We start from the raw sequence: 57,300 nt of genomic DNA on the forward strand, positions 1-57,300 counted from the left end.
ACCGGCATGCGCCGCGAAAACGAATGGTCCGTTCGCCTGGAGCACCTGTCCAATGCGTCGATCAAGCGCCCCAACCCGGGCGAGAACTTTGTGCAGCTGCGCTACGCACGGCACTTCTGACGGCTTAATACTCCCGCCCCTCTTCCCCTTCATACCGCCTTCTGGCGGTATTTTTTTGCCTGTTTGATGGTTGGGTATAGAACGAGGTACTGAACAGCACGCTGGCGAGCTGTAGAGGCTGCTTAGAGAGAGGCCGCATGCGGTAGCTGCCAAGTAGATGCAGGTGCTGGAGCAAGCCTCCACCTCTGGAACTGTATAAATATACAGTTTTGACGAAATCCCCCATTTTGCTGCGCCCCATGGAAGCATTCGACTGCCCATAGAGCCCCACACCCCAGCGCTTCTTCACGGGGCCGCTCAAGGCCTCCAGGAGACCTTCTGCACGCGTTTCCGACCCCATACCCTACCCTGCTGCATCCAAAGCGCCAGCAGGCTCTATTGGCGAGGTGGACAGCGTTCAGCAAGCTGCGCTTGGCTACCCATCGAGATCTGCGCCATTCAGACCAGCGAATGCTTGCTACCCGCAGCACCATTCGATGCGTCATACAGAGACCCAGTGACCTTTCTCAATCCCCTGCAAAGCAGCGTCACTGCTGGCGATACGCATCCAAAAGTATAGCTAACACCTATGTTGGCCTGTGCATTTGCGCACAGCGGATTTCTTAGACAAGGACTCTCAGAGGGAGTGACCTGATCGCGCCAACCAAGCAACAAACCTGTGCTGCCCTCTCCTATTGGCGTCTTGGATGGGGAGTGCGGCATGGCGCATTTCTGAAAGCGCTCAGCGTGATTCCTCATCTCGATACAGCATCTGAATTTTCACAGTCTGAAAAATTTCAAAATATGAAACTTTGTCGAGCTTGCCTTTGGTTTTTCTTTTATTTTCTTTAAAAGAATAGTAGATAGTAGTAGAAGGGCCTCGCCTTCTGTGGATAAGTCCGATAAACCAAAAATTTTCAAAAGCTTAAAATTTCTCCAACCATGTTGATGGTACCCGTCCATGCTTGTCACTGCAAAGTGGATAAGTCGAGGGTGTGGGTTATTCCTGTGGATAAGTTGGTTTGGGCAGTTTCGTTATCCACAGCTATTCTCCGTCGCCAAAAATTCAACAAGTTATTGATAAATAATAACTTATCCACATGCTGTATGTTAACGTCACTGATAACAGGCTCACTGCCACCTGCTGTGCGTATGAAAGCAGGTGTTGCAAAAATTACCCACAAGGCCTAGGCCAAAACTGAGCCACTTTGGCGCTCGATGATTTGGCCAAGAAATCTGTGGATAAGTTTTTTATGTTTATAAATCAATGGCCTGCCACGTTATCCATCTGTGTGCACTGGGCCCTATTGCCGGTGCATGAGAGTGGAGCAAGTTCTTGGATGAATGCCTACCTGTGGATAACAATGGGGTTGTTGTTATCTTATCCTGAAAGTTATCCACAGCCCTTTTGAAACCCTCGACATACCGTTCGGACGGAGTTGCTTGTGGGTAATGCGGCGCATCTGGAAAATATTTAATAAAAACAATGGTCTGGTACCCGACCACTAAAACAGCAGCTGAGCGGAGCTAGGCGGTAGGCACTGCTTATTGGGCTGAAATCCGCCTTTTCGGGGCAAAAAATCCACATGTGAAGAACTGGAGTGCCTGCGCCAATCGGCCTGGGCCGAGGGCGAGCAGATACCACCGACGCCGGCCACTGCCGGCGACAGGGTGCAGCCTGTGGACATCTCGCCTCGACGGATCTGCGACAAGGCTTCGAACCCGCGATCCGAGGTCATGGACTTTTGTGTTTCACCGCAAGGAGGGCGCAATGGAGGCAGAGCCTTAGCGCTGTTGGTGTTTTTCTTCCTTCCAACCGTTCCAGGCCATCCAAGCGAGCCGTTCGCGTTGCGGGCCTGGCTGAAACGCTCGAAATACCCGCCGAGCACTCATCGCAATGGGGCGAGGCTGGCCGATTCCGTGGCTTCAAACCCATCCTTGGATCACCGCCAGCTGTTTAGAACGCTTTCCGCATTTCGGATGTGGGTGTCGAACGAGCCCGTACAGCATCAGCACGGATCAGCAGATGGAGCCGGGATGCCATTTGCCCAATGGCCAGCCCCCGGCGTACGGCGTAGAGAACGCGATCCGGGGCCTATTCAAACGAGATGGCGCATGCCCCCTGAGGGCCACTGCCGAACGCCAAATTTCAATTTGAATAATTCAAATAAACTGAAATAAAAGGCGGTTTTCTTCAGATCAGCTACCACCTTGTTTTTAACAGCAGTGCCGCTGAATGCTACTTTTTTATGCAAAATGGGCGGTGAGGTCCCATAGTTTGTCAACAAGTTATCCTAGACCAGCCTGTGAATAAATTTCCACATCGTGATAAATCCCGCAATATGAGAGTGAACCAGGAATGAGTTATGCACATTTCTCTGTCAATGATCTTGCTCTACGATGACCTACATTTGTGGATAAGTAAAGCACTTATGCATGAAAACTACAACCCATCTTCGATAGGCAACTTATCCACAAATTGACCTGTTGAAGTGAGTAAGGCACAGATTGTGGATAAATTAGTCGATGTGGTGATAAGTTATACACAGAAGTTCGTCGATTTCTCGTTTAAGACAAGCAGCTTGCGTTTTTATACACAGCTATGATGGGATAAATGCTGCTTGGAAATATGCACAAAAAATAGGCTAATCAAGCTATAAACTGTGGAAAAGCTTGTGTACAGATTGCACTTGCCGTTACCGCAGAATGAACGGCAATTTGCCCGCTTAAATAGAGAGAAGTGATGATTTGCAGGACATTATGGGTAAAACACTAATGTTTACCCGATGAAAATACCAAGGGAGTTCCATCAGGAAGACAGCTGAGTCTGTGGATATCTTTTGCAGTGGCAATGACGAGCACGGATCTTTGTCACATGTGCACAACTTGTGCATCAATCCATTGACTGACCACATAAAGATATCCACCGGTTTTTCAGCGTCTCAACGCGCCTTCGGATCGGTGCACTCAAGGTGCATTCAGCCAATTTGAATGAGCGCTATCCAGCGTTGATGGCTTGGTGACCAAGGCTGTTGGGCGCGGCGGATGTGATTGCGCAACTGAGAGAGGGCTTGGAAGAGGGCGTGCAGTCGGAACTGGGGCGCGCAGGCACGGTTCCTTATCTGCCTTGTGCACGGCTATGGTCTCGGGAAAGCGGCAGACATGCGCGCTGCAAAGCGATGAACTTCACAGCCAAGGGGAGTCTGGGTCTGGATGGCGCGATAGCTGCTGGTGCACGCCCAGGTGCAGCCGGCCATCACCTGAATAAAGACACAGCAGCCTTCCGGTGTGCAGGAGCCCGGCAAGCGGGCGCACTTTAGAGAGCCGCAGCACATCCTCTAGCCTGCAAACCCTCAGCTAGATGCGCATATCCAGCACAAACACCCCAGCCCAGACGCAAAAAAGCACCGCCAGGCGGTGCTTTGTTCAGGAGGAGGGCCTGTATCGGCCCGTTTCAGCCCTTAGGCTTCGACATCCTCATCGGTGCCGGTGCGAATGGTTTCGCGGTTGCTCTTGTCACGCATCTTGGCGATGTCGGTGTCCAGCGCACGGTGCAGCTTTTCCAGCGCAGCGTTGAAGGCTTCAGCGACCTTTTCGGCCTCGGCATTCACTGCCAAGGGTTGCCGGCCGGTGGCTCGTGTTTCCATCACGCAGCGCTTGCCTTTGCCGCCATTCTTCAGTGCGTCCACATCGGTGAGGTAAACCTCCACCCGGGTCACATATTCGCGAAAGCGCGAAAGCTTGTTTTGTACCTCGGTTTGTGCCCATTGGGAGAGGGAATCTCCACCTTGGACATTGTCGCCAGCGTGCACTTGAACTTGCATGGATGTGCTCCTTTCTCGAACGTGCTGGGCGGGCGGCCCAGCGTTGACAACTGGGTGCCGCGAAGGCCTTCGCCTTGCGGCATTAAGTTAGACACATCCTAACGCGCAAAACTGCAGCAGAGACCGCGACATGGTCAATATGCGTAAAAGCCCTGAGAAAGATCAAGCGTCCTACAGCCTCGTGGGTAGGCGTTCGGACGGCCGGGTGGGGCAGCGGTTGGCTTGAAACGCGGCAGGCCGCCCCCAGCAGACGGCCATGGCGGCAGGTCGCTGCGTGGTTTAGCCAGCTGCAAACTTTGCAGCTGGCAGGCGATACAGAACATGAGGACGCAAAGGGTGGCCTTCCGGCAGGTTAGGGTGCTCAAAGTCCCCCGCCTGGTCGCGCTCCATGCCCAGGCGCTGCATCAGCGCTTGCGAAGGCAGGTTGCTGGTGGTGGTAAAGGCGACGATTTCAGCCAGCTGCAACTGGCCAAAACCCACGGCCAGCGCTGCTTGCGCGGCCTCGGTGGCCAGGCCCTGGTGCCAGGCATGGCGTGCCAGGCGCCACATGATTTCGACGCAGGGAGAAAAAGGCAGATGGGCCTGCGGCACATGCAGGCCGACGATGCCAATAAATTGCTGGTCTTCCAACCGCTCCACCGCCCACACACCCCAACCACGCTCTGCCATCAGCGCCTCGCAGCGGTCCGCCATCGCATCGCTTTGTTCGCGGGTCAGCGGTGCAGGAAAGTAGCGCATCACCTCGGGGTCGGCCGTCATCGCGGCAAAGGCCTCCCGGTCTTGCGGCTGCCATTGGCGCAGCTGCAAGCGGGCGGTGCGGGGCTCGATCAGGGTGGCGGTCATGGGGGGCTTTCATGAAAAAAAGCGGCTGGCACGCCAGGTATCTGCGTGAGCCGCTGGGGGATCAACAACGCCAAGCGCAGCAGGTATTAAAGCGCCCTGCTGCGCCGGGTATCAATGGTGGTGGCCGTGCGCGCCATGCACATGGCGGTGGGCAATTTCTTCTTCGCTGGCAGCACGCACATCGACCACCTTGCCGCTAAAGCGCAGCGCCAGGCCGGCCAGCGGGTGGTTGCCATCCAGGTGCACTTCCGGGCCCTTGATCTTCTTGACATAGAAGGCCTGGGGCTCGCCACGGTCATTGGCGCCGCGCAGCTGGCCGCCCACCTTCACCCCGGGTGGGAACTCGCTCTTGGGGATGACGCGCACCAGGCTCTCGTCACGCACGCCAAAGGCGTCTTCCACCGCCAGATCCACGCTGGTGCTGAAGCCCACGGCCTGGCCTTCAAAAGCGGCTTCCACCTTGGGGAAGATGTTGTCATAGCCGCCATGCAGGTAGGCGAGGTTGCCGCTGTCCAGGGGCTTGCCTTGCGCATCGGTCACCTTGTATTGGATGGTGACGGCGCAGTCTTTGGTGATGTTCATGGTCTTGTTCGAAGAGTCTGGCAAAACCGCAAGTGTAGAGCTTGCTGGCGCTCATCCCTATCGCGGGGCCGGATGGCAGGGGCCGCGCCAAGGGTTTGGCGCTTGTCATGCAAACGGCTTGCTCTCCTACGGATGCATGCTGCAGTGCAGCGCGAGACTTGGGATTTGTGACCGCTTTTCCGGTCGAAAGGAAGAAGAAATGGTTCAGCAACTCGCAGGCAAGGTGGCCTATGTGACGGGCGCCGCCAGTGGCATTGGCAAGGCCATCGCCGATCTGTATGCGCAGCAGGGCGCCAAGGTGGTGATCGCCGATCTGAAGCAGGAAGCCGCCGAGGCGGCGGCCAAGGATATTGCAGGCAAGGGCGGTACCGCCCTGGGGCTGGCGGTCGATGTGACGCAGGAAGACCAGGTGGACGCCTCGGTCGAAGCCGCGGTGAAGGCCTATGGCGGCATCGATATCCTGGTGAGCAATGCTGGCATCCAGATTGTCAAGCCGGTGCAGGAATTCAGCCTGCAGGAGTGGCAAAAAATGCTGGCCATCCAGCTCGATGGCGCCTTCCTCACCACCCGCGCCTGCATCAAGCACATGTATGCGCAGGGCCGTGGCGGCAGCATCATCTACACCGGCTCGGTGCACTCCAAAGAGGCCTCCAAGCTCAAGGCCCCTTATGTGACGGCCAAGCATGGGCTCGAAGGCCTTGCCAAAGTGGTCGCCAAGGAAGGGGGGCCACAAGGGGTGCGCGCCAATGTGATCTGCCCGGGCTATGTGCGCACGCCCCTGGTGGACAAGCAGATCCCCGAGCAGGCCAAGGAGCTGGGCATCAGCGAAGCCGAGGTGATCAAGAACGTGATGCTCAAGGACACCGTCGATGGCGAGTTCACCACCGTGGACGATGTGGCGCGTGTCGCGCTGTTCTTTGCGGCCTTTCCCACCAATGCGCTGACAGGGCAGTCCCTGATCGTCAGCCACGGCTGGTTCATGGAGTGATACCGGTCTGCGGCAACACGCCAGGCACAAAGCATCGGGGGGCGCGGGCTGCCAGGCATTATCCGTCGTTAATCTGATGATTAAATCAGCTAAAGCCGCTGAAAGTCCGCTGTAGGCGCCGCGTCTGACGTTGGCAGCAGCCCACATTTGTTACATGGTTTGCAGTCTGCTTTGCACAGCCGGCAGGCGGGGAAACCCCGCCTGCCCGACAATGGCGGATTGGCCCCAGCAGCCCTGCGCGCAGCGCGATGCCGGCCCAGGCTTTGCAGACTCCTTCCATGGCGATCCCTTTTATTTCCGCTTTGACAACCACCTTGCGCCGCGCAGCGGGCGCCTTGCCCGTGCAGGCGCGGCGCCTGCGCCAGTGGCTGGCCGCGCGCAGCAAAAAGCAATGGCTGCTGGCGGTAGCGGCCTTGCCGGTGCTGCTGCTGCTCTATGTGCTGCTGCTGATTCCGCTGACGCCATCGATCGGCGATATCCAGAAAAACAAGGTCGAGGCACCGACCCAGCTGCTGTCGGCCGATGGCAAGGTGCTGGCGCAGTACAAGCGTTCCAACCGCGAATGGGTGGCCCTCAAGGACATATCTCCCAACGTCATCAACGCGCTGATCGCCACCGAAGACCACCGCTTTTATGAGCATGGCGCGCTCGATTGGCGCCGCACCTTTGGCTCGGTGTTGCACACGGCCATGGGCCGGCCCCAGGGTGGCTCCACCATCACCCAGCAGTTGGCGCGCAATATGTTCCCTGAGGAAATCGGCCGCGCCCGCTCGCTCAACCGCAAGCTCAAGGAGGCCGTGACGGCCTACAAGATCGAATCGGCCTACACCAAGGACGAGATCCTGGAGACCTACCTCAACACCGTGCCCTTTCTCTACAACGCGTTTGGCATCGAGATGGCCGCACGCACCTACTTTGACAAGCCCGCCCAGAAGCTGAGCGTGCTCGAAGCCGCCACCCTGGTTGGCATGCTCAAGGGCACCAGCTACTACAACCCCGTGCAAAACCCCGAGCGGGCCCAGCAGCGCCGCAACACCGTGCTGGCGCAGATGAACAAGCACGGCAAGCTCAGCGACCAGGATTTCGAGACCCTCAAAAAACGCGGCATCAAGCTGGATTTTGAGCGCCAGGACGAGGCCGTGGGCATGGCGCCGCATTTTGCGCAGGCGCTGCGCAAGTGGCTGATCGAATGGGCCGATGCCAACGACTACAACATCTACGCCGATGGCCTGGTGGTGCAGACCACCATCGACTCGCGCGTGCAGCAATGGGCCAACCAGGCCGTGGTGCGCCAGGGCCGCCAGCTGCAGGTGACGGCCAATGGCCTGTGGAGCAACCGCAACCAATGGACGGCCAAGAACCCGCTGGTGCAAAGCTTTGTGCGCGAAAGCGCCGTCTACCGCCAGGCGGTGGCCGATGGCCAGGACAAGGACGAAGCGCTGCAGCGCCTGCTGGCCGATGCCGACTTCATGGCCAACCTGCGCCAGGACAAGGTGCGCGTGCAAGTGGGCTTTATGGCCATGGACCCGCGCAACGCCCATGTGCTGGCCTGGGTGGGCAGCCGCGACTTTGCCATCGACCCGTTTGACCATGTCTCGCAAGCGCGCCGCCAGCCTGGCTCTACCTTCAAGCCCTTTGTCTATGGCGCCGCGCTGCAGGATGGCGCCTTGCCCAGCGACCAGCTGATGGACGAGGCCGTGCGGATTCCGCTGGGCGGCGGTCAGTTCTGGCGACCCACCGATGGCGGCCCGCCCTCCGACCAGCCGATGACCCTGGCCGATGGCCTGGCCTACTCCAAGAACACCATCACCGCGCAGGTGATGGCCAAGGTCGGCCCCGCCAAGGTGGCCAAGTTGGCGCGGGCGCTGGGCGTGCGCGACAGCAAGCTCGAAGATGTGATGTCGCTGGCGCTGGGCACCAGCCCGGTCACCTTGCAAGAGATGGTGACCGCCTATTCCACCTTGGCCAATGGCGGCGGCTACCGCGCGCCTGTCATGGTCACCCGCATTACGGACCGCGAAGGCAAGGTGCTGGCCGAGTTTGAGCCACCCGCCCCCGAGCTGGCGCTGGACAGCGGCGTCACCTATGGCTTGATCGACATGATGCGCGGCGTCATCACCAAGGGCACGGGTCGGGGTGTGGCGCGCTATGGCGTCAGCGGCGACTGGATCGGCAAGACCGGCACCACGCAAGACAATGCCGACGGCTGGTTCATGCTGGCGCACCCGGACTGGGTGGGCGGTGCCTGGGTCGGCTTCAACGACAGCCGCGTGCAGCTGAACGACTACTGGGGCCAGGGCGCCCACAGTGCGCTGCCTGTCGTCGCCGAAGTGGCGGCCGCATCGCAGCGCGCCAAGCTGGTGCAGGCACAGGCCCGCTTTGAGATGCCCGCCGAGAACAACACCTTTGTGCAGCGCCTGCGCAGCTGGATGCTGGGCTTTGGCGACAACAAGCAACCGGTCGATCCGTTTGAGCAACCGCCTGCAATGCAGCAGCTGCCCGATCGCGGCAATCCTGGTGATGCGCCTGTGATCGACGATCCCGAGGCCCACCCAATCGGCCAGAGCGGCGCGGGCCCGCGCGGCCCAAGTGGCGAGGGCGACTACCCCGTCTTCCAGAACAACCCACCGCCAGCGCAGCAGCCGCAAATGCCTGCGCAACGCCCGGCCGATGCGGGCCAGCCGCAACCCGGTGTCGTGGTGCCTGGTCCATCGCCCAACCCGGTGCCATCCAACCCGGCAACGGCGGCACCCGCCTTACCCGGTAGCGCCAGCGCGCCGCAGGGCCAGCCCTCGGGCAACCCGCCGCCGATCGAGCGCGGTGTGGTCGTCTCACCGGTGTCATCCGGCAGTGTGGGCCAACCTGCGCCCACGGCCGATGGCGGTATGGTCTGGCGCCGCGCCACACCGTCCGGCGCGGCAGCCCCACAATCCGGCAATGCAGGGATTGCGGCCAGCGAGATCAACTGATCCTATTGCTCGGTTTTTAAGCAGTTTTAAGGAGTAAACCATGGTCTTCAACAACAGCCGCCAGACCCGCTGGCCATCGATGCGTGCCACTTTCTTGGGCGCTGCCATATTGGTATCGACAGCCGCGATGGCCGTGGACAACCCCGATGCCCCCGACCGAATGGCTGCCTTTGAGCAGCGCATACAGCCGCTGGAGGCCGCCGTCGCCAACCAGAACACGACGGCCGACATGCTGCGCGCGAGCAGCGCCTATGCCAAGCAGCTTGATGTGGAACTGAACCAGATCTACCGCGAGCTGATGACCAAGGTAGGCCCTACTGGCGCACAAAAGCTGCGCGCCTCACAGCGCAACTGGTTGAGCTTTATAACCACCGAGGCCGCCTTTATCGATGGCACCTGGAACGCCAAGGACTTCGGCAGCACCTCCGCGCTGTCACGCAGCGAGTACCGCAACCGCGTCACCAAGGCACGCATCGTCCAGCTGCTGGACTATCTGCGCTCCTATCCTTGATGATGGATGTGTGCGGTCACTCTTCAATGACTTCATGCACACCGGAGCTGCCGCGCTTCCAGTAGGCCGCTGCCTTGGTCCATTTGGGGTGGGCGCCATGCTCGGCAATCAGCGCCGCACGCAGCGCCTTGGCGGCCGCCGATTCCAGCGCCACCCAGTTGTAGTAATCGCCGGCTGGCGCATCAATCTGGCGCAAAGCCGCTAGCAGCCGCTGCGCATCGCCGGCCGGCTGGCCCTGGCGGTGCACCCAGTGCACCTGCAGGTCGGCAGCGCTGTCCAGCGCTTGCTCGTCGGCCGCGTCATTCACCTCCACGACCACCACCGCCTGAGTGCCGGCAGGCAGCTCGCGCAGGCGGCGCGTGATCGCTGGCAGCGCCGCATCATCACCAATCAGCAGATGCCCATCAAACGCCGTGGGCACGATGAAGGAGCCACGCGGCCCCGCAATACCCAGTGCATGCCCAGCGGCCGCCTGCAGCGCCCAGGCCGTGGCAGGGCCGGCCTCATGCACCGCAAAGTCAATCGCCAAGGTCTGCGCCTGCGCATCGTAAGAGTGGGGCGTGTAGTCCCGCATCGCCTCGCGCATCGCGGGCGGCAGGCCTTCGCTGCCGGGTGGCGGCAACTGCAGCTCGCCATTGGCATCCGGAAACAGCAGCTTCACATGGTCATCAAAGCCCAGGCTGGTAAATCCCGCCAGGTCGGCACCCTGCAAACGGATGCGCAGCATATGCGGCGTCAGCTGCTCCACCGATTCAACGGTGGTACGGCGCAGCTTGATCTCATGGCGCGCCCGCTCAGGCGCACGCGCAGCCAACAGCTCGGGGGAAGGGGAAGTGGGAAGGCTCAGTTGCAAGGGCATGGTGTGTTCAATCCGTGTCTAAGATATATCTTTTATCTTAAATGAGAACCATTCCTGCGGCTAGGGCGGGGTGGCAATCCCTGGTTGGGGTGTGGCTATGGCGGGGGTGGGGTTGCGAAAGGGTGGGGGGTGTGCGCAAGACAGGCTCTCTTTCAGCTGCCCCATGAGGATGACCACCTAACGGGCTGCTGCATAGAGAAGCAGCGGACTCGATGCGAGATCTTCCCTTTTTTCAATTTGTTCTGTGTTGCATTTCCACTGACTTGTCAGTTGTGCGTAAGCATTGCTGCATCAAATGTAAAAACTATCAAATTTCATTAATTGATATTTTTTAAGGCGCGAGCGATTCCGGCGATGGCGCCTCGTGAATGCAAAAACCAAAAAACAGAGTTGGGAGGGATCTACACATGCCTAGCGTTATGCACTGCGGCCGAGGAACAGAGCCACCGGCCAAGCCGCCCATCACCTCGGCGTGGATACGAGGAAGTCTGTTTGCCTACCTACTCTCCAGCGCATTTTGGGCCTCGGCCCAAGGCATCTCAGGCATTGGCGCCTTCGTCCCCAACACCGAGCTGGGCTTCACCCCAGTCGCCAAAGCCGGCGAGCCACGCATCAACTGGATCAATGGCGAGTACCAAGAGAGCAACACCGACCTGAGCGTCAAAGTGCTGGGCGGCAGCTTGGACATTGCCCGCTCCTGGAGCCAGGGGCGCTGGTGGCTCAACCCCGCCTGGGCACCGCTCAGCTTTGAGCTCGATCCGCTGGGCAGCGACGCCAAAGTGATCGAACGGGTGGGAGTGCTCTACGAGCGCAGCGGCCAAAGCGATCTGTACATGGCCAAGAGCAAAGGCAATGCGCCCGTTTACATCAAACGACTCAAAGATGCCGCAGGCCAGCACACCGGCTGGCAGTGGTACGACCGCTTTGGCAACACCATCAACTACAACCAAGATGGCGTCATCCAAAGCTATGCCAACGCCAGCGGCGTCAAAGTCAGCTTCGCCTATGACAGCGCCACCAGCGCCCGTATCCTGGACCACTTTGACAAGACCATCTACACCGTCACCATGGCGGGGGGCCTGATCACCAAGATAGAAGACCTGGCCGGGCGCAGCGTCAGCTACCAATGGGCGGGCCAGCGCCTGGCTCAGGTCACTGACGTCATGGGCCACACCTGGAAGTACGAGTACGACGCCAACGGCCAGATCACCAGCCGCACCGACCCGCTGGGCCTCAAGATCAGCGCCCAGTACATCCAAAGCATTCCCGCGCCCGAGCCCATGCTGAGCCTGGGCAAGAAGGGCGTCACCATCGACCCCACCGGCACCAGCGGCACTACGCAAAAACTGGCCAATCTGTGGGGCGGCGGGCGCGTGGGGCAGTTTGATGGGCAAAGCGGCTGCGCATCCACGGGCGCCAACAACTACCTGCGCGAGCGCCGGGTGTTTGAAGTCACCTACACCGACTGCCGGGGCAACGCCACCGTCACCCAGTACGACCTGCAAGGCAACGAACTCAGTCGTACCTTCAACGGTAAAAAGACCGCCTCCAACCAATGGGATGGCGCTTACCAACAGAAGTACACCAATGCCCGGGGCTACAGCACCACCACGACCTACGACAGCAACTACCAACCGCTGCAAATCACCCACCCCGATGGCAGCGTGGAGAAGTACACGTACGAGCCCGTGTTTGGACGGCAGAGCAGCTACACCAACCAGCTGGGGGTTGTGAGTACCTGGCGGTATGACAGCAAGGGGAATGTGACCGAATGGGTGGAGGCCAAAGGCCTGCCCGAAGAGCGCACAACCCTCTACACCTACGACCAACACAGCCAACTCACCAGCACCACCAAGGGCGCGGGGGATGCGACCAAGGCGGATGCCATTACCCAAAGCTGGCAGTACGACAGCGCGGGCAACGTCACAACTCAAACCGATGGTGAGGGGCATGCCAGAAAGATGGCGTATGACTTGCGGGGGGCACCCACCAGCAGGACTGATGCATTGAACCGCACAACCAGCCTGGAGGTGGATGCCGCTGGCAATGTGACCAAGGCCACCAACCCGCTAGGCCACGCCACCCAAATCCGCTATGACGCCAGAGGCAGGCGAACGCATGTCATCAGCCCGATGGGCAACACCCAGATCACCCGCTATGACCAAAGAGGCCGGGTGATTGAGATCCTGGCGCCTGGTGAGAACGAAGGTGCCGGTCGCAGGACCGTGTATGACAGCAACGGCTGGCCGATTCAGTCCATCAGCCAAAGCGGCTTGGTCACGGAAACCACCTATGACGAGAGAGGCCGCATCCAAGCCACCAAGGACCCTGCACGCAACACCACCCGCTACGAATACGGGGCAGATGATACTGAGCAGGCAGGGCTGCTGATTGCAACCCAGTACCCCACTTACAAAGAGACCTACCGGTATGACCAGCAAGGGCGGCAGATCGTCACTATGCAGCACCTTGGGGGAAACGAAACTCGCACACAAAGCCAAACCTACGATGTGCTGGGTCAGCGTGTGGCGAGCACCGATCCAGGAGGCAAGACAACGTTGGTTGAGTACGACGCGCTGGGCAGAAAGAGCCAGAGCACCGATCCCGCAGGGCAGACCACAAGTCAAAGCTGGAACGCCTTTGACCAGTTGACCAGCCTCAGGGATGCCAACGGCAACACCCACCGTTTTGAATACGACAAGGTGGGCAGGCAAATCAAAGAAGTCCGTCCCATGGGCGGAGCCATTGCTTACCGCTACGACGCTGCCCACCAACTGATCTTGCGGACCGATGCGGGAGGCAACACAAAGGCCTATGTCTACGATAGTGCGGGACAGATGGTGGCGGAAGAACACAAGATCGGAGGCAGCACGCCTGACCAGCGGATCGCCTACCAATACCACAAGGATGGGCAGCTCACCGCTTACGAACAAAAAGATGGTGCAGCAAACCTCATCAGCAGCGTCATATACACACAAGACCCTCAAGGGCGCACAGTACAAAGCCAGACGACGTATGGCAAGGTGGATGACTCAGGGAGCTTCAACTTCACCACCGGCCAAAGCTTCAACAGCGACGGCCAGCTGGCAAGCCAGACCTACCCCGACGGCAGCACGCAAACCTATAGTTATAACAATGGGCAGCTTGCCCAGATCACCCTGCCGAACGGCAGTGAAATCCGCTACCAAAACTACCAGTGGAACGTTCCCACCAGCATCCAAACCCCAGGCGCTGCCAAATCCTTGGCGCTGGATGCCCTGCAACGCCCCACCCGCATCCAGGTCAAAAACAGCAGCGACCAGGTTCTGGCCAGCAAAGCCTACCAATACGACAAGGCCGGCAATATCACCCAGATCGACAGCGACCTGGGCACCACCCAATACGGCTATGACAGCTTAGACCGCCTCACCCAGGCGACGCCAGACCAAAGCCTGCAGGGCCTGGGCCTGCCCAGCGAACAATATGGCTATGACGCCGTAGGCAACCGCACCAGCAGCGCGCACCAGCCGGGCACCTGGAGCTATAACGCCGACAACCAAATGGTCCGCTACCCCAGCAAAACGCCGTTTAGCCCAAGCCCTGCGGTAGACACCCAGGTGAGCTACACCCCGCAGGGCCATACCCAGCAGGAAACGAGTGGGCAGGACAGCAAGACCTACCGCTACAACGCCGCCGAGCGGCTGATCACCTACGAGAGCAGTGATGGCACGCAAGCCCATTACCGCTATGACCCGTTCGGCCGCAGAATCAGCAAGAGCGTGACCAAAGACGCGGCCATGCAAGTGACCTACCTTATCTACAGCGAGCAGGCGCTGATGGGGGAGTTGGATAAGGATGGCACGTTGCAGCTGGCTTATGGGTTCAATCCCGTTTCCGGGCAGCAAGGGTCATGGAGTACTGACCCCATCTGGCAAGCCGAAGCTGTTAATGGCAGCTTGAGCAAGCCTGACACGGCTTACCACTACCTGTATACGGATCACCTGGGGACACCTCATATCGCGACAGATAAGACGGGGGCGATCACGTGGAAAACTATTGCGGAATCGTTTGGTGCGATGGAGGAAGTCGAAAACTCAGTGCGGGTGAATTTGAGATTTCCGGGGCAGTATTGGGATGAAGAATCCGGAAAGCATTATAACTTCTACAGATACTATCGATCTGAAACTGGTAGATATATGAAGTCAGACCCTGTTGGTCTTAGCGCTGGAGTTAATTTCTATGGTTACGGATTTGCAAATCCTCTATATTTCATTGATTCTGTTGGCCTAAAAGCACAAGTTTGCTGCATACAGATCGTCTCGGTGATAGGGGTAAAAGCCTATCATTGTTTTATAAACGAAGTTGAAGACGAAGCAAAACAACCTTGTGAAAATTGCCACTCCCAGACTCGAACACTAGGGCTTCAGGGGCCACCTCCTTTGGGAACCTCTACAAATGGTAATGGCGAGAAGATGATAAACGATCCATTTAATAATGCTGCAAATTCTATATGCGGTCCATGGGTGGAAAATTGTGAATTAAATAAATGTCTATCAAAGGAATATGAAGCTTATAGCAATCCTTCCAACTACAGACTGCTCGGCCCTAATAGCAATACTTTCGCATATACGCTCGCATCGAGATGTGGAGTCCCTGAACCCGCTAACCGTCCTTGGTCCCCAGGCTGGGGGCATAGACCAGCAGGCCCTCCTGAAGAGACAAACTCCAACTCTAATTATGGCTCCGCATGATAAAAATAGTTTTTCTATCTTTCTTTGTCACTGGTTGTACTTTATTTGTGAATTATGACTATTTCTCACAGCGAATAGCGCGTATCGACACAAGTAAGAGTGGTGCTATTTCAGTAGAAACTATATTGCATAAAGGTAGAAATGAATTGCATTTCTATGCGAGAGGCTATGATTGTAATTCCCCATTAATTGGTAATATTGTCGTTTCAATAAATGTAGGCGGTGATGAAAAAATCACAGATTTAAAATTGAGTGAATTAACGTGGCCTAGGCGAGGAAGTGATTATGAGTGTGTGCCATTGGGATTCTATAACACGAAAAATGGACGGCCTTTCAGTATAGTGCTGGAAAATAAAGAGAAGGTGATATTTCATTTTAAAAACGATATCGCGACGTCCGGAAGTATTGTTGAGGTATGGGTTGCGTATGATTCAAGGCTTAGTTTAGGATATGTTGAAAAGCACCGAGCACGTATAAAGGGCGGTGGTCATTAGCAAAGAGTGATAATGAAAGTGGGCAAAATTAGGATGATATATTGCTAAGAAAAGACAAGGGGGTCATGACTAATGATCCTTTGCAGTCTGCATTCCAGATGCTTGCGGACTTTAAGAACGGCAGTATCACATATCGTATTAAGATGAACAGCGAACAGATATTCTTATTGAGAATATTGTGCGAAGATCTATTGCCAGGTCAGGATTTTGAGTGGAAAAATTTAGAGTGCATAATCATTAAAATTATGCGTGCAGATAGTTTATGGAATAAAAGATGCCAATTGGCAATCAGCGACTTTTATTCGATGCGCCAATCCGGCCGAAAAAATGAGGCGCGCGAGATTCAAGAGAATTTTATTGAGGCATGCCCCTCTTCATGGTATCGGAAATTTATTATTGACCTATAGATGCTGGGCATTGCCTTAAATTTGCAAGCAAGACTAATCAGGAAAAATGGGGTTTATGCATATAGGGAGGAAGTTATTTGTAATTACTACAGCATGCAATTTTGTTGTGCTGTATGTGTACACTTTTGGAATCTATCTCCTGCTGACTCCGGTGTACCTTGTTATATCTATTCTGCTGTTCCATATTGATTTCTCTCAAAAGATAATCAATCTTCAAACAGCCGCTGCACTATCTTTAATAATTTCGATTGCAGAATCATTTTTGGTGGCTAAAATAAATATTTTGGCTATTTTGTTTAAGAAAGACTTTGAGTTCTTTCGTATGAACGATTCAGAATTTAATTTGTTTATCTTTCAAATCATTCTTTTTTCGATTTGCAATTTTTTATTGATATTCTTAAGCGCTAAAAGATAAATGGGTGAAAAAGATAGTTATCACATTTGATAACTATTGGCTAGGTGAGAGAATGCTTATAAGGATAAATGATGGTTTTGAATAATGTGCGAAAAATTTTGTTTCTTGCAATAATTTTGTTTTCTAGATCATCTTTATCTGATAGTAGCTGTCCAGTAGATTTCATCTTGATAGAAAAAGGCAGCGGAAGTCTTGAATTAGGTCTCAAGAATAATATGAGTAAACCTCATGAAATTCAATACGACCGACTACCGTGGGTGCTTTCGTCTGGTGGTGTGGAATTTCATGTGTTTGTTGACCGCAAAAGAATCCAACAGGTGCATGGGGTCGGACGAAATACATTGATTTTAAAATTGGGTCCTAAATCTTCAATCTCTAGTGAGGTTAATATTGGTTATTTATCCTCGCTTTACTCTGGAATTTCTAGTGATAGAGTTTCAATTGCATGGGAATACAATATTCCAAATAGTGAGATTTTTGAAGAGCATTGCCGTCGTTTCGAGGGTGTGCTCAAGTCTCCTCCGACATAAAACTATCAAATCATAAATTGGATTTTTAATGCTGCAAATGTGAGAGCTAATGATAAAGGTGATTGATATTAGATTTTTATGGGCGCTGGTTGGCTTAAGCGCATCGGTTCAGGCGTGCCCTGTGCATGTTAGCGTTGAGCCAAAAAATAACGATGTGTTAGTCGTTTCGATCGATAACATCTCGTCCCAAGACTTGGGCATTCTCTACGATTTTTTTCCTTGGTCCATATTCGGTTTTGGAATAAACTACTCTGCGAAATACAGAGACGCAAAAACAGAAATTAGACCTATATATGCGTTTGGGCATCGTTCGGAGATTGTTGTGCTAAAGGCAAATTCCTCTTTGAAGCAAGAAGTATCTTTATACAAACGTTTTCAGAATTTAAGATCAGACGCTGGAATGGCTGACGTAGCATGGAGCTACAGATTTGCGGCGCCGGGGATAGGCACCGATGTCTGTGCGATATTCAAAGGCCAGTTTTCTATTTTTGAAACACCCACCAAACGGACTTCAGAATGAAGTCGTTCGACCAATAGCATTTGGCGGTGGTGGGTTCACTGCTTACTGGGATGCGGCGAGAGGAATGTACAGATGGAATGCCAGCAGTCGTTTTGCTGCTTCTCTCAGCGCCTGCGCCAACCCGAACCCGATCTTGGCGCAGATTCCAAAGCACCCATCACCCCACCCCCACCCCCGCATACAACCCCCGCGTAAACGCCTCCTCAAACACCGAATACCCTGACCAATCACTGTGCGCAAAATGCAGGCGCCCGGTGCTGGGGGTCGGCAGGGCTTGGATGCGCTCGCCGTTGATCAGCGCTGGGCGCTTGGCGCTGCTGGCAGGTTGGCCGATGCGGCTCAGCACGGTCTGGGTGCCGGGGCGGGGGATGGCCATCGCGTGGCCGTAGCGCATGACCTCGACATGGGTGGTTTTTTCGTAGATGTCGGCGTGCGCGCGGGCCAGGGTGGCCAGGGTTTGGTCGCGGGCGGCCTCCCAGCTTTGGGCCAGCAGTTGCTGGCGGGCGCTGCGGGCGCTGGCGCCGGGCTGGTTGCCGCCCAAGGCGCGGTAGCAGGTCAGCACGGTGGGCAGTTGCTGCATTGCATTGAGGCGCTGGTGGCCGGCGTTGACGTAGCCCAGGCCGCCGTGGGCCACATCGTCGTACAGCACATTGTCCCAGGCCAGTTCGGCGCCGGGGCGGTCGCGCAGCGGCGCGCGGATATGCACATTGGTCACCTGCCAGGGTGCCCAGTCCAGCGCCTGCACGGCGGCGCGCAGAAAGTCGGGTGGGTCTTGCACCACATGGGCCGCGATGAAGGTCGGCAGCGCCACGATGCAGTGCGCGGCCTGCCAGCGCTCCATGCTTTGGTTGGCGTGGTTGAAGCTGTCGATCTCCACGCCTTGGCGCGTCTCGGCAATCCGCATCACCGTGTGGCCGCTGTGCAGCCAGCCGGCGGCCTGCACCGGGGCCGCGAGCTGCTCGCTGAGCCAGCCATTGCCTTGCGGCCAGGTCAGCACGCTGTCATGCGCATCGTCCGGCATGCCTGGCGCCTGAAAGCCGTGGCGGCTGGCAAAGTAGTGCAGGCCGGCCCAGGCTGATACCTGGGCGCAGCCTGCGCCAAAGTCGTCCTGGCAGGCATAGTCCAGGTACCAGCGCAGGTGCGGGTCGTCCAGCTGCTGCTGGGCCAGCCAGGTGTCAAAACGGATCGCATCCAGTGCCTGGTGGGCGGGGGCCAGGCCGCCTTGGGCCTGCCAGCTGCGCATCGCTGGCATGCTGAAGGGCTGGGCGCGCATGGCGCTGTCCACCAGCTGGGCAAAGCGCTGGTACTGGGCGATGGTGCTGGCGGCCACATCCTGCGTGGGCAGCAGGCCTTCCTGCCATTCGCCGTGGATAAAAAGGCGCTCCTGCGGGCTGAAGCACAGGTACTCGTCTTTGTACTGCCAGCGGCCGGCCACGCGCTGGCGCACGCCCAGCTCTTCGAGCAGGTCCTGCACCTCGGGGGCCTGGTCGCCAGGCACCGGCAGGTAATGGGCGCCTAAGGGGCAGCGCAGGCCTTGCACGGTGCCGCCACGGCTGTTGCCGCCGGCCTGGTCTTCCAGCTCCAGCAGGGCCACATCGCTGGCGCCTGCCAGGCGCAAGGCGCGAGCGGCTGATAGCGCGGCAATGCCGCCACCGGCAATCAGCACCTGCACGCGGTGGGTTCGGCTGGGTGCGGGCAGCGGCAGGCCTTGCGCCAGGCGGTCGCGCATCGCATGGCCGCGCTCCCAGGCCTGGCCCACAAAGCCGCCTTGGATATGGGCGGCGCTGGTGCTGGGTGGCGCGGGCTTGCAGCCGGCCAGCGCGCTGCTGCCAGCCAGCGCGGCGGCGCCTTTCAGGACGGAGCGGCGCTGCATCACTGGGCGGTCCGCAGTGGGCAAGGGTGGCAGGCCGTCATGTCAGTGCGCCACCTTGCCCCATTCGCGCTCATAGGTGTGCACCAGCACCTGGTTGGACAGGCGGTTCACCTCGGTCGGCACCCGCGCCATGTCGGGCGGGAAATCAAACAACAGCGGCAGGCTGGGCAGGCTCAAAAAGCGCATGCCTTCGGGCAAGCTGCTCGGCAGGCTCCAGGGGCGGCGGCTGGCAATCACAAAGCCCCATTCGCCAAAGCTGGGCACATGGGCGTGGTATGGCGTGGCCTGCATGCCCACCGATTCGACGGTGGTCACCACGGTCCAGAAACTCTCGCGCGCGATCAGCGGTGACGTGGTCTGGATCACCGCAAAACCGCTGGCGGCCAAATGCTGGCTCAGCATTGCGTAAAAGCTGTTGGTGAACAGCTTGCCCACCGCAAAATTGGTCGGGTCGGGGAAGTCCACGATGATCACATCGAACACCTCGTCGGCCTTCTGCAGCCACTGGAAGGCGTCGGCATTGATGATGCGCACCTTGGGGTCGTTCAAGGCATTGCTGTTGAGCGCCTGCATGCTCGGCACGTTCTGGAACAGATCGGTCATCTGCGGGTCCAGCTCGACCAGGGTCACCGATTCGACCGAGGGGTACTTGAGCACCTCGCGCACGGCCATGCCGTCGCCACCGCCAAACACCGCCACCTTGCGCGGCGCGCCAAAGCGGCTCATCACCGGGTGCACCAGGGCCTCGTGGTAGCGGTATTCATCGCTTTGGGCAAACTGCAGGTTGCCGTTCAGGTACAGGCGCGCGCCGCGCTTGCCCTGGGTCACCACAATGCGCTGGTAGGGCGTGGTGCGCGCCAGCACAATGGGCTCCTGGTAGAAGTGGTCCTCGGTCAGCGAAGTCAGGCGCTCGGCGCCCACCAAGCCGCCCAGCAGGGCGGCAATCACCAGGCCGCAGGCCAGCACATGGCTGCCAAAGCGGCGCAGCTCTTCCTTGAAGAGAAACAGCGCCCATACTGCCACCAGCGCATTGAGCAGGCCAAACACCAGCCCGGTGCGGATCAGTCCCAGGTGCGGCACCAGCAGCAGCGGAAAGGCCAGCGACACCGCCAGCGCGCCCAGGTAGTCAAAGGTCAGCACCTTGGAGACCAGATCGCGCAGCACCACATTGCGCTTGAGGATGCGCATCACCAGCGGTATCTCCAGCCCCACCAGGGTGCCCACCACCAGCACCGTGCCGTACAGCATCCAGTGGAAGGCGCTGGGCACATAGGCGTTGATGATGGACAGCACAGCAGGCAAGGCCCCGCCCACCAGCGCCACCATCAGCTCGATGCGCAGAAAATGCGCTGGCAGCTCACGCACCAGGTAGCGCGACAGCCAGGAGCCGATGCCCATCGCAAACAGATAGGTGCCGATGATGGTGGAGAACTGCAGCACCGAATCGCCCAGCAGGTAGGACGCGAGCGCTGCTGCGGCCAGCTCATACAGCAGGCCGCAGGCCGCCACCACAAAGACGCTGAACAGCATCGCCACTTCCAGCGGGCTGGCGCGCCGCACGCCGCCTTCCGGCAGGGCGGCATGGCCAAACTCCAGCGCGTCGCCCGCGCCCAGGGGGCTATTCGGACTGGGGCTGGGGGATGCGTTGGCAGAAGGGGTGGCGGGGGTGGAGGTCGACACGGGCGAGAGCTGCAGAAGCCTTGCAAGGCGCGCAGGCGCCCGCAGTGTTGGCTGAAAAAGAGAAAAAAGACAGGGCGCCTGCGTACAAAACAGGCGCCACTAGCGTGGCAAAAGGCGCCTGACAGCGTTGGCTATCAGCGCCCGCGCAGGATCAGTGCTAGCCGATCGCCGCTGCCACGATGATGCTGATGCCCAGGCTCATCGCGGCCACCACCACGCCCAGCGCAAGGTTCTGCTTTTCCACAATCTCGGCCCACATGTCTACGGGGGTGATCTTGTCGATGATCAGAAAGCACAGCCAGAAGACCACCACGCCCACCATGGCGAACAGGATGGAGCCAAAAAACGCCGCAGGGCGGAACCATTCCAAATCCATCACAACTCTCTCCTTCGTCAAAAGCGCGCCCGGCTTGGGCTGTGCGCCGTGCTGTTGCCAGCGATTGTTTATTTGTGGCTGCCGCCGGAGCTGTAGCCACCCCATGAACCGCTGGACGACCGGCCGCTGCCCGTGCTGCTGCTGCACTTGCTCACATAGGTCGGGTCGGCGGCCAGTTTGCGCCGCTCCAGCGCAGTATCGCAGCCCTTGGGCCACAACCAGATGAGCAAAAAGAACAGCAGGAACAGGCCGATGATGACCGGCATGCAGCCGAGCTTGGGCACCGTGAAACTGCTGGTCTCGGGTTTGAACAGCGCCACCTGGTCGCTCATGCCAAAGGCCGAGGCCACCGACTCGGGCGTCATCTTGCGGCCCAGCGACCAGCTCAGCTCATGCGGGCCCTGTTCCAGGTTCAGCAGCTGCGCCCCATCCTTGCCCCGGGCAAAGTCCACATTGTCGGTCTTGTCGCCCCGGGCCACCGGCCAGTAGAACTCGCCCAGCACATAGGTGGTCTCGGCGCGGTAGCGCGATTGCAGCTGGTAGGTCTGCTGCTTCCAGGTCGCCGTGCTGCGGCCTGCGCGGTAGTCGGGCGCGCCGGTCAGGGTCTTGACCAGGCTCCAGCCTTCGCTGCTGTTGACCAGGAACTGGAAGCCCTGCTGGCTGTGGTAGAGCAGGTACTCGTCCCAGCCAAAGTATTCGTCGTCATCGGGCTCGATGCCGATGCGGTGCTGAAAGCCCACCAGCTGCCATTTGCTGCCGCCCAGGGTCGCTATCTTGCCCAGCGGCACCAGGGGCTTGACCGGGTCCTTCTGCATCGCCGCGCGCAGCTCGCCGCCAATGCCTTGCGATACATCGATGAGCGAGCCGCAGCTCGGGCAGGTCAGGCTCTGGGTGGTGTCCAGCTTGATATCGACCCGCGCCGCGCAGCGCGGGCAGTTGAAGTGCCGGCCCTGGTCCTTCTTGTTGGACGTGGTCTTCAGCCCTGCAATCTTGAGCGAGCCCAGCAGCACCGGCGCGCCCAGGTAGACCGCAGGTGGGTTGTCGCTGTAGTCGATGGACAGCACCTTGTCGTCTTCGGTGCGCAGCTCCACCACGGTAAAGGGCTTGCCCAGCTCGGGCTGGTGCGGCATCTCGCCCTCGGCCGCTATCAGCTGGGCCAGCACCACGCTGGTTACGCTGTACTGCACGCCGCTGATCGCAATGCTCTGGCCCGGTTGCCAGCGGTCGGCCGGCGGCAGGTTCTTGGTGGCGGCCTGGCTGGCGCGGCTCAGCACAAACTGGCCGTTGTCCTCGCTGATGACGGCGGTCTCGCCGCTGTCGCCCAGCGCCAGCCACTCGTTCCAGCTGCCGGTCTCGCCCTTGTACTGCAGCCGGCCTACCAGCCGAAAGCCTTCGCTGCCCTTGGCGAACTGGCCGGTCTGGTTCAGCTTGAGCGGGCTGTAGTCGTTGAAGACCTCGGCCATCTTGCCGATGCGCTTCAAGACATCGCCATTGCGCACGATGGAGCTTTGGCAATACGGGCAGACCGCAAACACCGACTGGGCACTGGCAAATTCCACAGGTGCACCGCAACCCGGGCAGGGTGCCGTATAGCTGCGTTGCTGGTCCGTCGTCATAGGTCGTCTGGCTTGTTATGAAGGTGTTATTACGTCGCCCGGTTGGCAACCGCACCGCATCATAGCGCAGGCCTTGGCGGGTGGGACGCCTGCCTGCGACTGGCGGTATTAGCCAAGCCTATGGTTTTTTTAGCGAGGATTCATTGGCCTTTGCCATTGCTAATACATATCATTTACAGAACCGCCATTGATGAATTGAAAGAAAGAGCCCGCCATGTCCTCCCTCCGCCGCAGCCTGCAGAACAACCGCCAAACGCTGAAGAAGACCGCCAGCTACTACCTGATCCACATCACGGTGGCCGCGATGGTGGCCTATGCCGTTACCGGCAACCTGATCGCCTCGCTCACGCTGAGCCTGTTGGAGCCCACGGTGCAGGCCTTTGCCTTCTTCTTCCATGAAAAGGCCTGGCAGCGCTGGAATGCGCGCTCGGCTGCTGCGGTGGCAAGCGCGCCCGTGGCCGTGCAAGTCAGCTGACAGGCCCCCTGACAGCAGCGGCCGGATGTGCGACAGTAGCGCATTGCCGCTACCCACAGGATGCACCGATGACCCCCTCCATTTCGCGCAAGCGCTTTTCCTTCGCTGCCTGGCCCGCCCTCTGCGCCGCCGTGCTGGCGTTGCAGGGCTGCGATGTGGTGGCGCCCATTGGCAGCAATGCCGTGCTGTCGGACCAGGCCATTGCCGAGAAGACCGCCAACTACTTCAGCAGCACGGAGGCCCATGTGCAGGTCTTCGGCTTTGACCGGCAGCGTGAATCGACGCGCTACCAAGCAAGCTTTCAAGGCAACAAGTACAACTGCTCGATCTACATGAACCAAGTGCGCTGCGACCCGGCTGGCCAATAAGCGAGGCCCTCAGCCGCGCAGCGCCTCATCATCGGCGCGCAGCAGCGGCGCCGGGTTGGGGAAGATGTCCTGCCAGACCGGCGCAAAGGCCTGTTCGCCGACACCAGGCGCATCGCTGAAGTCGGGCAGGCGCAGCAGGCACAGCTGCAGGTGCAGATGGGGCAGCCACCAGCCGTTCTCTGCAAAGTCGCCCAGTTGGGCAAACTCGCTGCCTGCGGCAATCTGCTCGCCCGGCTGCCAGCGCTGGGCCGATGCATGGCTCAGATGCCCCCAGATGCTGAAAAACTCTGGGTGCGCAGGGCCCTGGTGGCGCAGCACCAGCATGCCGCCATAGTCCAGGCGGATATCACGCACTTCAGCCACCACCACCTCTGCGGCCAGCGGCAGCCGCAGCGCGGTGCCCGCTGGCGCAAACAGGTCCAGGCCCAGGTGGCAGTCGCGCATCGCGCCTGCCAGCCGGGTGGATGCGTAGTTACTGCTTTGGTAAACGCAGCGCTGCTCCATCCAATGGCCTACACCCATCTCAAACCCTTGGCGCTGCTGCAGGGCCTCGTAGGCGCGGATGGCGCCCTCGCGGTCCATGCTGGCGCTGGCGGCGGCCACGGCAGAGTCAGCGCTGCGGAAATCGACGTGGCCCATGCGCGCCTGTGCCAGGCCGGGCATCAGCCCACTCCAGCTGCCGCGCTGCTGCGCCACCCAGGCATGGAAGGCGGCAGCCTCCGGCACGGCGCTGAGGCCGCTTTGGTGGCGCGCAATGGCCTGGGCGATGGGGTCGGTCTGTGTGTCGGCGGTGGTCATGGTTGTTGGAGTTGGCAGTGTTGCTCTATGGTATCGGCCAGCGCATGCTGGTTCTGCTCGCGCAGGCGCGGCACGGCGCCGCGCATGTCAGCCGGGCGCTCGTCCTGGCCGAGCTTGAACTTGGCTTCACAGCGCGCCACCGGCATCTCATAGCCCACAATGCCGGGCAGGCGCCGCTCCAGGCCGCCGGGGCCCAGCTCGCTGCTGTCCCAGGGGCAGCGGCGGCCACGCTCCATATGGCCCACCAGGTCCTGCAGGTGGGCGACCAGTTCATCTTCTTCCAGTATGCGCGGGGTGCCATGCAGGTGCACCACCTGGAATCCCCAGGTCGGCGCGCTGTCGCGATGCGGGTAGTTGGGGTACCAGGACGGCGAGATATAGCTGCCCGGGTCCATCAGGATGGCGATGCTCGGCAGGCCCTGGCGCAGAAAGCGCACATGGTCGCTGGCCGATGCCACATGCGACACCAGGGTGCCCAGCGCGCCGCGCGTGGTGTCGAGCCGGAACACCGGGTGGGACAGCGCCACGCCTTCGCTGTGCGGCGTAATCAAGGTGCCCAGCACCACGCGGTCGACCAGCTCCTTGATCTGCGCGGGCTGCTGGGGTTGGTAATAGGGTTTGGTGTAGAGCATGAGAGGGGCGGGTCAGAGAGAGATCAGGCGTGGACGGGGGGCAGGCGCTGGTCCCAGGGCAGGGCCTGCTCCAGCTGCGCGGCCAGCTGCAGCAGCCGGCTTTCTGCGCCATAGGGGGCGATGAACTGCATGCCCAGGGGCAGGCCGCTGGCGCTTTGCCACAGCGGCACGCTCATCGCGGGCACGCCGGCGGCATTGGCCGGGCGGGTGAACACGGTCGCATCCATGAACTCCCGCATGAAGTGCTGCGCATCGGGCTGGCGCACATCCAGCGCCTGCAAGTCCTGGGGCAGGGTCGGCATCACCGGGCAGAGCAGCAGGTCATAGCGGCCAAACATCTCGCCCAGGCGCCGGGCGATGCTGTTGCAGGTATTGCGCGCGGCCAATAGCTCGACAGCGCCCAGGCGCCGCCCCTGCTCGGCCAGGCCCAGGTTCACCGGTTCAAAGAACTCCGCCGTCGCTGGCCTGCCGGTGCTGCGCACCAGGCCATCCACCTCCAGCGCGGTATAGGCGGCAATGATGCGGCTGAAGGCGGCGGCCAGGTCGGCGTGCGAGAAGTTCCATTGCGCCTCTTCGGTCACATGGCCCAGTTCCTGCAGCAGGCGACTGGTGTCCTGCAGGCCTTGCAGGATGCTGCTGTCCAGCGCCTGGCCCGGGCCCGCATCCTGCAGCACGCCAATGCGCAGCTGCCCGGGCGGGCGCCGCAGCGCCTGGCTGAAGTCTTCCGCCTTGGCCGGCGCGGCATAGAGCGAGCCGGGCTCCAGCGCATCGCTCAGGTCCAGCATCAGGGCCGAATCGCGCACGCTGCGCGTCAGCACATGGTGGCTCACGAGCCCGCCCCAGTTCTCGCTGGAGACAGGGCCGCAGGCCACGCGGCCGCGCGAGGGGCGCAGGCCAAACAGCCCCGTGCAGGCCGCTGGTATGCGGATCGATCCCGCGCCGTCATTGCCATAGGCCAGCGGCACCATGCGGGCGGCCACGGCGGCGGCCGAGCCCCCCGAGGAGCCGCCGACATTGTGTGCCGCGCTCCAGGGGTTCAGGGTGCGGCCATGCAGGCTGGGCGCGGTTGCCACATTGGCCGAGAACTCGGGCAGATTCGTCTTGCCGACGATGACCATGCCCGCCTGCTGGTAGTGGCGTACCAAGGTGTGGTCAGTGGCCGAGACGTTGCCCCGTGCCGCGCGCGAGCCATAGGACATCGCCGCGCCGGCATAGCTGGGGCAGTCGTCCTTGAGCAGCACCGGCACGCCGCGCAGCGGCGCATCGGCCGGCAGCTGGCGCAGCTGCTCCTGGGCCTGCTCGCGCATGGTCAGGATCACGGCATTGAGCTGGGGGTTGCAGCGCTCGATGGCGTCAAAGGCATGGTCCACCGCCGCCTGGGGGGTGAGCGCACCAGCGCGGATGGCCTGGGCCAGTGCCGTGGCATCGGCCAGGCGGTAGTCGGTTGCAGAGAAAGACATACAGGGTGTGAAACGCAGAGATCGGAATGCAGGGAAAGCGGCATGCGCGTGGCCGAACCAGAGCGTTCTGGCCACGCGCGCAGAGGCTGACTTAGGGCGCGGCGCGGGTCACGCCCCAGAAGCGGTGCGTGCCAGCGGGCCAGCCCTTGTAGCCCTTGATGCTGGGCGCCATCGCGGTGACAACCGGCAGGTTGTACAGGCCGATGATCGGCACCTCCTTGGCCATCAGCGCATGGAGCTGGTTGAACAGGTCCTTGCGGCGGGCCGGGTCGCGCTCCATCGCCACCTGCTTGAGCAAGGCCGAGGCCTGTGCATCGTCCCACTGGCGGGTGGGCTCGGCCTTTTTGTCGCCGATCAGCGACTCATACATCAGCAAGGGGTCGAGCCGCGCCGAGTAGGCAAAGATGGCCAGCTCGTACTGGCCCTTGCCATACAGATCCAGCTGCGAGGCCCAGTCGCGCACCTTGATGTCGATATTGATGCCGGCCGAGCCCAGCAGCGCCTGCAGGATGGTGGCCAGCTGCACGCGCTCCTGGCGGTTGGCTACCAGCAGGCTGATGGGCTGGCCCTTGTAGCCCGCCTGCTTGGCCAGCGCGCTGGCGCCCACCGGGTCATAGCCGGGCCAGGCCTTGCTGCGCTGGTCGTAGTAGGGGCTCAAGGGCGATATCACCGAAGGGTTGGCAGTAAACAGGCCCTTGCCGGCGGCCTCGGCCACATCGGGCAGGCTCAGCGCCTTGGCAATCGCCTGGCGCATGCGCACATCCTTGAGCGCGGGCGCCTCGGTCTGCACCTGCAGCACCACCCAGCTTGGGGTGGGCTGCACTTCCACCTGCACGCCCTTGTCCTTGAGCACCTTGATGGTGTCGGGATCCACATCGTCGATGACATCGAGATCGCGCGAGAGCACGCCGTTGGAGCGGGTGCTGGCATCGGGCACGGTGACAAAGCGCAGGGTGGCAATGCTGGCCTGCTTGTTGCCGGCATAGCCATCGCGCGTGCCGGGCAGCGCGCTGTAGTCGGCAAAGCGCTTGAGCTCGGTGTAGCGGCCGGTCTGCTTCTCTGCAAAGCTATAGGGGCCGGTGCCGATCACCTGGCTGACGCTGCCGTTGGCGGCCACGGAGTCGGGGTGGATGATCCAGGGCGTGCACTGGATGGTGGCCAGGGTCATCAGGAAGTTGGGCGCGGGCGCCGAGAAGCTGAAGCGCACGGTCTGCGCATCGACCGCCTTCACCTCCTGCAGCGCCGGGCCGATCTTGCCGTTGTAGCGGTTGATGCACTGGAAGTTGGTCTTGGGATCGAGGTAGCGCTTGAAGTTCCACACCACATCGGCGGCCGACAAGGTCTTGCCATTGTGAAAACGCACATTCGGGCGCAGCTTGAAGTCGTAGCTGGTGCTGTCGTCATTCGCCTTCCAGCTGCTGGCCAGCATGGGCTTGATGGTCAGGTCCTCGCCATAGGCCACCAGGCCCTCGACCACATGGGCCATCACCATGTCGGAGTTGGCGTCGCGGTTGACACCGGGGTTGACGCTGGCGATATCGGCATGCAGCGCCACGCGCAGCATATCGGGGGCGCCGGCGGCCTGGCTGTGGGCACTGAGCGCGCAGGCTGCAGCGAGCAGCGCGGGCGACCAAAGAGAGCGGCTGGTGGGCATGGTCTTCCTTGTAGTGGTGGGGACGTTGGCGTGGAGGCTTGGGACAGGGTCTTACACCGGAGCGGCTTGTGGCGCGCGCAGGCACTGCTGCAAGAAGGCCTCGACCGGCTCGATGACCTTGAAGGGCTCGTGCGCAATGCCGGGCACGGTGTCGCGCTGCACGCGGATGCCATGCGCGGCAAAGCTGTCGGCCAGTGCGGTGATGCGCTCGATGCGGTTGTCGCCCTGCAGCTGGGCGCCATCCATCCACAGCGCGCTGTCGCGCGGAATGGTGATTTCCCAGGTGGCGGTGTCGGCCGTTCCGATGATGGTCTGCACGGTCACCGCGCGCATCGCCGCCAGGTTGAGGCTGCGGCCAAAGCGCTGCTCAATGTCGCGCACACCCACCCACCAGTCGTAGTCGGTGTTGAGCAGGGTGACCACGCCCGGCGCGCCGATCGACACGGCATGGAGGCGCTCGGGGTGCAGCAGAAAAAAGCGCTGGCTGAACTGCCCGCCGCCCGAGAAGCCGTAGAGCATGAAGCGTTCGCTGCGCAGGCGGTACTTGGCCGCCACCTCGTCGACCATGGACAGCAGCACCTGGTCATAGCGGATGCCATGGAAAAGAATGCGCTTGTAGTTGGCCAGGTCACCGGCCACGCCAATGCCGGCGGGGAAGAGCGGCGCCAGCACGATGCAGTCATTGCGGTCGGCAAAGTCGGCAAAGCGGTCGCGGTACTGGCTGGCGGTGCGGCCTGTGCCGTGCACGATCACGGCTAGGTCATAGACCTTGTCCTCGCTCTCGCTGTAGTTCTTGGGCACGTAGAGGCAGTAGCTGAAGCGCTGGTCGTACTGGCTGGCAAAAAAGGTGGTGGCGCCAAAGTCGTAATAGCTCAGCTTGATGCCGTGGCCCTGGCGGGCGGGAGGGGATGACATAAGAGGACTCCTGAAAGGTTGCTGAATTTTTAGGCAGGGCAGGCAGCGCCGTTTGCAGAGGCGGAGGCCTTGTCTTCGGCATGGCGCCAGCGCAGATGCACCCCGCCATCGGGCGTGGCCTGCAGCATCGGGATCGCATCCAGCAGCTGGCGCGTATAGGGGTTCTGCGGCTGGTCAAACACGGCATCGCGCGTGCCCTGCTCGGCAATCACGCCGCCCTGCACGACGATGACCCGGTCGGCAATCTGCTCCACCACGCCCAGGTCATGGCTGATGAAAAGGCAAGAGAAGCCATAGCGCTGCTGCAGCTCGGCCAGCAGGTCCAGCACCTGGGCGCGCACCGTCACATCGAGCGCGGAGACCGCCTCGTCGGCAATCATCAGCGCCGGGCGCCGCACCAGCACGCGGGCAATGGCCACGCGCTGGCGCTGGCCGCCCGAGAGCTCATGCGGGTAGCGCGTCGCAAAATCACCGCCCAACCCCACATCGGCCAGCGCCTGCTGCACGCGCTCGCGCTTGTCGCTGGCGCTCAGGCCATCGGCCATGCGCAGCGCCTCGGCCACCAGGGCCTGCACCGTCATGCGCGGGTCCAGCGAGGAGTACGGGTCCTGGAAGACCATCTGGCAGTTGTAGCGGTAGTCCTTGAAACCCGGGCTGCCCGGCCGCAAGGGCTGGCCCTTGTAGCGCAGGCTGCCGCTGGTGGGCTGCAGCAGGCCCGACAGGATCATGCCCAGGGTGGTTTTGCCCGAGCCCGATTCGCCGACCACGGCCACCACCTCGCCGGGGAAGATATCCAGGCTGATGCCCTTGAGCACGCGCGCCGGCGCCCCCTTGCGGAACCAGCGCTGGCGGCCGCCAAACTCCAGCACCAGGTCGCGGGCCGACATCAGCGGGGCCGTGCGGTCGATCTGGCGCGGTGCGCGGCGCTGGGGCAGGGTGCGCAGCAGCTGGCGCGTGTAGTCATGCGCGGGGGCGGCCAGCACCTGGGCGGTAGGGCCGGTTTCCACAATGTCGCCCTGCTTCATCACCACCATGCGGTCGGCGTAGCGGGCCACCATCGGCAGGTCATGGCTGATCAGCAGCACGGCGGTGCCGTTCTCGCGCGTCAGCTCCAGCATCATCTCCATCACCTCGCGCTGCACCACCGCATCCAGCGCCGTGGTGGGCTCGTCGGCAATCAGCAGCGCCGGGCGCAGCAGCATGGCCGAGGCAATCATGATGCGCTGGCGCATGCCGCCCGAGAACTCATGCGGGAAGGCGCTCAGGATGCGCTGGGTCTCACGCAGGCCGACACGCTCCAGCATTGCATGGATGCGCGGCATGTGCTCATCGCGTGCCTGGGGCAGGTGCATGCGCAGGCCTTCGAGCAGCTGCTCGCCAATGCTCAGGGTGGGCGTGAGCGAGGTCATCGGCTCCTGGAACACCATGGCCACGCGCGGGCCACGCACAGCGCGCAGCTGGCGCTCGTTCATCGCATAGAGCGACTGGCCGTCGAGCAGGATGTCGCCGCCACTGCGGCTGATGGCATGGGGCGTGAGCCGCATCACGGCGCGGCTGAGCATGGTCTTGCCCGAGCCCGATTCGCCGACGATGCCAACAATCTCGCCAGCGGCCAGTTGCAAGGATGCATCGCGCACCACCAGCTTGTCGGGGCCGGCCGAGAGGCTCAGGTTCTGGATCTGCAGCAAGGCAGGGGATGTGGTCATACGCGCCTCCGCATGCGTGGGTCGAGCCGGTCGCGCAGGGCGTCGCCGAGCAGATTGATGCCCAGCAGTGCCAGCGAGATCGCCAGCCCCGGGAAAATCGCCAGCCAGGCCGCCTGGCTGACATAGGAGCGGCTGCCCGCCAGCATGTTGCCCCAGGTGGGTGCCGGTGGCGCCACGCCCAGGCCCAGAAAGCTCAGCGAGCTCTCGGCCAGAATGATCCAGCCGCACATCGAGGTGGCCATGACGATCACCGGTGCGATGCAGTTGGGCAGCACATGGCGCAGCAGGGTGTAGGTCTCGGAGTTGCCCATGACGCGCGAGGCGCGCACAAAATCACGCTCGCGCAGGCCCAGCACGGTGCCGCGCACCACCCGCACCACCGACGACGCATAGGCCAGTGCCAGCGCGATGATGATGCCGCTGGCGCTGGCGCCAAACACCGCCAGCAGGCCCAGGGCCATCAACAGGCCCGGGAAGGCCAGCAGCGCATCGTTGATGGCCATCAGGATGCGGTCGGGCCAGCCGCGCAGGTAACCGCTGAGCGCGCCAATCAGCACACCAAAGAAGGTGGCCAGAAACACCGTGCTGAGGCTGATGCGGATGCTGGTGGCAGTGCCACGCATCAGGCGGCTGAGCACATCGCGGCCCAGCTCGTCGGTGCCCATCCAGTGCTGCCAGCCGGGCGCTGCCAGGCGGGTCTTGAAGTCGAGCTTGAGCGGGTCGTACGGCGTCCAGAACGTGGCCAGCAAGGCCACGGCGACCACCACGGAGACCAGGCCAGCGCCCAGCCAGAAGGAGAGGGAGCGGCGGTTCATGATGCGGCCACCCTCGGGTCGAAGATGGGATAGAGCAGGTCCACAAAGAGGTTCACCAGGACATAGATGCTGGCGATGAAGAGCAGGCAGCCCTGGATCAGCGGGTAGTCGCGGGCAAAGATCGCATCGACCAGCAGCCGGCCCAGGCCCGGAATGGTGAACACGGTCTCGATCACCGCCACCCCGGCGAGCAGGTTGCCCAGAATCAGGCCCAGCAGGGTCCAGGTCGGGCCAAACGAGCTTTTGAAGGCATGGCGCAGCATCACCGTCATCTCGCTCAAGCCCTTGGCGCGGGCATGGGTGATGTAGTCCAGGTGCAGCACTTCCAAGGTGGAGGCGCGGGTCATGCGCAGGATCACGCCGATCTCGTGCAGCAGCAAGGTGGTGATGGGCAGCACCAGGTAGAGCAGCGCCTGCTGCGGGTTCTCGCCAAAGGCGACAAAGCCGACCACCGGAAACCAGCCCAGCTTGAGCGCAAAGAACATCAGCAGCAGCAGCCCCATCCAGAACGCCGGCAGCGACAGCAGCAAGGTGGCGGTGGCGACCAGGGCCAGGTCGGTGAGGCGGCCTTGGCGCCAGGCCGCCAGCATGCCCAGCGGCACGGCGACCAGGGTGGCCAGCAGCACGGCAGGCAGCACGATCTGGGCGCTGACGGCAAAGCGCTGCCAGATCAGCGCGGCAACCGGTTGGCGGTTGGAGATGGACTGGCCCAGGTCGCCCTGCAGCACATGGCCGGACCAGACCAGGAACTGCGTGGGCAGGCTGGCGTTGAGGCCCAGCTGCTCGCGCAGGGCCGCCAGCGATGCGGCATCGGCCGAGTCACCCAGCATCAGCGCTGCCGGGTCACCGGGGATCAGGCGCACCAGAATGAAGACGGCCAGTGCCACGATCACCAAGGTCGGAATCGCCATGCCGATTCGGGTGGCAGCGAATTTCCACATGGCGGTCAGTGCTCCAGCGCCGCAGCGGCCGCTGCCGAGGGTTCAGCCGCGCCATCGCCATGCAGGCGGTAGGTGGTGAACTGGCGGTTGATGGCGGGCAGCGGTGCAATCTCCATGATGCCCAGCGCCGGCTCCATCACGATCATCGCGACGGTGGCGGTCAGGTTGCCGCCATCGGCCGGGCGGGGCGGGCGGCAGACCGCATAGGGCGAGAGGAAGTCGTCAAACAGCGCCTTCTTCAGCGATTCGCGCGTCAGCAGGCGGCCCTGCTCCTGCAGGATCTTGCGCACCCGCCAGTCGCGGTAAAAGCTCTCGGGCACATGGGGGATGCCGGTGTCGCGCAGCTTGGCCAGCGCCACCGGGCTGACCCAGTGGTTGGCGTGCACGATCATGCCGTCCTCGGGGTAGAGCGGGAAGGCCTCGTCGGGCGCGCACTCAAAGTCAATGCCAAAGCCTGCGGCCGACGCCACCATGATGTTGTTGGAGCAGGACTTGGGCGTGGTGGCCACGGCCTTGGCGGCCAGTGCAAAGTGCTGCTGCTCCAGCACCTTGCGGCGGATCAGGCCCAGCGGAATGCCCAGCTTGGTGTAGTCGCGCTCGCACTCCAGGTAGTTCGCGGTGATGGAGATGCCTGCGGCATTGAGGCCGCTGCGGGCCAAACCACCAGCTTCGACAAAGGTCAGGTAGTCGGGGCCATGGTCCTGGCGCACGCGCAGCACCACACCGGTCTCGGCACACTCGGCGCGCCAGTCCCAGTTCTGGCCATGGATCAGGTTGCCCGAGGCGCTGCGCTCGGGCAGCAGCATGGCGCCGGTGCAGCCGTCGTCGAGCTCGTCATCGACCGGCTTGCTGGACTGGGCGCGCGCCAGGGCCACCACCTCGGTGCGGGCATTGATCATCACGATGTCGTCCAGCGCGACGCCCGAGCCTTCGGCGATGCCGCGCATTTCTTCGAGGTAGTTCTCGTCAAAATCGGCGATCTTCCGGGCGTACTCGGCGATCAGCGCGGCCTTGTGTGCGGCACTGATGCCGTACTTCTCCAGCGCGCCGCCATAGAGGGCTGCGCTGCGGGCAATGCGGTCTTTGAGCGCCGCGCCATACTGGCGCCCACGGGCTTGGGGGGCGCCAGACAGCGTGACGAGTGGAAACGGCGACATCTTTTTTCTTTTGTGTTTTGTGAACTTTTAATACATTAATTTCGTGGTCATTGACTGTCAATTTGTTTTTTATAGAATCAAACAAAACTTAGGGAAACTACGATGAAGGATGCTGCCAACACGCCAGGCCTGGCGCGTATGCTCGGGGCTGGCCGGCAAAAACAAGAGGCTGCGCGCCGCCGCCACTGCCACCGCATTGCGCACGCGCGGGCCGCAGCAGCACAACCCAGGGGAGAATCGGTTTGAAGCAATCGCTGAGTTCTTTGCAGATCGACGTCGCGCGCAAACTGACGGCGCTGATGCATGCTGGCCGCTGGAGCGTGGGCGACCGCATCTCCGACCTGCACCTGGCCGATGAGCTCAAGGTCTCGCGCACGCCAGTGCGCCAGGCGCTGATGCTGCTGACCGCCCAGGGCCTGGTGGCCTACCACCCGGGCCGGGGTTTTCGGGTCGAGCGCGTGCCCGATGGCGACGATGCGCTGGAGCAGCTGGTGCCCCCCTCCGACGCCGAGGCGCTGTACAGCCAGATCATGAACCACCGCGCCAGCGGCCAGCTGGCTGGCGAAGTCTCCGAAGCGCAGCTGGTGGAGCTGTTTGGCGTGACCCGGGGCGCCGTGCGCCGCGTGCTGATGCGCTTTGCCGCCGAGGGCCTGACCGAGCGCCTGCCCGGCCACGGCTGGCGCTTTACCGAGAGCCTGGACAACCCCCAGGCCGTGCACGAGAGCTATGACTTTCGCTTGATCGTCGAGTGCGGCGCGCTGAAGATGGCCGGCTTTGCGCCCGATCCTGAACAGCTGCAGCAGCTGTTCCGCGAGCAGTCAGACATCTTGCAGATGCCGGTCGAGCAGCTGCGCCAGGATGTGTGGTTCAAGGCCAATGCGAATTTTCATGAAACCCTGGTGTCCTGGTCGCGCAACCGCTTTCTGATTGAGTCGGTGCGCCGGCAGAACTCGCTGCGCAAGATCTCGGAGTTTGCGCACTTCAGCCACCTGAGCGAGCAGCACATCCGCCAGGCCTGCACCGACCACCTGGGCATTCTCAAGGCGTTGAAAGAAGGCGATGCCGACTATGCCGCCGCGCTGCTGCGCCGGCATATTTCGCGCTCGGCGGAAATCTAAAAACAGGACCTAGGTTTTTTCCAGGTCCGCCTTGGGCGCGCGCAGCTCGTTCTCGCTCATGCCCCGGCGCCAGTAGGCCACGATCAGCTGCTCCTGCTTGCCCAGGCCCAGGCTGTCCACCGCCCATGCGCGCAGCGCCTGCGCGGTCGCAAATTCGGCACCTACCCATAAAAAGCGGCTTGCGCCTGCGGTGGTGTGTGCGGCGCTCCAATCCAGTGCTTGCACGGCCTGCTGCAGCTGCTCGCCGGTACCTGCGGGTGTGCCCGCGCGGTAAAGCCAATGCCACTGCATGCCCGGAGGCAGGGGGATGTCGATCGCGTCTCGCGGGTCGGCTATCTCGCAGACCACATGGCCGCGTGTGCTGGCGGGCAGCTGTTCTGCGATGCGGGCCAGCGCGGGCAGCGCGCTGTCGTCACCGGCCAGCACCATCCAGTCGGCGATGCGGGCCGTGCGGCCACCGGGTTTGAGGATCTCGACCCGGTCGCCGACCTGCGCCTGCTGGGCCCAGCAGGCGCCGGGGCCGGCATCGGCATGCAGCAAGAAATCGATCTCCAGCCATTGCGCCTCGGCATCGAAGGCGCGCACGGTGTAGACGCGCGTGCTGCTGGCGTTGTTGCCTTGCGCATCCAGCGCCGACGGAAACACCAGGCGGCAATGGATGTTGTCGTGCTGGCAAAAGGGCGCCAGCTGCACGCCAGCAAAGCGGATGCGGCGGTAGCCGGCAGAGGGGGAGGCGAGGGAGAGAACCTGGAGCGTGGAGGGCATGCCGCAGTCTAGAGACGGTACGAGAGGGGAGGCCGCTGGACCCAAGCGGGTGGCCAGCATCGGAAGGTCTGGCGGCCATTATGCGGGCGCGCCTGACCTCCACTAGTCTCGCGCGGCGCAGCCCATGGCGCCGCTGTGGGCTCAGGCCTGGCTCAGGTCGAATCTGCCTGCAGGTTGTTCACCCGCCAGCACCTGCAGCAGGTTGCTGGTCGCCATCTCGGCCATCGCGTGGCGCGTCTCGTGCGTGGCCGATCCGATATGCGGCAGCGCCACCACCTTGGCATGGGTGCGCAGGGGGGATTCGACCGGCAGCGGCTCGGTGGCAAACACATCCAGGCCGGCGGCGCGGATCTGGTCGGTGTCGAGCGCATGCAGCAACGCAGCCTCGTCGACGATCGCGCCGCGCGAACCGTTGATGACGATGGCGCTGGGCTTCATCAGCGCAAAGGCTTCGGCGCCCAGCAGGTGCTTGGTCTCGGGGGTCGACGGCACAACGGAGACGACAAAGTCTGCCTCGCGCAGCAGCGCATCGCGGGCGACATAGTGCACATGGCCGGCCAGCGCGCCCAGTTCGCTGTCGGGCACAACGCTGCGGTTGTTGTAGAGCACGCGCATGCCAAAGCCCAGCGCGGCGCGCCGGGCCAGTGCCATGCCGATGCGGCCCATGCCCAGAATGCCCAGGGTCTTGCCATGCACATCCCAGCCAAACAGCTCCTCGCCAATATTGCGCTGCCATTGGCCGGAGCGCACATACATCGCCAGCTCCGGAATGCGGCGGCTGGTGGCCATCAGCAGTGCAAAGATGGTGTCGGCCGTCGTCTCCGTCAGCACGCCCGGCGTGTGGCACAGCGCAATGCCGCGCTCGCGCAGCGCTGCCAGCGGGTAGTTGTCCACGCCCACCGAGATGCTGGAGATCACCCGCAGCTGCGGTGCTTCATCGAGCAGCGCATCGGTGATCGGGTAGCTCGACCCGATCAGTGCCTGGGCCTGGGGCAGCGCTGCAAAAAAGGCATCGCGCTGTGCAGCCACGCGCGGGTTGGCCACGGTCACATCGTGCGCGGCTTGCAGGCGGGCCAGCTGGTCGTCGGGCAGTTCACGAAAAACCAAAATCTGTTGGCGGGTGCTGGTCATCGGTGCTCCTGGATGCGTTGAAATCAATAGCCGGCGGCGGTCAAGGCTTCGCGGGTTGGCAAGCCTTCGGAGTCGCCCAGCACCTGCACCTGCAGCGCGCCAATCCAGCAGCCGCGCTTGACGGCATCGGCCACCGAGCGGCCATCGAGCAGGCCGCTGATGACGCCCACCGCAAAGGCATCGCCGGCGCCCACGGTGTCCACGACCTTCTCGACCGGGCAACCGGCCACATAGCCGGTACCGGCCTGGGCGTCATCGTAGTAGGCACCTTCTTCGCCGAGCTTGACGACCACCAGGCTGGCGCCCTGGTCGCGGTAGAACCGGGCCACCGCTTCGGGCGTCTTGTGGCCGGTCAGCAGCTCACCTTCGGCCAGGCCGGGGAAGACCCAGTCCGCACCAGCGGCCAGCGCATTGATCTCGCGGCGCATCGTGGCCTCGTCCTGCCACAGGGTGGGGCGCAGGTTGGGGTCAAAGGAGATGGTGCTGCCGGCAGCGCGGGCGATCTGCAGGGTACGCTGGGCAGTGGCCAGGCTGGTCTGCGAGATCGCGGCAAACACGCCGGTGGCATGCAGGTGGCGGGCCGAGGCCAGCCAGGGCTCGTCGATGTCGGCCGGGGTCATCAGGCTGGCGGCCGAGCCCTTGCGGTGGTATTCCACCTGCGGGTCGCTGCCGTCATCGGTACGGCCCTTGATCTGGAAGCCGGTCTTCTGCGCCGGGTCCAGCACCACATGCTCGCAGTGCACGCCTTCGCTCTTCATCTGGTTGATGAGGTAGCGCGCCATCGAATCGGCGCCCAGGCGGCTGGCCCAGTGGGTGTTGAAGCCCAGGCGCGCCAGGCCGGTGGCCACATTGATCTCGGCGCCCGCAATGCGCTTGGTGAAGAACTCGGCGTTCTCCAGCGGGCCGGCGCGGTCGGCGATCAGCAGCATCATGGCTTCGCCAAAGGTGGCGATGTCAAAGGTCTTGGTGGTCATGGCCGTGTCTCTCTTGAGTGCTGGTAGCTGTTGGTTTGTCGGTGACTTAGCGGGCTTGCAGTGCGGTGGCATCGCGCAGCACGGCCAGCTCCTGCTGGGTGACGGCGACGAGGTCGTCGCCGATCAGTGGGTACTCGATGGCGCGGGGTGCATCGCTGGGCAGCGCGCGCAAAATGGCGCGCCAGGCGGCGGCCGATTCGGCCAGCGGCACTGCCACCCATTTGGTGGGCAGGCGTTGCACGCCCTTGGCATGCACATAGGCCACGCGGCTCCCAAACAGCTGGGCCGCTTGCAGTGCGCATTCGCCCAGGTAGTGCCAGTTGCCCATGTCAAAGGTCATCGGCAGCGGCAGGCCGGCGGCATCGGCCGCGGCAAAAAAGCGCTGCAGTGCCTGCACGGTGCCGGCGGCCGTGGTCTGGTCGTTTTCGATCAGCAGGGTCAGGCCCGCGCCCTCGATGGCGCTCTTCAGCGCCGCAAAGCCCTGGGCCGAATGCGCGACCGACTCGCTGGCAAAGCCGCCGATCGACATCTTGAGCCAGGTGGCGCCCAAGGTCTGGCTGGCGGCGATCGCGTGTTGTACGGCAGCGGTGTTCAGGTTGCCGTCCATCGCAAACAGCGGCTGGGGGCAGGAGTAGACCAGGTCCAGCTGGTGGTCGCGGCCATAGGCGGCCAGCGCGGGCAGCTCTTCGGCGGGGTTCAGCAGCAGCTCTTCGCGCACTTCATAGCCATTGGCACCGGCGCGGTGCGCGAGCTGGGCAAAGTAGAGCTGGCCGTGGCGGCGCACTTCGGCATTGCCAAAGGAGGTGAGGGAGATCAGGGCGGGCGAGCCCGCGTTTTGCAAAGACAAGGCCATGGTTGTTATGGGTGTTGGCCGTTGGCGCCCGCCGGCCGGCGGGGCGCTAGCAGCGATCAATGAAGTCGTTGTGCACAGTCTGCGGTGGCGGCATGGGCGCTGTGCAGGCCCGGGGCGTGGCGCTGGCGCGCGCCCCGCGCCGCCACACCATCAATGGTTGCTAAGGATCTGGCCCAGGAACTGCTGGGTCTTCGGGTGTTGGGGGTTGTCAAAGAACGCAGCCGGTGGGCCTTGCTCGATGATCTTGCCGTCAGCCATGAAGATCACGCGGTCAGCCACGCTGCGGGCAAAGCCCATTTCATGGGTCACGCAGAGCATGGTCATGCCGTCTTCGGCCAGGCCGATCATGGTGTCCAGCACTTCCTTGACCATCTCGGGGTCGAGGGCCGAGGTGGGCTCGTCAAACAGCATGATCTTGGGGGCCATGCACAGCGCACGGGCAATGGCCACGCGCTGCTGCTGGCCGCCCGACAGCTGGCTGGGGTACTTGTTGGCCTGGTCCGGAATGCGCACCCGCGTGAGGTAGTGCATCGCGCGTTCCTGCGCCTCGGCCTTGCTCAGGCCGCGCGAGCGCATCGGCGCCAGCATGCAGTTCTCCACAATCGTCAGATGCGGGAACAGGTTGAACTGCTGGAACACCATGCCCACTTCCTTGCGGATGGTGTCAATGGCCTTGCTGTCACCGGTCAGGTCCGTGCCATCCACGGTGATCTGGCCCTTCTGGATGGCTTCAAGCCGGTTGATGCAGCGGATCATCGTGGACTTGCCCGAGCCCGAAGGCCCGCAGATGACGATACGCTCGCCAGCACGCACGTCGAGGTTGATATCGGTCAGCACCTGGAAGTTGCCATACCATTTCTCGACGCCTTGGAGGCGAATGATGGGTGCTTGCGAGGGGGTCGTCATAAAGCAGTCGTTTTAAGATGATTGCAACACTGGCATGCCCGAGCTAAGAGACAGCCAGCAAGGGCCGCCCCGCAGCGGTGCTGTCGTCCCCCTTCCAGGGGGAAGGCGCGCAGCGCCTCAGGGGGTAGCCCGTTCTAGGTTTTAGTCCAGCTTGGGCAGGTCGGCGCCCAACCACTTTTGGTACAGCTTGTTCAGCTCACCATTGGCGGTGTTCTTGGCGATGAAGGCGTTCACGGCTTCGGCCACTTCGTCCTGGCCAGGGCGCAGGGCCACGGCCATGTTCTGCTGCAGCAGCTGGAACTTGTTCTCGAACTGGCCGGCAGGGGCGCGCTTGGCGATCTGAGCGGCCACGGTCACCGAGCAGCCGATGGCATCGACCTGGCCCGACAGCAGTGCTTGCATGGCCGATGCGTCGTCGTCAAAGCGGCGGATTTGCGTGCCTTCCGGCGCAGCCTTGGTGACGGCCACGTCCTGGGTGGAGGCACGTGCCACGCCCACGCGCAGGCCCTTGAGGTTTTCCGGGCCCTTGATGGCGGTCTTGGTCGCGCCGTACAGCACGATCGATGCGGCCGAGTAAGGCTTGGAGAACAGCACCTGCTTGGCGCGCTCGGGCGTGATGGCCAGCGAGGCGATCAGCATGTCGACCTTGTTGGTCAGCAGAAAGGGGATGCGGTTGGGGCCGGTCACGGGCACGATGTCGGCGGTCACGCCCCATTCCTTGGCCAGCAACTTGGCCACATCGGCGTCGTAGCCGTCGGGCTGGTTGCTGCCGTTCAGGATGCCGTAGGGCGGGAAGTCCACCAGCATGCCGATGGTTATCTTGCCCTTCTTCTTCAGATCGGCCAGCGACTGGGCCGATGCGGTCAGGGGCAACAGGGCGCTGGCAGCCAGGGCGGCAGCAGCGGAGGTGAAAGTGCGGCGGGAAATCTGCATGCTCATGTCTCCTAGTAGAAAATTCAAGCGACGACCAAAAAGGTTCAACGCGCCAGGGCCTTGGCTTGGCGCTTCTCGAGCCGGCCTGCCCACAGCGACAGCGGCCAGCACAGGATGAAGTAAACGGCACCGACGACACCGAACACCAGCATGGGCTGGAAGGTGGCGTTGTTGATGATCTGGCCGGCGCGCGTGATCTCGGTAAAGCCGATGATGGCTGCCAGCGAGGTGCCCTTGATGATCTGCACCAGGTAGCCCACGGTGGGGGCCACGGCAATCTTCATCGCCTGGGGCAGCACGACGGCGCGCATGCGCCAGTAGTAGGACAGCGACAGCGCATCGGCCGCTTCCCACTGGCCGCGTGGCACGGCCTGGATACAGCCGCGCCAGATTTCACCGAGGAACGCGCCGCTGTTCAGAATCAGCGCAGCAGCCGCTGCAATCCAGGGGTTGATCTCAAAGCCCAGAATGGGCGCGCCAAAGAACACCAGGAACAGCTGCAGCAGCAGTGGCGTGCCCTGAAAAATCTGGGTAAAGGCGGTAGCAATGCCGCGCGCCAGGCCGTTCTCTGACGTGCGCGACAGCGCAATCACCAGGCCCACCAGGGCGCCGCCGATAAAGGCGATCAGGGACAGGGCCACGGTCCACTTGGCCGCTTCCACGATGAACCACAACTCGGGCCAACCAAAAGTACGCATTTCTTGTTCTCCGAGTTCAGCGACGGTCTGGGTAGTTCAAGGCCATCTGGTAGATGAGCTTGAACAGCAGGTTGAAGGCCAGCGACAGCAGCAGGTAGATGGCGGCTACGACGATGTAGACCTCAAAGCTGCGGAAGGTCTCGGACTGGATATTGGCGGCGACCGAGGTCAGGTCGTCGGCCGAGATCACGGACACCACAGCCGAGCTCAGCATCAGCAAGATGAACTGGCTGGTCAGCGCCGGGTAGATGGTCTTGAGCGCGGGCTTGAGGATCACGAAGCGGAAGATTTCCCAGCGCTTCAGATCCAGCGCCAGGCCGGCTTCGATCTGGCCCTTGGGGATGGATTCGATGCCGGCGCGGATGATCTCAGTCGCATAGGCGCCCAGGTTGACCACCATGGCCACCAGTGCGGCGGTTTGCGGCGACCAGCGCAGGCCCACGGCCGGCAACGCAAAGAAGAAGAAAAACAACTGCACCAGAAAGGGCGTGTTGCGGATCAGCTCGATGTAGGCATTGATGACAAAGCGCAGCGGCGCCGGGCCCGAGGTCTTGCCCCAGGCGCAGACGATTGCGACGGCCAGGCCGATGATCATGGCGAGAAAGGACAGCTGGATGGTCACCCAGGTGCCCTGCAATAGCTGCGGCCAGGCTGCCAAGACCTGGTCGAATTGGAACGTGTAGTTCATGGCGATGCGGCGCGTTTGAAACCGGTTTCAGTAGCGCCGCAGTTTAACGGAAGGTTACGGAACGATTACTAGGGTTTGCCCTAGTTTGGTGCGTAACGCCTTTTTTAAGCGTTGTAAATCAATTGATTGGCGATTTTGTCGAGCCGCGCACAATGATGGTGCCTGGTAACTCGACCGTGCGGGCGGGACTTTGCAGGCCCTGGATGCGCTCGATCAGGCAGGTGGCCGCCGCCTGCCCCAGTGCATCGGTGGGCTGGGCCACCGTGCTCAGGCCCGGGCCCACCAGCGCGGCCCAGTCGGTCTCGTCCACACCGATGATGCCCAGCTCCCGCCCGGGCACCCAGCCCAGTGCGTGCACGGCGGTGGCCACGCGCAGGCTGGCCACGGCATTGCCGGCCAGCACGGCGGGGCGACGGCCGGTTTGCAGCGCCTGCTGCTGCCAGTGCTGCAGGTGCTGCTGCAAGGCGCTGGCGTTGTGCGGTGTGCTCTCCCACACATCGCCCTGCATGGTGGCAGGCTTGCCGCGCCGCTTGCTGGTCTGGCCTTGCAGGTAGCGGGCAAAGGCCTGCTGGCGCGCGGTGCGCGAGCTCACATCGGCAATCGGCTCGGTCACCAGCAGCACCTCGTCAAAGCCTTGCTGCTGCAGATGGTCCATCGCGATCTGCACCACGCCGGGGTTGTCCACGGTCACAAAATCGGCGTCCATCCCTTCCTGGAACCGGTCCACCAGCACGATGGGCTTGCCATGCAGTTGCGCGTCCTGCCAGAGCTGGGCGCTGGTGTCCACGCGGTTGAGGATCATGCCGTCGAGCTGGTAGGCGGACAGCGCATGCATGGCGTCGCGTTCGCGCCCGGCCTCATTGCCCAGGTTGAACAGCACCAGCAGGTAGCCGGCGGCCTGGCAGGCTTTTTCTGCGCCCTGCAGCACCGCCACCGAGAAGGGGTTGGTCACATCGGCCACCGCCAGGCCAATCAGGCGGGTGCGGCCATGCTTGAGCGCCTGGGCCATCGGGCTGGGCCGGTACTGCAGGCGGGCAATGGCCTCCTGCACGCGCTTGGCCATATCGGGGGTGAGGATGTCGGTGCGGCCATTGAGGTAGCGCGACACCGTGGCCTTGGAGACCTGGGCCGCCAGTGCCACATCGGCAATCGTGGCCCGGGCCTTGGCAGGGGCCGCAGGCTTGGCTGCGCCGGGCGGGCAGGGGCGCGATGGGGTGGCGGTGGGCGCAGGCTTGGGCACGGGGCAGTCCAGGGTGGTCGTTACGGTAGCGATGGTAGCGCCGAACCGCATGCCTGCTGCGTTGGCCGGCCTGCGCGCGGAGGGAGGCAGTCGCGCAGGTGCGGTTCCTGGGGCCCGGTGGGCGCCAGGCCTTTGCTGCAGTGCAAAAGCGGCAGTTTTCCGATTCTCACCCTGTGGATAATTTTGTGCAATGTTCCCGTTGTTGCGCGAGAAACTCCCTGCAATCTCCCTCTAGGAAAGAAATGCACACCGGGAAGCCGGTTTCTGTGGATAAGTTAATTTCATAGCAACTTAGTCAACTGCTGTGTGGGCGTTGAGGAGGCAGTCAATAAAGGCCTGCGCCACACGGCTCGGAGCGGGCGATAAGCGCCACATGGCCACGAATTGGCAACGGTAATGGAAGCGTTCTGGCCGTACAGCCCGCATCAAACCTTGGTTTTCAAAACTGGCCGCGTAGTGGTCCGGCAAAAATCCCAAAAAACACCCGGACAAAATCAAGGTGGCAATCGACTCCTGGTCAAACCCGGTGGCCGCGCGTGGCAGCCGCACGCTGTGGCTCAGCTCCATATTGGGCGAGTGGTAGCCCAGGCCGGCAAAGGGGTAGCTGCGCAGCTGCTCCCAGTCCAGCGCCTGGTGCTGCTGCTCCCACAGGTCATGGCCGGCGGCGCAGTACAGCTGCATGTTCTCGGCAAACAGATCGCGGTAGACCAGACTGGCCGAACTGCGGTGCGCCGGGATGATGCCCACATGAAAGCGCCCGTCCATCAGCCCGCGCTCGATCGCGTTGATCGAGCTGACGTGCAGCTGCAGGTTCACATCCGGGGCCTGGCTGTGGAACTGCGCAATCGCGCGGTGGATCTGGGCCTGCGGGTTGCTCACCGTCTTGTCGAAGATGGCGATCTCCAGATTGCCGCCCATGCGGGCGTGGATATCGTCAATGCGGCTGCGGAACAGATCGACGCCGCCGAGCAGCTGCAAGGTGGCCTCGTAAACCTGGTGGCCCTCTGGCGTCAGCGCAAAACCCGCGCGCCCGCGCCGGCACAGCACCATGCCCAGGCGGGTCTCCAGGTCCTTCATGTGGCGGCTCAAGGTCGACGTGCCGATGTTGAGCTCCAGCTCGGCGGCCGACATGCCCCCGCACTCCACCACGCTCTTGAAGACCTGCAGCAGCCGCAAATCCATATCGCTGAGCTGGCCCAGCACCGCGCGGGCGCGGCGGGCAGCGGCAGGGGGGTGGGGCGGGGAGGCAAACACGGGAGGGCGGGCAGGCATCCGCATAGCTTAGCGGCTTTGGCTGCTGCCGCCCTCAGTGTTTACAGAAGCTGTTTAGAGCCACTTACACGGCCCAGCAAACCGAAGGTTTGCGGTTGAGACTAGGCGTCCCCGACTAGGCGCCAAGCCGCAGGCAGTACAGAAGTACGACAAGGCTTGGTGCGGCCGGCGAGGCAACGACGTATCAAGGGTTGTGTGAGTGGCTCTTAGCGCACGCCTACCGCTGCGCCACGGAACAGCTTGCTGAACTCACGCGGCTGGCTGCGCCAGTACTGGCGCGGCGCATCCACCTGAGCGCCCAGGCTGGCGGCCGCATGCCAGGGCCAGCGCGGGTCGTACAAGGCGGCGCGGCCAATGGCCACGGCATCGGCCTGGCCCGAGGCCACAATGTGCTCGGCCTGCGCAGGCTCGGTCACCAAACCGACGGCAATCGTGGTCAGGCCGGTGGCCTGCTTGATGGCCTCGGCAAAACCCACCTGGTAGCCCGGCTGCACGGGGATTTGCTGGGCGGTCGACAGCCCGCCCGAGGACACATGGATGGCACTGCAACCCAGCGCCTTCAGCCCCTGGGCCAGCGCGATCGAGCCATCGATATCCCAGCCGCCCGGCGCCCAATCCGATGCCGAGATGCGCACCCACACCGGCTTGGCCGCAGGCACGGCCGCGCGCACGGCGGCAAACACCTCCAGCGGGTAGCGCAGGCGGTTCTCCAGGCTGCCGCCATAGGCGTCGCTGCGGGTGTTGGATAGCGGCGAGAGGAACTCGTGCAGCAAGTAGCCATGGGCCATGTGGATCTCGATGCCATCGATGCCCAGCGCATCGGCCGCCTTGGCTGCGGCCACAAACGCATCCTTCACTTCTGCCAGCTCGGCAGGGGTCATCTCGGCCGGCGGCACCTCGCCCGCCGCATGGGCAATCGCCGAAGGCGCCTGCGCCACCCAGCCCCGGGGCGCATCGGGCGCAATCTGCGCAGCGCCTTCCCAAGGCAGATGGCTGGAGGCCTTGCGGCCTGCATGGGCCAGCTGGATAGCGACCGGAATCGCCGAGAGCTTGCGCAGCGACCCCATCAGCCGCCCCAGCGCCTGTTGGTTGTCATCGGAGTAGATGCCCAGGTCCTTATCGGTAATGCGCCCCACCGCCGACACCGCCGTGGCCTCCAGCACCAGCATGCCCGCGCCCGACACGGCCAGGCTGCCGTAGTGCATCAAATGCCAGTCATTGGCATTGCCGTCCTGCGCCGAGTACTGGCACATCGGGGCGATGACGATGCGGTTGGGGAGGGTGAGCTGGGACAGGGTGAGGGGCTGGAACAGCTGCGAGGGGGTGGTGGTGCTGGCGGGGGTGAGGGATGGGTCGGTGGTTCTTTGCATGGGGGGTGTCCGGTTGGTTGTGCGCTGTTGAGGTGGATGGCCCTGTGCGTCACAGGTTGTGCACGGAGGCTGCATCGACAGATAGCTGGAACGGGGTACAGCGTATTCCTATATTCCAACCTGGGTGCTGTGGGGGATTGGCGCCGGTTGACCTGTTGGGGACATGAGAAGACCAGCGCTGCTGGAGGGTGCCGAGCGTTGAAGGCAGATTTTGCCCACAGCGATAAGGTTTGTACGCGTGTCAAACGGATAACAGCGGAATACCTGCAAACAAGCGGCCATGTGGACGTTCCGCTGGAGCGAGCGCAGCTCGGTGCGGGTGGAGGCCATGCGGGCAATGTAGGGGTGAGGGTCGTCGCGCTCTCCCTGAACCGGCGCAAGCCGTGCACCAACATCCCATACCTCTCGCCCATGATTGATCACCGAGCACGCACTTGCCCATGCCTGCGCAGGAGGCGAGCTCACCAATTACCGGAAGACACCAACTCCGCTATTCTGTTCTTTGGATAGCTCTCTTGGTAGGTGGCTATGAAAAAGTTATATTTTCTGAGTGCTGAGCTACTGACCTTCTCGGAATAGTTCTTTTTTATAAGAATGTCATAAAGGCCAAACGCTTCTCGGGGGTCTGATATTCTATTTTCAATAAGATCATTGAGATTCTTGATAAACGCCTCTTCGGTCGAAAAAGCCCTGAGCGATCCCACCCAACTGGTATATTTTGAAACGCTGCCGACGCCCAAGAGACTCATGTCGCTGACCATCCCGGGTTTGTTTTTGTTCAATTGTTCAAAAACGTCCTGGCGTTCATCTGCAGTCATGGATTTTGCGACTTCATAATTTTCCTCCAGACTTGCTACCAAAACTTCAAATCCATAAGCATTGCCGGATCCTATGATTTCTGAAATGATGCTATGAGCTTGCTTGACAGGTAGATGAAACATATGTGCGAGCTCACCATAGTATTCATCTTCACTGATCAGTCCATCGGTTAATGCAGCTTTTAGAACACTACGGGTGTCTGCGAAGTTGCCTGATCTCGAATAGTCGAAAAGTCTATCGCGTTTTGTCTTTCGAATAGCTTGAAGATCAGGGTCAGGAGATGCATCGGCTTTTGGCAAAGAAGTCTTGGTTATTGGTTGGGTGAGGGGAGTGCCCATTAAGCCACTGCCATGTTGGGATGGCACTTTATCCCCTGTGGATAGTTTTTCGTGGGGAGCATCATTGATGAAATAACTAACCATGCCCCCCAGAATAAAAAACACGGCGACCAATATGGCTGATTTTCTATAATTATTCACTTTTACCACCAAGCTCTTTGCATATTGTCATATACGTTTTTTGGGGTTTGAAGTCGATACCAAGAAGTTAGGGAGTCAATGTGCTTGTACCATTTATCTAGGTTACTTCTATTTTCAAAAGGTGCAGCTTTTATGCCGGAAAGAGCATTCGAATAAAGTGCGGATGTTCCGCCCCAAGCGTCTAACACGAAGGTATCGCATCGATAAATTCCTCGCGTAGGCTTCGATTTAATTTGGCGTGGCTGACAGCTCGAGCCAAATGGGAAACAGTGTCTTTTTGAATAATATCGATATCCTTGCTTTGCAGCTGAGGACTGGGCTGTAGCAGTGTACTCGGCACCAATGAGGAATTTTACGTAAGCAGATTTGGCTGCCATTTCTCTTACCCCATGGGTAGATCCAGTCATTGATACCAAATTTCCATTTTCCAATTCGGTCAAAAGACACTCTTTGGCGTGGCAATATTTATGCCTTACATTGATGGTGACCGGAGATATTGTTTGCCATTTGGTTGGATTGCTATTGTAAGCACTCCATGGCGTACGTTTAATAGTATTGCGAGCATCTTTAAATCCTATGGCTTCAACCACCATTTCTCCGTCCCACACACCAATATGTCCAACATACCCCAGGCCGGAAACATCCAAATCCCGCCCGACAATATCGCCAAAATTTGCGGGAGGCGGCGTGCTATTGCCTCCATGAGGAAATTGCACCTTGATAGGTGTGTTATCTAATTTCTCATGAAATCCATCATTATAGATCGCATAGATAATAATATCCTTCATCGTTCCATCCAGCATATGTGCAGGGGTTGCCAATGGAACATCGAATCCATGGAAATGAGATGTGCTTCCACAGACATTCTTGACAGCATCTTCTCTACGGTTACCAGCTTTCCCAGCACCAATTATTCTTCCGTTTGCATAAATATGCACATCAACCATCTGCGCTGAACCTGATTTGCAGGCCCATCCAGCGAATCTGTCGTGCTGCGCCACATCAACCCATCCTTTTGCATGCGTCAATTGACATGCGATAACGAGTGCCGAAGCCGTAAGTGCAAGGTGAAGTTTTTTCATAGCTGTTTGATGGAGTTATGCAAACAACTGTACCTTCGGGGAATGCTCTTTTTACCAATGGGCTTTTGGAGAAATGGGAGAAACTTCGGATTGGATACATTCTGTGGCAAAGGAAATTTTAATTCACTGCAGATGGAAGCGTGTATTTCTTGCCTAAAGCAGTATCTTTGTATGCATAAGCGTGTTTACATGGGTCTATTGGTATGTTCTATAACTGCTTGCCAAAAAATGTTGTGAATCTATCAAATTTCTGTGATGAACATAACCATTTGATTGATAGGGTGAAGCTATGGTGTATATATATAGGTATCCAAAGCTATAACTTAGTATCTGCTGCATATATATAATTTGCCTCAACGTATACTTAAGTATGGCAATCACCCTTATCTGGCCCCCACAAGACCTTTAACGCTGGCCTTCAAAAAAACCATGTCCACTGCCCTCCTCCTCATAGACATCCAACAATCCCTCTGCACCGGCCCCAACGCCGCCTGGGATTGCCCCGCTCTGATCGCCCGCATCAACCAGGTCACCACCGCAGCACGCCAAGCCAATACACCCATCATCTGGGTGCGCCACGCCGAGCCTGGCCTGGAAGCGGGTACGCCCGGATGGCAACTGGCCGAGGGCCTGCAGGTGGAGAGCAGCGACCTGACCCTGGACAAAACCACCGGCGATGCGTTCTGGAAAACCGACCTATTGCCCATGCTGCAAAACCTGGGCGTGCAGGAGCTGGTGATTGGCGGCATGCACACGGAGTACTGCGTGGATGTGACCACGCGCGCAGCGCTGCGCCATGGCTACCCGGTGGTGCTGCTGGAGGATGCGCACACCACTTGCGGCAATGCCGCCGTCACGCCGCAGCAGGTGATTGCGCACCACAACATCACCCTCAGCAGCACCAGCAGCTTTGGCCCGCGTGCGCGGCTGCAGACGGCGCAGCAGTGGGCGGACTCGGTCAGCGGGGCTTGAGAAACCCGGCTTGGCTGGGGTTAGCCCATGGCGTTAGGGAGGCGTTTTAGCTCCCAAAGTGGAAGCAGCCCAGCCCAGTGCACGCTGGCGCTGCACCGATGTCGTTCATGCTTAGCACCTGTCAAGCGCGCAGATCACATATGCATCTGCGCATTCCTCAGTTGGAGTAGCTGCTTGCAACATGCACAGTGCAAGCAGGCCCTGCCGTGATGGCAGCCTTTTCTCCCATGACCTGAAGGACGACACAGCATGACTATCCGCACAGCAGCGCCTTGGCGCGTTTTGATTGCCGGTACCGCAGCGGCAGCCGTTTGGGGCGCGAGCCCTGCCTTTGCCAACACGCCGCAGGCGGTGCCTGCGGGCGCGCTGGTCAGTACCGAATGGCTGGCGGCCAATCTGCAGCGGCCCGATGTGCGGGTGATCGAGGTCAGCGTGAACCCGGGGCTGTATGAGCGGGCGCATATCCCGGGGGCGGTCAACTTCTCCTGGCACAACGACCTCAATGACAAGGTGCGCCGCGACATTGTCAGCAAGGAGGCGTTTGAGCAATTGTTGTCCAAGGGCGGCGTGAGCGACAACACCACCGTCGTGCTGTACGGCGATACCAACAACTGGTTTGCGGCCTGGGGCGCCTGGGTGTTTGATGTGTATGGCGTGAAGAACGTCAAGCTGCTCGATGGCGGCCGCAAGAAGTGGGAGGCCGAGAACCGTGCGCTGAACAACCGTGCACCCGACTACGCTGCCACCACCTACCGCGTGGGCCAGATCAACACCGATTTGCGGGCCCGCCTGGGCGATGCGCTGGCGGCGGTGGAGGGCAAGGGCGCCACGCAGCTGGTGGATATCCGCTCGGCCGATGAATACCAGGGCAAGGTGTTTGCGCCTGCCGGTGTGCCGGAGCTGTCAATCCGCGCCGGCCATATCCCTGGTGCAGTGAATGTGCCCTGGGGCAAGGCGGTCAATGAGGACGGCACCTTCAAATCGCGGGCTGATCTGCAAAAGCTCTATGCCGATGCCGGCATCGACGGCAGCAAGCCCATCATCACCTACTGCCGCATTGGCGAGCGCAGCAGCCACACCTGGTTTGCGCTCAGCAAGATCCTGGGCTACCAGGTGAAGAACTATGACGGCTCCTGGACCGAATACGGCAACAGCGTGGGCGTGCCGATCAACAACCCGGCCGGCACGATCTGGGCTGCGAAATAAGCATGGTTTGAATGTCTCCGCATGGGCTCGGTCCTGTGTTCAATGCCCGCCCAGCGCGGGCATTTTTTTGGATGGAATGCCATGACTGATTCCAGCGTGGGTTTGGGGGGTGCGGGCAGCGCTGCCGGGCAGCGCGCGGCCGGGGCCATCAGCGCCTATTGGCAGCCGGTGGTGGCGGCCGTGCTGCTGCTGGCGCTGTGGCCATTGCAGCAGGCCCTGCTGCAGCGCGATGGCGGGCGCACCCTGGTGTTTGCGCTGGCCATTGGGCTGGCGCTGGGCGTGGTGCTGCAGCGCTCGCGCTTTTGTTTTTACTGCCATGCGCGTGATTGGCTGCAGCGCGATGACCCGCGCGGTATCTTGGCAATCATCCTGGCGCTGGCCGTGGGGCTGGTGGGCATGACGGTGGTGCAGAGCAGCTGGGTGCCCAACCCCCAGGCGGGGCAGTTGCCGCCCGATATGCACATCGGCCCGGTCAGCTGGGTGCTGGTGCTGGCGGGCCTGGCCTTTGGCGCGGGCATGCTGGTGTCGGGCTCCTGCATCAGCGCGCACTGGTACCGGCTGGCCGAGGGGTCGGCTGCATCGCCGTTTGCACTGCTGGGCACGGCGCTGGGCTTTGCGTTGGGTTTTCAGACCTGGAACCCGCTCTACAGCCTGGCGGTGGCCGATGCGCCCGTCGTCTGGCTGCCGCAGCACCTGGGCTATGGCGGCGCCTTGCTGCTGCAGCTGGGCGTGCTGGCGGCCTGGGCGGCCTGGGTGTGGCAGCGCCATGTGCAGCAGCGCCGGCGTAGCCTGCCGCTGCCTACTGCGCCCATAGATCCCGCAGGGGCGGCCCCGCGCAGCCTGCACGTTTTGTGGCGCAGCCTGTGGCAAGGGCGTTGGAACTATGCCCTGGGCGGCCTGCTGGTGGGCTTGATTGCCACCGCTGCCATTGTGCGCATGCGGCCGCTGGGCGTGACGGCCTTGCTCGGCAGCCAGGTGCGCGGCGCACTGCAAGGCCAGGGCTGGGTGCCTGAGCGGCTCAATGGCCTGGATGGCTTTGCCGGCTGCGCCACCTTGCCGGCAGCAACCTGGGCCACGCCCAATGCGCTGGTGCTGCTGGGCCTGCTGGCCGGCGCATTCATCGCCGCCTTTGCCAGCCGCCAGTTCCGCCCCCGCCTGCCCACCGGGCGTGATGCGGGCCGGGGTTTGCTCGGCGGGGTGCTGCTGGGTTGGGGCGCGATGACCGGTATTGGCTGCACCGTCGGCACCTTGCTGTCCGGCGGCATGGCCGGTGCGCTGAGCGGCTGGGTGTTTGGCGCGGCCATGCTGCTGGTGCTGTGGCTGGGGTTCCGGTGGCAGACCTGGTGGGCCAGCCGGGCTTGAGCAGGCTGGATGGCAGCGCAAGCGCAGTGTGGCTGATTGGCGATGGTTGTCCGAAGTTAAGAATTGGGCGCAGCATTGAGCCACTGCGCCAGTCGGCTGTCATACCGGCGGCGCAGATTTGGCGCTATGCTTTCCACTCGCTTGCCACACCCACGGGATAGACCATGCTTTTAGGCCTTGCCGCCAACCGTTTGCACCACCAGAACGAGGATGCCGCGCTGTTCAGCTTCTTGCGCGCCTGCGAGCAGGGCATCCGGGAGCTGAACATCGGGTTCCATGCGGTGGGCCGCACCTATGACGCGATTGCAGCGGCAGAAATGCTCAAGGGCCACAAGGGCCTGGTGCGCTACCCCTATGGCCGCGAAGGCGGGCTGATGAAGCTGGTGGCCGAGGTGGTGGGCATGCCCGGCGACAACCGCGTGCTCGACGGCGCCATCTACCTGATCGACCCGGTGGACCCGTCGTCGATCTTCCCTGAGGCGCTGGCCTTGAAGCGCCAATGTGTGATCCACGGCAAGCCCTTTATCTCGACGGCAGCCAGCGCACGCGACTGGGTGGAGATGGAGCGCATCCACGCCGGGCTGGCGCCCGACCGCCATGCCGACCGCCTGCACGACTATGGCAACCAGACCCTGGCGCTGATCGCCCACGATGCGATGAAGCCGGCGATGCTGGACTTTTGCGAGCGCAATTTTGCGCTGCTCTCGCGCTACCGCCGCCGCGTGGGCACCGGCACCACCGGCCAAAAGCTCAATGAGCTGGCCTGGAGCAAAGGCTGGCCGACTGACAAGCCCTGGGTGGACCGTTTCAACAGCGGCCCGCTGGGCGGTGACGCACAAATCGCCGACCTGGTGCTGGAGCGCCGCTGCCAGCGCGCGATCTTCTTTGAAGACCCGCATGTGGCACGCCAGCATGAGGCCGATATCCAGCTGCTGGAGCGGGCGGTGACGACCGTTACCCAGGAGGTGGTGTGCATGACCTCGCCAGCGGTGGCCCAGCGCTGGTGCGATGCGGCGGTCAAACGGTAAGTCCCAGCGCGTCAGTCATCAGCCAGCCTGCACCTCGTTCGCGACCTCGATCAGGTTCTCATCGGGGTCGTAGAAATACAGCGACTGCAGCGTGGCCTGCGCACCGGCGGCCCGCACCGGCCCCTGCACGATGGCGACCTGCTCGCGCTGCAGATGGGCGATCACCTCGGCCAGCGGCATGCGGGTCAGAAAGCAGACATCGGCAGAGCCTGGCGTTGCATGTTTCACGTTCGGGTCCACCACGTGGCCCACCTCGTGCAGGTTGATCTTTTGCCGGCCAAAATGCAGCGCGTAACGGCCGGGCTTGAACTGTCGGGCCTCCATACCCAGCACCCGCTCGTAAAAGGCAATGCTGCGCGGGATGCTCTGCACGGTGAGCACCAGGTGGTCGAGGGCATCGACCAATGAGGCGGTGGAAGGCATAGGGCTTGCTCCAAAGATGGACTCCAGCGCGCAGTATGCGCCCCAACGGCGACTTGCCCACCGTGGCCCGGTGGTGCGCGCTTCGGCCCGTGTGGCCCCTGTCAAAAGCCGCAGCAACCATGGCGTCTGCGGCTTCTGTATCTGGGCCTGGCTGGCGTGCCTGCCCTTCGCTCAGGCCTGCTGCGGCTCCAGCGTCTTGGTGTAGAGCGCGGCGCCGTTCAGGTCCTTGAGGACCACGGTCAGCGCGCGGCTCTGGTGGTGGATGTCGAGCTGGCCAAAGAACTGGTAGCCCTCGCTGGGGGCGGAATTGGCCTTCGGCGGCGCCTTGTGGAAGACAACATCCAGACCAAAGGTCTGGTCCGCCTCGTTGGGCCCGAAGCCACCGGCATTGAGGGGGCCGGAGACGAATTCCCAGAACGGCGCAAAGTCTTTGAACTGCGCGCGCTCGGGGCTGTAGTGGTGGGCGGCGGTGTAGTGCACATCGGCGGTGAGCCAGACGACATTGCGGATGCCCGCATCCTTGATGCCCTTCAACAGCCGCGCCATCTCCAGCTCGCGCCCCTTGGGCACGCCGTGCTCACCGTTGGCAATGGCTTCCCACTGGTCGCGGCCTTCGGCGTCCTTGCCGTCGGGCACGAACAGGCCGATCGGCATGTCGGCGGCAATCAGCTTCCAGGTGGCAGTGCTGGCCTTGAGGCCGGCCAGCAGCCAGTCCAGCTGGGGCCGGCCGAGGAAGTCGGTCTCGGCGCTTTCCACCGCCTGCAGGTTGTGGCTGTTGGGGCCCCGGTAGCTGCGCATGTCCAGCACAAAGATATCGGCCAGCGGGCCCTGCGGCAGGTGGCGGTAGACGCGCTGCTGCTCGGCCGCGCCAAAGGGGCGCATCGGTGCGTATTCCATAAACGCGCGGCGGCCCCGGGCGGTGAGCAGCTGCACATTCTTTTCGGAATAGCGCTTGTCGTTGGCCACGCTCTTGCTGTCCGAGTAGTTGTTGGTGACCTCGTGGTCGTCCCACTGCCAGATCTGTGCGACCTCGCTGCCCAGCGCGCGCACGTTCTGGTCCATCAGGTTGTAGCGGTAGCGGCCCCGGTACTCCTCGAGCGTTTCGGCCACCTTGGCAACCTGGGGCGTGACCAGGTTCTTCCAGGTGCTGCCATCGGGCAGCGCGATGGTCTCGGGGATGGGGCCGTCGGCGTAGATGGTGTCGCCGCTGTGCAGAAAGACATCGGGGTTGGTCTTGCGCATCTCGTCATAGATGCGCATGCCGCCGATGCCCTCGTTGATGCCGTAGCCCTGGCCGGCGGTGTCGCCGCTCCACACCAGGCGGAAAGGGCGGGTGGCTGGGCCCTGGCTGGCCAACGGGGTGCGGAAATGCCCCAGCACTGCCGGGCTGCGGGTGTTGCTGCTGGCCAGGTCATCGAGCACCACGCGGTAGAAGATGTCCTGCCCGGCGGGCAGGCCCTGCAGCTCGACACGGCCAGTGCCATCGGTATCGGGCAGCAGGTCGGGGCCGCGCACCAGCGTGCTTTGGGCGAAGTGGCTGGTGGTGGACCATTCCACCCGCATGCGCGCCTCGCGGCTGGCCCGGGCCCAGACGATGGCACTGTGGGCCAGCACATCGCCGCTTTGCAGGCCCGACAGCAGCATGGGCCGCGCCGCATCCTGCGTGATGGCCGCAGGCGCCGTTTGCGCACGCAGGATGCCGGGCAGCAGGCCGGTGCCGGCGATGGCGGTGGAAGAGAGCAGAAAGCGGCGGCGCGCAGAGGGATCGTGGGAGGTCATGGCGGTGGTAGCAGTGGCAGAAAAACCGCCACGATAGCCGGGCTGTGTGACGCCGGGATGAAGCGTGAAACAGCGTGTAAACAGGCTCTGTGTCTGCATTCGAAGCTATCTATTCAGTAGCGTTTTTCAGACAGAAGGGCCCTGCATGCGGGCGGAAGGAGCGGCGCGTCTTGCGCGGATGCGTCACCGGGTTTACTTGCAAAATTCCGCAAGTGAGCTTTGATATGTCAATATTTGAATAAGAAAAAAACCGGCCCACAATCGCCTATCAACACTGGAAAAATGGGACGCCGCCGTTCCAAGGAGAAAACCATGAGCTTTGTGCAGATCGACGACCAAAACGCAGGCACCACGCTGCGCACCGATGCAGCCTGGCTGGACGCGCACTGGATGCCCTTCACCGGCAACCGCAACTTCAAGGCGCAGCCCCGCATGATCGTCAGCGGCCAGGGCGCCTACTACACCGATGCCGATGGCCGCAAGATTTTTGACGGCCTCTCGGGCCTGTGGTGCTCGGGCATCGGCCATGGCCGCAAGGAAGTGGCCGAGGCGATTGGCAAGGCGGCGTTGCAGCTCGATTACGCACCGGCTTTCCAGTTTGGCCACCCCGCCTCGTTCGCGCTGGCCAACAAGATCAAGGAACACACGCCCGCAGGTCTGGACCATGTGTTCTTCACCGGCTCGGGCTCCGAAGCGGCCGACACATCGCTGAAGATGGTGCGCGCCTACTGGCGCCTCAAGGGCCAGGCCGGCAAGACGGTGCTGGTGGGCCGCGAGAAGGGCTACCACGGCGTGAACTACGGCGGCATCTCGGTGGGCGGCATTGCCGGCAACCGCAAGATGTTTGGCCAGGGCATTGTGGCCGACCACCTGCCGCACACCCAGCCACCGGCCGGCACCTTCCAGAAGGGCATGTCCGATGAAGGCGGCCGCGCGCTGGCCGACAAGCTGCTCGATGTGATCGCGCTGCACGACGCCAGCAACATCGCCGCAGTGATCGTCGAGCCGTTCTCGGGCTCGGCCGGTGTGGTGATCCCGCCCAAGGGCTACCTGGAACGCATCCGCGAGATCTGCACGCAACACGGCATTCTGCTGATTTTTGATGAGGTCATCACCGGCTTTGGCCGCTGCGGTGCCTGGACCGGTGCCGAAGCCTTTGGCGTGGTGCCGGACATCATGAACTTTGCCAAGCAGGTGACCAATGGCGCCCAGCCGCTCGGCGGCTGCGTGGTGACCAAGGAAATCTACGACACCTTCATGGCCGCAGGCGGCCCCGAGTACATGCTGGAGTTTGCCCACGGCTACACCTACTCGGCCCACCCCGTCGCTTGCGCGGCAGGCCTGGCGGTGATGGACATTCTGGAGAAGGAAGACATGCCCGGCCGCGTGAAGGCGCTGGCACCTTACTTTGAAAACGCCGTGCACAGCCTCAAGGGTGCCAAGCATGTCGCCGACATCCGCAACTACGGTCTGGCCGCCGGCTTCACCATTGCCGCGCTGCCGGGCGAGCCCGCCAAGCGCCCTTATGAGATCGCGATGAAGTGCTGGGAAAAAGGCTTCTACGTGCGCTATGGTGGCGACACCATCCAGCTGGCGCCGCCCTTCATCAGCGAGAAGGCCGAGATCGACCGCCTGATCAACGCGCTGGGTGACGCGCTGGCTGAGACCAACTGACACCCGTAAGAGCTATTTGCTATCTGGCGTCATATGGGGCCCTTTGCAGAACCCTCGCCCAATGGGATGGACGCGGATCGGGATGAGACGCAAGGCGTCTTTCGCAGTCAATAGCGAGCTATTGACAAGGAAGACAACGCAGCGGATCGCCCGAGTCCGTGTTCAGACCAAGGCAGGGAGTTTTGCAAAGGGCCCCTCGTGGCGCCGGTGCTGTTTTTGAATGGAACCCAAGAGAGACTGACATGAACCACGACAAGAATGTGACGGCCACCGTAGGCCATTTGATCGACG

50 protein-coding genes (2 of these 50 only partly in view) are annotated in these 57,300 nt (G+C 61.8%); 18 read left to right on the top strand and 32 right to left on the bottom strand.

Annotation, left to right across the window (positions count from 1 at the left end):
- Window positions 1-120: the 3' end of an acyloxyacyl hydrolase gene (locus tag LPW39_RS09670; RefSeq protein ID WP_230774051.1), read on the top strand. It extends 444 nt beyond the left edge of the window; 120 of the gene's 564 nt are visible here — the last part of the coding sequence; the start codon falls outside the window, past its left edge; its stop codon occupies window positions 118-120.
- 3,440 nt (window positions 121-3,560) lie between these two features.
- On the opposite strand, the gene LPW39_RS09675 is transcribed toward LPW39_RS09670, so the two are convergent.
- The 3 genes from LPW39_RS09675 to LPW39_RS09685 form a co-directional block, all read right to left on the bottom strand.
- Window positions 3,561-3,923 carry an HPF/RaiA family ribosome-associated protein gene (locus tag LPW39_RS09675; protein WP_133859127.1) on the bottom strand — a complete coding sequence of 121 codons (363 nt, stop codon included), beginning with the start codon at window positions 3,921-3,923 and terminating at the stop codon, window positions 3,561-3,563.
- 279 nt (window positions 3,924-4,202) lie between these two features.
- Window positions 4,203-4,766 (bottom strand): GNAT family N-acetyltransferase, encoded by a 564-nt coding sequence (locus LPW39_RS09680; protein WP_230774054.1) that lies wholly within the window; start codon window positions 4,764-4,766, stop codon window positions 4,203-4,205.
- Window positions 4,767-4,877: 111 nt separating this feature from the next.
- On the bottom strand, window positions 4,878-5,348 hold the full coding sequence (locus LPW39_RS09685) for an FKBP-type peptidyl-prolyl cis-trans isomerase (RefSeq protein ID WP_230774056.1): 471 nt from the start codon (window positions 5,346-5,348) through the stop codon (window positions 4,878-4,880).
- 199 nt (window positions 5,349-5,547) lie between these two features.
- On the opposite strand from LPW39_RS09685, the gene LPW39_RS09690 reads away from it, so the two are divergent.
- The 3 genes from LPW39_RS09690 to LPW39_RS09700 all read left to right on the top strand — a co-directional run bounded on the left by LPW39_RS09690 (window position 5,548) and on the right by LPW39_RS09700 (window position 9,816).
- On the top strand, window positions 5,548-6,336 hold the full coding sequence (locus LPW39_RS09690; RefSeq protein WP_230774058.1) for a 3-hydroxybutyrate dehydrogenase: 789 nt from the start codon (window positions 5,548-5,550) through the stop codon (window positions 6,334-6,336).
- A gap of 278 nt (window positions 6,337-6,614) precedes the next feature.
- Window positions 6,615-9,305: a penicillin-binding protein 1A gene (locus tag LPW39_RS09695; RefSeq protein ID WP_230774066.1), complete on the top strand. Its 2,691-nt coding sequence runs from the start codon at window positions 6,615-6,617 to the stop codon at window positions 9,303-9,305.
- Between the two features lie 40 nt (window positions 9,306-9,345).
- Window positions 9,346-9,816, top strand: a complete 471-nt coding sequence (locus LPW39_RS09700) for a lysozyme inhibitor LprI family protein (RefSeq protein ID WP_230774068.1) — start codon at window positions 9,346-9,348, stop codon at window positions 9,814-9,816.
- 16 nt (window positions 9,817-9,832) lie between these two features.
- Here the strand turns inward: LPW39_RS09700 and LPW39_RS09705 are convergent, their stop codons facing one another.
- Complete coding sequence (locus tag LPW39_RS09705; RefSeq protein ID WP_230774070.1) at window positions 9,833-10,675, bottom strand: siderophore-interacting protein; 843 nt, start codon at window positions 10,673-10,675, stop codon at window positions 9,833-9,835.
- 407 nt (window positions 10,676-11,082) lie between these two features.
- Here LPW39_RS09705 and LPW39_RS09710 point away from each other — a divergent pair, with 407 nt between their 5' ends.
- The 5 genes from LPW39_RS09710 (at window position 11,083) to LPW39_RS09730 (ending at window position 17,771) form a co-directional block, all read left to right on the top strand.
- The gene (locus tag LPW39_RS09710) at window positions 11,083-15,405 is read left to right on the top strand and encodes an RHS repeat-associated core domain-containing protein (protein WP_230774072.1); all 4,323 of its coding nucleotides are present in this window, start codon (window positions 11,083-11,085) and stop codon (window positions 15,403-15,405) included.
- Entirely contained in the window at window positions 15,402-15,899 is a 498-nt protein-coding gene (locus LPW39_RS09715) for a hypothetical protein (RefSeq protein ID WP_230774074.1), read from the top strand. Before LPW39_RS09710 ends, LPW39_RS09715 begins: the two co-directional genes overlap by 4 nt.
- Before the next feature lie 65 nt (window positions 15,900-15,964).
- Window positions 15,965-16,306, top strand: coding sequence for a hypothetical protein (locus LPW39_RS09720; RefSeq protein ID WP_230774075.1), 342 nt, complete (start codon window positions 15,965-15,967; stop codon window positions 16,304-16,306).
- Between the two features lie 483 nt (window positions 16,307-16,789).
- Window positions 16,790-17,251, top strand: coding sequence for a hypothetical protein (locus tag LPW39_RS09725; protein WP_230774077.1), 462 nt, complete (start codon window positions 16,790-16,792; stop codon window positions 17,249-17,251).
- 49 nt (window positions 17,252-17,300) lie between these two features.
- Window positions 17,301-17,771, top strand: a complete 471-nt coding sequence (locus tag LPW39_RS09730) for a hypothetical protein (protein WP_230774078.1) — start codon at window positions 17,301-17,303, stop codon at window positions 17,769-17,771.
- Window positions 17,772-17,928: 157 nt separating this feature from the next.
- On the opposite strand, the gene LPW39_RS09735 is transcribed toward LPW39_RS09730, so the two are convergent.
- The 4 genes from LPW39_RS09735 to LPW39_RS09750 form a co-directional block, all read right to left on the bottom strand.
- Window positions 17,929-19,644 carry an FAD-dependent oxidoreductase gene (locus tag LPW39_RS09735; RefSeq protein ID WP_230774080.1) on the bottom strand — a complete coding sequence of 572 codons (1,716 nt, stop codon included), beginning with the start codon at window positions 19,642-19,644 and terminating at the stop codon, window positions 17,929-17,931.
- A 42-nt stretch (window positions 19,645-19,686) separates the two neighbouring features.
- Entirely contained in the window at window positions 19,687-21,174 is a 1,488-nt protein-coding gene (locus LPW39_RS09740; protein ID WP_230774325.1) for a polyamine aminopropyltransferase, read from the bottom strand.
- Between the two features lie 307 nt (window positions 21,175-21,481).
- Window positions 21,482-21,700: a DUF350 domain-containing protein gene (locus LPW39_RS09745; protein ID WP_021027983.1), complete on the bottom strand. Its 219-nt coding sequence runs from the start codon at window positions 21,698-21,700 to the stop codon at window positions 21,482-21,484.
- Window positions 21,701-21,768: 68 nt separating this feature from the next.
- Window positions 21,769-23,316, bottom strand: coding sequence for a DUF4178 domain-containing protein (locus LPW39_RS09750; RefSeq protein WP_230774082.1), 1,548 nt, complete (start codon window positions 23,314-23,316; stop codon window positions 21,769-21,771).
- Window positions 23,317-23,530: 214 nt separating this feature from the next.
- Between LPW39_RS09750 and LPW39_RS09755 the strand changes: the two genes are divergently transcribed.
- Both LPW39_RS09755 and LPW39_RS09760 read left to right on the top strand, forming a co-directional pair.
- Entirely contained in the window at window positions 23,531-23,791 is a 261-nt protein-coding gene (locus LPW39_RS09755; protein WP_230774084.1) for a DUF2061 domain-containing protein, read from the top strand.
- Window positions 23,792-23,859: 68 nt separating this feature from the next.
- Window positions 23,860-24,159 carry a hypothetical protein gene (locus tag LPW39_RS09760; protein WP_230774086.1) on the top strand — a complete coding sequence of 100 codons (300 nt, stop codon included), beginning with the start codon at window positions 23,860-23,862 and terminating at the stop codon, window positions 24,157-24,159.
- Window positions 24,160-24,168: 9 nt separating this feature from the next.
- Here the strand turns inward: LPW39_RS09760 and LPW39_RS09765 are convergent, their stop codons facing one another.
- The 9 genes from LPW39_RS09765 to LPW39_RS09805 all read right to left on the bottom strand — a co-directional run bounded on the left by LPW39_RS09765 (window position 24,169) and on the right by LPW39_RS09805 (window position 34,237).
- Window positions 24,169-24,957 (bottom strand): peptidoglycan DD-metalloendopeptidase family protein, encoded by a 789-nt coding sequence (locus LPW39_RS09765; protein WP_230774087.1) that lies wholly within the window; start codon window positions 24,955-24,957, stop codon window positions 24,169-24,171.
- The gene (locus tag LPW39_RS09770; RefSeq protein WP_230774089.1) at window positions 24,954-25,589 is read right to left on the bottom strand and encodes an FMN-binding negative transcriptional regulator; all 636 of its coding nucleotides are present in this window, start codon (window positions 25,587-25,589) and stop codon (window positions 24,954-24,956) included. The genes LPW39_RS09765 and LPW39_RS09770 overlap by 4 nt, the downstream gene beginning before the upstream one ends.
- Window positions 25,590-25,612: 23 nt before the next feature.
- Window positions 25,613-27,049 carry an amidase gene (locus LPW39_RS09775; protein ID WP_230774091.1) on the bottom strand — a complete coding sequence of 479 codons (1,437 nt, stop codon included), beginning with the start codon at window positions 27,047-27,049 and terminating at the stop codon, window positions 25,613-25,615.
- Between the two features lie 91 nt (window positions 27,050-27,140).
- On the bottom strand, window positions 27,141-28,703 hold the full coding sequence (locus tag LPW39_RS09780; RefSeq protein WP_230774093.1) for an ABC transporter substrate-binding protein: 1,563 nt from the start codon (window positions 28,701-28,703) through the stop codon (window positions 27,141-27,143).
- A 51-nt stretch (window positions 28,704-28,754) separates the two neighbouring features.
- On the bottom strand, window positions 28,755-29,618 hold the full coding sequence (locus tag LPW39_RS09785; RefSeq protein WP_230774095.1) for an alpha/beta hydrolase: 864 nt from the start codon (window positions 29,616-29,618) through the stop codon (window positions 28,755-28,757).
- Between the two features lie 29 nt (window positions 29,619-29,647).
- Window positions 29,648-31,324 carry a dipeptide ABC transporter ATP-binding protein gene (locus LPW39_RS09790; RefSeq protein WP_230774097.1) on the bottom strand — a complete coding sequence of 559 codons (1,677 nt, stop codon included), beginning with the start codon at window positions 31,322-31,324 and terminating at the stop codon, window positions 29,648-29,650.
- Window positions 31,321-32,139: an ABC transporter permease gene (locus LPW39_RS09795; RefSeq protein ID WP_230774099.1), complete on the bottom strand. Its 819-nt coding sequence runs from the start codon at window positions 32,137-32,139 to the stop codon at window positions 31,321-31,323. Before LPW39_RS09795 ends, LPW39_RS09790 begins: the two co-directional genes overlap by 4 nt.
- Window positions 32,136-33,080 carry an ABC transporter permease gene (locus LPW39_RS09800; protein WP_182326223.1) on the bottom strand — a complete coding sequence of 315 codons (945 nt, stop codon included), beginning with the start codon at window positions 33,078-33,080 and terminating at the stop codon, window positions 32,136-32,138. Before LPW39_RS09800 ends, LPW39_RS09795 begins: the two co-directional genes overlap by 4 nt.
- 5 nt (window positions 33,081-33,085) lie before the next feature.
- The gene (locus LPW39_RS09805) at window positions 33,086-34,237 is read right to left on the bottom strand and encodes a C45 family autoproteolytic acyltransferase/hydolase (RefSeq protein WP_230774101.1); all 1,152 of its coding nucleotides are present in this window, start codon (window positions 34,235-34,237) and stop codon (window positions 33,086-33,088) included.
- A gap of 242 nt (window positions 34,238-34,479) precedes the next feature.
- Here LPW39_RS09805 and LPW39_RS09810 point away from each other — a divergent pair, with 242 nt between their 5' ends.
- The gene (locus LPW39_RS09810; RefSeq protein ID WP_230774102.1) at window positions 34,480-35,355 is read left to right on the top strand and encodes a GntR family transcriptional regulator; all 876 of its coding nucleotides are present in this window, start codon (window positions 34,480-34,482) and stop codon (window positions 35,353-35,355) included.
- Between the two features lie 9 nt (window positions 35,356-35,364).
- Here the strand turns inward: LPW39_RS09810 and LPW39_RS09815 are convergent, their stop codons facing one another.
- From LPW39_RS09815 to LPW39_RS09875, 13 genes are all read right to left on the bottom strand, one after another.
- Window positions 35,365-36,120, bottom strand: coding sequence for a siderophore-interacting protein (locus LPW39_RS09815; RefSeq protein WP_230774103.1), 756 nt, complete (start codon window positions 36,118-36,120; stop codon window positions 35,365-35,367).
- A gap of 141 nt (window positions 36,121-36,261) precedes the next feature.
- A complete protein-coding gene (locus LPW39_RS09820; RefSeq protein WP_230774104.1) occupies window positions 36,262-37,251 on the bottom strand; it encodes a 2-hydroxyacid dehydrogenase in 990 nt (329 codons plus the stop codon).
- A 23-nt stretch (window positions 37,252-37,274) separates the two neighbouring features.
- Window positions 37,275-38,225, bottom strand: coding sequence for a sugar kinase (locus LPW39_RS09825; RefSeq protein WP_230774105.1), 951 nt, complete (start codon window positions 38,223-38,225; stop codon window positions 37,275-37,277).
- A gap of 46 nt (window positions 38,226-38,271) precedes the next feature.
- Window positions 38,272-39,078: a sugar phosphate isomerase/epimerase family protein gene (locus LPW39_RS09830; RefSeq protein ID WP_230774106.1), complete on the bottom strand. Its 807-nt coding sequence runs from the start codon at window positions 39,076-39,078 to the stop codon at window positions 38,272-38,274.
- 150 nt (window positions 39,079-39,228) lie between these two features.
- Window positions 39,229-39,984: an amino acid ABC transporter ATP-binding protein gene (locus tag LPW39_RS09835; RefSeq protein ID WP_269075795.1), complete on the bottom strand. Its 756-nt coding sequence runs from the start codon at window positions 39,982-39,984 to the stop codon at window positions 39,229-39,231.
- Between the two features lie 141 nt (window positions 39,985-40,125).
- A complete protein-coding gene (locus LPW39_RS09840) occupies window positions 40,126-40,917 on the bottom strand; it encodes a transporter substrate-binding domain-containing protein (protein WP_373449255.1) in 792 nt (263 codons plus the stop codon).
- A 44-nt stretch (window positions 40,918-40,961) separates the two neighbouring features.
- Complete coding sequence (locus LPW39_RS09845) at window positions 40,962-41,615, bottom strand: amino acid ABC transporter permease (protein ID WP_230774107.1); 654 nt, start codon at window positions 41,613-41,615, stop codon at window positions 40,962-40,964.
- 16 nt (window positions 41,616-41,631) lie between these two features.
- Complete coding sequence (locus LPW39_RS09850) at window positions 41,632-42,303, bottom strand: amino acid ABC transporter permease (protein ID WP_230774108.1); 672 nt, start codon at window positions 42,301-42,303, stop codon at window positions 41,632-41,634.
- A 118-nt stretch (window positions 42,304-42,421) separates the two neighbouring features.
- Window positions 42,422-43,594, bottom strand: coding sequence for a LacI family DNA-binding transcriptional regulator (locus LPW39_RS09855; RefSeq protein ID WP_230774109.1), 1,173 nt, complete (start codon window positions 43,592-43,594; stop codon window positions 42,422-42,424).
- Between the two features lie 240 nt (window positions 43,595-43,834).
- Entirely contained in the window at window positions 43,835-44,815 is a 981-nt protein-coding gene (locus LPW39_RS09860; protein WP_407928821.1) for a LysR family transcriptional regulator, read from the bottom strand.
- Window positions 44,816-45,021: 206 nt separating this feature from the next.
- Entirely contained in the window at window positions 45,022-46,185 is a 1,164-nt protein-coding gene (locus LPW39_RS09865; RefSeq protein ID WP_230774111.1) for an NADH:flavin oxidoreductase/NADH oxidase, read from the bottom strand.
- 461 nt (window positions 46,186-46,646) lie between these two features.
- On the bottom strand, window positions 46,647-47,492 hold the full coding sequence (locus LPW39_RS09870) for a hypothetical protein (protein WP_230774112.1): 846 nt from the start codon (window positions 47,490-47,492) through the stop codon (window positions 46,647-46,649).
- The gene (locus LPW39_RS09875; RefSeq protein ID WP_230774113.1) at window positions 47,486-48,565 is read right to left on the bottom strand and encodes a hypothetical protein; all 1,080 of its coding nucleotides are present in this window, start codon (window positions 48,563-48,565) and stop codon (window positions 47,486-47,488) included. The genes LPW39_RS09870 and LPW39_RS09875 overlap by 7 nt, the downstream gene beginning before the upstream one ends.
- Window positions 48,566-48,994: 429 nt before the next feature.
- Between LPW39_RS09875 and LPW39_RS09880 the strand changes: the two genes are divergently transcribed.
- The 4 genes from LPW39_RS09880 (at window position 48,995) to LPW39_RS09895 (ending at window position 53,133) form a co-directional block, all read left to right on the top strand.
- Window positions 48,995-49,537 (top strand): cysteine hydrolase family protein, encoded by a 543-nt coding sequence (locus tag LPW39_RS09880; protein ID WP_230774114.1) that lies wholly within the window; start codon window positions 48,995-48,997, stop codon window positions 49,535-49,537.
- A 249-nt stretch (window positions 49,538-49,786) separates the two neighbouring features.
- Window positions 49,787-50,743: a sulfurtransferase gene (locus tag LPW39_RS09885; protein ID WP_230774115.1), complete on the top strand. Its 957-nt coding sequence runs from the start codon at window positions 49,787-49,789 to the stop codon at window positions 50,741-50,743.
- A gap of 81 nt (window positions 50,744-50,824) precedes the next feature.
- Window positions 50,825-52,105: a YeeE/YedE family protein gene (locus LPW39_RS09890; RefSeq protein WP_230774116.1), complete on the top strand. Its 1,281-nt coding sequence runs from the start codon at window positions 50,825-50,827 to the stop codon at window positions 52,103-52,105.
- 164 nt (window positions 52,106-52,269) lie between these two features.
- Entirely contained in the window at window positions 52,270-53,133 is an 864-nt protein-coding gene (locus LPW39_RS09895) for a methylglyoxal synthase (RefSeq protein ID WP_230774117.1), read from the top strand.
- 18 nt (window positions 53,134-53,151) lie between these two features.
- On the opposite strand, the gene LPW39_RS09900 is transcribed toward LPW39_RS09895, so the two are convergent.
- Together LPW39_RS09900 and LPW39_RS09905 are read right to left on the bottom strand one after the other, a co-directional pair.
- Window positions 53,152-53,556, bottom strand: a complete 405-nt coding sequence (locus LPW39_RS09900; protein WP_230774119.1) for a VOC family protein — start codon at window positions 53,554-53,556, stop codon at window positions 53,152-53,154.
- Window positions 53,557-53,727: 171 nt separating this feature from the next.
- Window positions 53,728-55,335, bottom strand: a complete 1,608-nt coding sequence (locus LPW39_RS09905) for an alkaline phosphatase D family protein (RefSeq protein ID WP_230774121.1) — start codon at window positions 55,333-55,335, stop codon at window positions 53,728-53,730.
- 312 nt (window positions 55,336-55,647) lie between these two features.
- Here LPW39_RS09905 and LPW39_RS09910 point away from each other — a divergent pair, with 312 nt between their 5' ends.
- Window positions 55,648-57,009, top strand: a complete 1,362-nt coding sequence (locus tag LPW39_RS09910) for an aspartate aminotransferase family protein (RefSeq protein WP_230774122.1) — start codon at window positions 55,648-55,650, stop codon at window positions 57,007-57,009.
- A 242-nt stretch (window positions 57,010-57,251) separates the two neighbouring features.
- On the top strand, window positions 57,252-57,300 hold the 5' end (the start) of the coding sequence (locus tag LPW39_RS09915) for a CoA-acylating methylmalonate-semialdehyde dehydrogenase (protein ID WP_133858143.1). 1,469 nt of this gene lie beyond the right edge of the window; the window shows 49 of its 1,518 coding nt (coding positions 1-49); it begins with the start codon at window positions 57,252-57,254; its stop codon lies beyond the right edge, outside the window.

Origin of the sequence: Comamonas koreensis (genome assembly GCF_021026195.1) — a bacterium.
Taxonomy (GTDB): Bacteria; Pseudomonadota; Gammaproteobacteria; order Burkholderiales; family Burkholderiaceae_C; genus Comamonas; species Comamonas koreensis.

Coding starts and splice junctions, on each gene's coding strand:
- LPW39_RS09675 (WP_133859127.1), bottom strand. CDS start 3,923: ATGCAAGTTCAAGTGCACGCTGGCGACAATGTCCAAGGTGGAGATTCC.
- LPW39_RS09680 (WP_230774054.1), bottom strand. CDS start 4,766: ATGACCGCCACCCTGATCGAGCCCCGCACCGCCCGCTTGCAGCTGCGC.
- LPW39_RS09685 (WP_230774056.1), bottom strand. CDS start 5,348: ATGAACATCACCAAAGACTGCGCCGTCACCATCCAATACAAGGTGACC.
- LPW39_RS09690 (WP_230774058.1), top strand. CDS start 5,548: ATGGTTCAGCAACTCGCAGGCAAGGTGGCCTATGTGACGGGCGCCGCC.
- LPW39_RS09695 (WP_230774066.1), top strand. CDS start 6,615: ATGGCGATCCCTTTTATTTCCGCTTTGACAACCACCTTGCGCCGCGCA.
- LPW39_RS09700 (WP_230774068.1), top strand. CDS start 9,346: ATGGTCTTCAACAACAGCCGCCAGACCCGCTGGCCATCGATGCGTGCC.
- LPW39_RS09705 (WP_230774070.1), bottom strand. CDS start 10,675: ATGCCCTTGCAACTGAGCCTTCCCACTTCCCCTTCCCCCGAGCTGTTG.
- LPW39_RS09710 (WP_230774072.1), top strand. CDS start 11,083: ATGCCTAGCGTTATGCACTGCGGCCGAGGAACAGAGCCACCGGCCAAG.
- LPW39_RS09715 (WP_230774074.1), top strand. CDS start 15,402: ATGATAAAAATAGTTTTTCTATCTTTCTTTGTCACTGGTTGTACTTTA.
- LPW39_RS09720 (WP_230774075.1), top strand. CDS start 15,965: ATGACTAATGATCCTTTGCAGTCTGCATTCCAGATGCTTGCGGACTTT.
- LPW39_RS09725 (WP_230774077.1), top strand. CDS start 16,790: ATGATGGTTTTGAATAATGTGCGAAAAATTTTGTTTCTTGCAATAATT.
- LPW39_RS09730 (WP_230774078.1), top strand. CDS start 17,301: ATGATAAAGGTGATTGATATTAGATTTTTATGGGCGCTGGTTGGCTTA.
- LPW39_RS09735 (WP_230774080.1), bottom strand. CDS start 19,644: ATGCAGCGCCGCTCCGTCCTGAAAGGCGCCGCCGCGCTGGCTGGCAGC.
- LPW39_RS09740 (WP_230774325.1), bottom strand. CDS start 21,174: ATGCTGTTCAGCGTCTTTGTGGTGGCGGCCTGCGGCCTGCTGTATGAG.
- LPW39_RS09745 (WP_021027983.1), bottom strand. CDS start 21,700: ATGGATTTGGAATGGTTCCGCCCTGCGGCGTTTTTTGGCTCCATCCTG.
- LPW39_RS09750 (WP_230774082.1), bottom strand. CDS start 23,316: ATGACGACGGACCAGCAACGCAGCTATACGGCACCCTGCCCGGGTTGC.
- LPW39_RS09755 (WP_230774084.1), top strand. CDS start 23,531: ATGTCCTCCCTCCGCCGCAGCCTGCAGAACAACCGCCAAACGCTGAAG.
- LPW39_RS09760 (WP_230774086.1), top strand. CDS start 23,860: ATGACCCCCTCCATTTCGCGCAAGCGCTTTTCCTTCGCTGCCTGGCCC.
- LPW39_RS09765 (WP_230774087.1), bottom strand. CDS start 24,957: ATGACCACCGCCGACACACAGACCGACCCCATCGCCCAGGCCATTGCG.
- LPW39_RS09770 (WP_230774089.1), bottom strand. CDS start 25,589: ATGCTCTACACCAAACCCTATTACCAACCCCAGCAGCCCGCGCAGATC.
- LPW39_RS09775 (WP_230774091.1), bottom strand. CDS start 27,049: ATGTCTTTCTCTGCAACCGACTACCGCCTGGCCGATGCCACGGCACTG.
- LPW39_RS09780 (WP_230774093.1), bottom strand. CDS start 28,703: ATGCCCACCAGCCGCTCTCTTTGGTCGCCCGCGCTGCTCGCTGCAGCC.
- LPW39_RS09785 (WP_230774095.1), bottom strand. CDS start 29,618: ATGTCATCCCCTCCCGCCCGCCAGGGCCACGGCATCAAGCTGAGCTAT.
- LPW39_RS09790 (WP_230774097.1), bottom strand. CDS start 31,324: ATGACCACATCCCCTGCCTTGCTGCAGATCCAGAACCTGAGCCTCTCG.
- LPW39_RS09795 (WP_230774099.1), bottom strand. CDS start 32,139: ATGAACCGCCGCTCCCTCTCCTTCTGGCTGGGCGCTGGCCTGGTCTCC.
- LPW39_RS09800 (WP_182326223.1), bottom strand. CDS start 33,080: ATGTGGAAATTCGCTGCCACCCGAATCGGCATGGCGATTCCGACCTTG.
- LPW39_RS09805 (WP_230774101.1), bottom strand. CDS start 34,237: ATGTCGCCGTTTCCACTCGTCACGCTGTCTGGCGCCCCCCAAGCCCGT.
- LPW39_RS09815 (WP_230774103.1), bottom strand. CDS start 36,120: ATGCCCTCCACGCTCCAGGTTCTCTCCCTCGCCTCCCCCTCTGCCGGC.
- LPW39_RS09820 (WP_230774104.1), bottom strand. CDS start 37,251: ATGACCAGCACCCGCCAACAGATTTTGGTTTTTCGTGAACTGCCCGAC.
- LPW39_RS09825 (WP_230774105.1), bottom strand. CDS start 38,225: ATGACCACCAAGACCTTTGACATCGCCACCTTTGGCGAAGCCATGATG.
- LPW39_RS09830 (WP_230774106.1), bottom strand. CDS start 39,078: ATGGCCTTGTCTTTGCAAAACGCGGGCTCGCCCGCCCTGATCTCCCTC.
- LPW39_RS09835 (WP_269075795.1), bottom strand. CDS start 39,984: ATGACGACCCCCTCGCAAGCACCCATCATTCGCCTCCAAGGCGTCGAG.
- LPW39_RS09840 (WP_373449255.1), bottom strand. CDS start 40,917: ATGCAGATTTCCCGCCGCACTTTCACCTCCGCTGCTGCCGCCCTGGCT.
- LPW39_RS09845 (WP_230774107.1), bottom strand. CDS start 41,615: ATGCGTACTTTTGGTTGGCCCGAGTTGTGGTTCATCGTGGAAGCGGCC.
- LPW39_RS09850 (WP_230774108.1), bottom strand. CDS start 42,303: ATGAACTACACGTTCCAATTCGACCAGGTCTTGGCAGCCTGGCCGCAG.
- LPW39_RS09855 (WP_230774109.1), bottom strand. CDS start 43,594: ATGCGGTTCGGCGCTACCATCGCTACCGTAACGACCACCCTGGACTGC.
- LPW39_RS09860 (WP_407928821.1), bottom strand. CDS start 44,815: ATGCCTGCCCGCCCTCCCGTGTTTGCCTCCCCGCCCCACCCCCCTGCC.
- LPW39_RS09865 (WP_230774111.1), bottom strand. CDS start 46,185: ATGCAAAGAACCACCGACCCATCCCTCACCCCCGCCAGCACCACCACC.
- LPW39_RS09875 (WP_230774113.1), bottom strand. CDS start 48,565: ATGAAAAAACTTCACCTTGCACTTACGGCTTCGGCACTCGTTATCGCA.
- LPW39_RS09880 (WP_230774114.1), top strand. CDS start 48,995: ATGTCCACTGCCCTCCTCCTCATAGACATCCAACAATCCCTCTGCACC.
- LPW39_RS09885 (WP_230774115.1), top strand. CDS start 49,787: ATGACTATCCGCACAGCAGCGCCTTGGCGCGTTTTGATTGCCGGTACC.
- LPW39_RS09890 (WP_230774116.1), top strand. CDS start 50,825: ATGACTGATTCCAGCGTGGGTTTGGGGGGTGCGGGCAGCGCTGCCGGG.
- LPW39_RS09895 (WP_230774117.1), top strand. CDS start 52,270: ATGCTTTTAGGCCTTGCCGCCAACCGTTTGCACCACCAGAACGAGGAT.
- LPW39_RS09900 (WP_230774119.1), bottom strand. CDS start 53,556: ATGCCTTCCACCGCCTCATTGGTCGATGCCCTCGACCACCTGGTGCTC.
- LPW39_RS09905 (WP_230774121.1), bottom strand. CDS start 55,335: ATGACCTCCCACGATCCCTCTGCGCGCCGCCGCTTTCTGCTCTCTTCC.
- LPW39_RS09910 (WP_230774122.1), top strand. CDS start 55,648: ATGAGCTTTGTGCAGATCGACGACCAAAACGCAGGCACCACGCTGCGC.